Below are 57,671 nucleotides of genomic sequence, written 5' to 3' on the forward strand. Positions count from 1 at the left end.
TTCAAGTGGATCAAGCAGAACCTGAAGATCCGGCATTTCCTCGGAACGTCCGAGAATGCCGTACGCATCCAGATCTTCATCGCCTTGATCGCCTATATCCTGCTGAGAGCCGCTCAGGCGACCCAGACCGCAGTCAAGCAACCACTCGCCTTCGCACGCCTTGTTCGCCTCAACCTCATGCATCGACGCACAATCAACGCACTAAACACTCACAAACCACCACCGGAAACAGACACAAGGCAGATGACCCTAAACCTTAATCCAATTTAAACCGGACAGCAGTGGGCTTGACCATGGCATGACGAGGAAGAAATGTTCTTCCGGGAACCGTGGCAGAACGGGCGGTTGCTCCTGCCTCGTCGCGGACGAGCGAAGCGAGAGTGATCGGGTCAGCTTCGGCCGTGGTGTGCATGCCAGTGCCAGGCGATGTCGATCCGCCGCGCGACCCACACGTCCTCATGTCCCATGACATAATCGAGGAAACGGGCAAGTGCGGCCGCACGGCCCGGTCGCCCTATCAGACGGCAATGCAGGCCGACATTCAGCATCTTCGGCGCGCCGTCCACCCCTTCGGCGTAGAGGGTGTCGAAGGAATCCTTGAGATAGGTGAAGAACTGGTCCCCGGAATTGAACCCCTGGATGGCGGCAAAACGCATGTCGTTGCTATCGAGCGTATAGGGAATCACGAGATGATCGCCGTTCGGGCCATCCACCCAGTATGGCAAATCATCCGCGTAGCTGTCGGAATCATAGAGAAAACCGCCCTCCTCCATGACCAGATCGCGGGTCTGCATGGAACATCGGCCGGTGTACCAGCCAAGTGGCCTGGCTCCGGTCACCTCTTCATGGAGGCGGATCGCTTCCAGTAGCTGGCGGCGCTCCTCCTCCTCGGCCATATCGGCGTATTCGATCCATTTCAACCCATGGGAGGCGATTTCCCAGTCGGCTTCCTTCATGGCCTCAACCACATCGGGATTGCGCTTCAGCGCAGTCGCCACCCCATAGACCGTGACCGGCAGGGAGCGCTGGGTGAACATGCGCCAGACCCGCCAGAAACCGGCCCGCGAGCCGTATTCGTAGATCGATTCCATGTTCCAGTGACGCTTGCCGGGCCATGGTTGCGCCCCGACGATTTCCGAGAGGAACGCTTCGGACCCAGGGTCACCGTGCAGGATGTTGTTTTCGCCGCCTTCTTCGTAGTTCAGCACGAACTGAACCGCGATTTTCGCTCCCCCGGGCCATTGCGGATCCGGTGGTGTCCGGCCGTATCCGATCATGTCGCGCGGATAAGAATCGCTCATTTTTCACTCCAGGCAGTCTTTCGCTGCCGACAAAAGAGCGCATCCGGTCAAGCCGTGCAAGCATGCAGACAATCCTCCTTGGCAAAAATGCCGGTAAGTAAAATTTTACAGGAGCTGTTACCGGGACTTTAGAAGCTGCAACGCTATGAATCGCCTGGCAAACAAGGAGAACGTCATGACCGAAAGGCCCGAAGAGATGAAGCTCTCATCTGCAGGACTGCTGCTTCTTCTCGCGGCTGCCGCCATGACGCTGTTCGCCGATTTCGACCCGCGCCAGACGAACGGCGCGAAAGCGAATGTCGTCTACAGGACGCTGGCGGACTAAGTTTTATCGGCCGCGGCGGCCACCCGCGACGACAGGCAGTGTCTTGAGATCGCTTTTCACAGGCATCCGCCCGTATCTCAGCGGTGGTGCGCCCCCTGTGTCGCTTTCGCCAAGCAGCATGATGGCTGATCCGATGACGACGGATCCGAGCGTAATTACCAGCGCAACCGCCAACATGACGACAGGCAGAACCGGGTCTTCGGAATTGAGCACCAGCACGCGCAAATTGCCGATGTTCGACCAAAATATGCCGCTCAGAACCAGTCCGGCGACAGCAACACCGGCGATACCGTTGATCGCCAATAACCTGAACAGAGGATCGCGTGGCAATTTCAGCCGGCCTGCATTCCTGCCAATCCTGTTCATCCAGCTCACTCCCGATGCTGCAATTGCGTAAAGAAGTATCTTCACCCTAACGCCCGCCTTGCACCTTCAACAAGCTGTCAAAAGCAGCGATCAGGCTCAAATCGGTTTGGGCCGACGGATTTTATTTTCCAAACATGCAAAAATTGTGCGGCGCACTCTTGAATGAAGCGATGAAGACATATATTTGTCCGATATATCGGTCCGGTATATGTGACTTTTGACATGCCTGCCAATCGTCACCGTCCCTGCCATTCCCTCAATTGGGGAAGACCGTCAATCCGGGAGCAAGCTCCCGGTCGCGGAGAAGTCAATGAGCGTACGCAGCTTATGTCTTGCGATCCTGTCTTTCGGGGATGCCACCGGATATGAAATCCGCAAGGAGTCCACGGAAGGGCGGTTCAGCTATTTCGAAGACGCAAGTTTCGGGTCGATCTACCCGGCCCTGGCACGCCTTGAATCGGAAGGGCTGGTGACCGTGCGCGAGGAACCCCAGGCCGGCAAACCCGCGCGGAAAGTCTACTCGATCACCGAGGCCGGGCGAGCGGAGTTCACAAGCTCACTTTGCGAGCCCCAGGCACGGGACACCTTCAAATCGCCGTTTCTGCTTATCGCCCTGAATGCGGCGCAGCTTCCGCCGGATGTCGTCCGTCGCGCGCTGGAGCGCCGCAAAGCCCAGGTGCAGGAGGAATTGCGCCTGTTGACGGACACACACGAGGACACGGCCTGCCCGCACCCCGGCTCCGGATGGACACGGAACTACGGCATTGCCTGCATGAATTTCACTCTCGCCCACCTGGAAGAACATGGTGAGGCCCTTATCAAAATTGCTGAAGACGCGGCCAAGCCACTTGCGGCAGCTGCGGAGTAAGCCTGAAGTTTCGGAGACAAGACATAATGCGTGTGAAATTATCCTACATCCTGGCGACCGGACTTGCGGCAGGCATCGGTTTTTGGATGTACACCGGCACAGTGGTAATCGGCGGAGTGGGCGAAGGCGAAAATGCGGCGCCGACACCGGCTATGCGCGTCAGCCAGGCAACCAGCGCCCCTTTCCGTGTTCAGGTTCAGGAACTGATCGCACAAGACCGTCAGGCAGTTCTGGAAGTTCGCGGACGAACGGAAGCCGAGGCGAAGGTCGCCGTGCGGACAGTGACCACCGACACCGTGATCGAGCGCCCGGCCCGTGAGGGCAGCCGTGTGTCTGCGGGCGATATTCTATGTGTCCTTGACCGGGGAACCCGCGAGGCAAGCGTTCTGGAAGCCAAGGCCGTGCTTGCCCAGGCGAAACTCGATCACGATGCCGCCACGCAGTTGAACAGCAAAGGCTTCACCGCCGAAAATCGTGTTGCCGCCGTCGTCGCTCAGCGCGACGCTGCCCGGGCCCGCCTCAAGGAGGCTGAGCTCGAACTCCAGCGCACCGTGATAATATCCCCGATCGACGGCGTTATCGAAAGCCCGATGGCGGAAGTCGGAGCGCACCTCGAAACAGGCGATATCTGCGCGACCGTGATCAATTCCGATCCAATGATCGCCATCGGGCAGGTATCCGAACTGGAAATCAGCCACGTCTCCGAAGGCATGCCGGCGACGGTCAAACTGGTGACCGGAGAATCGCTCGATGGCAAGGTGCGCTACATCTCGCCATCGGCCAATCCCGACACAAAGACGTTTCGCATCGAGATTGAATTGCCGAACGCTGACGGCAGGGCCCGGGACGGAGTCACCGCCGTCACAATGCTGACGCTGCCGGCTGAAAAGGCACATCTGATCTCACCCGCAATTCTGACGCTCAACGATGCGGGACAAGTTGGAATTCGCGGCGTGGACGAAAACAACAAAACCATCTTTTATCCAGTCAAGGTATTGGGCGGCGACCAGGACGGCATGTGGATCGGCGGACTGCCGGACAAAGTGACCGCCATCACCGTTGGGCAGGAATACGTCTCGGACGGACAGATTGTGGAACCGGTTCTTCAGACCGCAGAGGTCAGCAAATGATAGACTTGCTCGAAGGCGTTCTTCGCCGCCCAAAGACTGTTTTCGTTATGATGCTGGCGCTGATCATCGCCGGCACCGCGACCTATATTTCCATTCCGAAGGAAGCAAGTCCGGATATCGACCTGCCGATCTTCTACATCTCCGTCACCCAGCAGGGCATCTCGCCGGAGGATTCCGAGCGTCTGCTGGTACGGCCGATGGAAACGGAGTTGCGCGGTCTGGACGGCCTGAAGGAAATCACCGCGATCGCGTCGGAAAGCCACGCGGGCATCGTCCTTGAATTCGACATCTCGTTCAACAAGGACGAGGCGCTGGCGGACGTACGCGACAAGGTCGATCAGGCGAAAAGCAACCTGCCGGAGGAAGCCGAAGAGCCGACGATCACCGAGATGAACTTCGCGCTGGCGCCGACAATGATCATCGCCCTTTCGGGAAATGTTCCCGAGCGCACGCTCTATCAGCATGCCCGCAGGCTCAAGGATGAAGTCGAGGCGATCGATTCCGTGCGGTCGGCCGATCTCACCGGCCACCGGGAAGAGCTGCTGGAAGTTCTGATAGATACCCAGAAGCTGGAATCCTATTCGATCACCCAGCAGGAACTGCTCAATACGCTGCAGCTCAACAACCAGCTGGTTCCGGCCGGTTTCATCGATGGCGGCAAGGGCCGGTTCAACGTCAAGGTTCCCGGTCTCGTCGAAACCGCCGAAGATGTTTACACCCTGCCCTTGAAACAGAGTGGCGAAGGTGTCGTCACCCTGGCAGATGTTGCCGAAATCCGCCGTACTTTCAAGGATGCGAACGCCTATACGCGCGTCAACGGCAATCCCGCGATCTCCCTTCAGGTCGTCAAGCGCATCGGCACGAACATCATCGAGAACAACACTGCCGTGCGGGAAGTCGTCGAAAAGGCATCGGAGGACTGGCCGGAGACGATCCGTGTCGACCTGATGCTCGACCAGTCGAACAACATCTTCGAAGTGCTCGGCTCGCTGCAGTCCTCGATCCTCACCGCGATCTTCCTGGTGATGGTCCTGGTTCTGGCGGCGCTCGGATTGCGATCCGCGCTGCTTGTCGGCCTGGCGATCCCGACCTCCTTCATGGTCGGCTTCCTCATCCTCGGCGGCATCGGCCAGACGGTCAACAACATGGTCATGTTCGGCCTCGTGCTGACGGTTGGCCTGCTCGTCGATGGCGCGATCGTGATGACCGAATATGCCGACCGGAAGATCCAGGAAGGCATGGAGGACCGGGAGGCCTATATCCGGGCCGCGAAGCTGATGTTCTGGCCGATCGTGTCCTCGACCGCGACGACACTGGTGGCCTTCCTGCCAATGCTGTTGTGGCCGGGTGTCGCCGGCGAGTTCATGAGCTATCTGCCGATCATGGTGATCATCGTCCTGACCGCGTCGCTGTTCACAGCGATGGTGTTCCTGCCGGTGACCGGCGGCATACTGGCCCAGGTATCGCACTGGATGAGCCGCCATGCCACTGCGCTGCTGGCCCTGACCATTGCATTGCTCTTCGCTCTCGCGGTGATCTCAGGCCCGTTCGTGCCACTCGTCCTGTCCGGGTTCGTTTCAGCGGGCCTGATCCTGCCCCTGAAAATCGTGCTTGGCGTTCTGGCCTTTGTCCTGATCGGCTATTTCTCCTACCGCATCCTGCGTCCGTTCGTTCTCTGGTCGCAGGCCCGCGCGGCCAAACGCGCCGAACTGGACAGAATTGAAGCAGCCAAGCTCTCTGGGTCGGAAGCCTTCGACGTCAAGAATGTCCGCGGGTTCACCGGCATCTATGTCCGGGTTCTGAAGCTTTTTGCCGGCAATCCCGTCGGCAACATAGCCGCGCTTCTTCTGCTGCTTGTCAGTTGCACCGCAATCATCGGCGCCTTCGTGGCCAATCCCACCGGTGTTCAGTTCTTCATCGACGAAGAACCGGAACAGGCCGTGGTGCTGGTTTCGGGACGGGGCAACATGTCGGCGGGCGAGGCGCGCGATCTGGTCGTCCAGGTGGAAGACCGGATCATGACGATACCCGGCATTGAGAACGTCATCACCAATGCGTTCCCTCCGGGAGGCTCTTCCGGCGGCCCGGCCGTCGGTGACGTCCAGGACAAGCCTGCCGACGTCATGGGTGAAATCAACATCGAGCTTGCCGATTTCTGCTGCCGGCGTGTGGCGAAGGAAATCTTCGCCGACATCCGCACCCAGACCGCGGATATCCCCGGCATCAAGGTTGAAACCCGCAAGATCGAAGGTGGTCCGCCGACCGGCAAGGATATCCAGCTTGAAGTCAAATCGACCGACTATGACGACATGGTCGCGGCGGTTGCCAGGATCCGGGACCACATCAATGGCGAGGACGTCCTGATGGACCAGGAGGACGACCGTCCCCTGCCCGGCATCGAATGGCAGATTTCCATCGACCGGGAACAGGCCGGCCGTTACCAGGCCCATATCGCCTCTGTCGGCAACATGGTCCAGCTTGTCACCAACGGTGTCCTGATCGGGACCTACCGTCCGGGCGACAGCGAGGATGAGGTCGATATCCGCGTCCGGCTGCCGGAAGACGAACGCAGTATCGGCCGCTTCGACCAGTTGCGCCTGCAGACCAGTCTCGGCCTGGTGCCTATGGCGAATTTCGTCAGCCGCGTACCGGCGCCGAAGGTCTCGGAAATCGTTCGCCGGGACGGGCTCTATTCGATGATGGTGAAAGCCACCGTCAACCCGGAATCCGGATCGAACCCGACAGAACAGGTCGCGGCCTTCCAGACGTGGCTGGACGGTCAGCAATGGCCGGACAACGTTTATCTGAAGTTCCGCGGCGCGGACGAGGACCAGCAGGAATCGGGCGAGTTCCTGATGAAGGCGATGGTGGCCTCGCTGTTCCTGATGTTCCTGATTCTGCTGACCCAATTCAACTCGTTCTATCAGACCTTCCTGACTCTCTCGACGGTGATCCTGTCGGTCTTCGGTGTGCTGCTGGGGATGCTTGTCACCAACCAGCCCTTCTCGATCATCATGACCGGGACCGGGGTGGTCGCGCTGGCGGGGATCGTGGTGAACAACGCCATCGTTCTGATCGACACCTACAACCGGTTCATTGAAGACGGGCTGCCACCGCTGGACGCGATCCTGAAAACATCCGCCCAGCGAATCCGGCCGATCCTGCTGACCACGATCACCACCATCGCGGGTCTCATCCCGATGGCGACCATGGTCAACTTCGACTTCTTCAACCAGGTGATCGCCTATGGCGGCATTACAGCGGTGTGGTGGGTGCAATTGGCGACGGCGGTCATCTCCGGCCTCGCCTTCTCGACCCTGCTGACGCTTCTGATGATCCCCGTGATGATCGCAGCGCCGAGTGTGTGGTCCAATCTGTTCGCGACCATCATCGCCTTCTTCCAGCGCAAGCTGGGCTACACGATGCTGCCGGCGACAGGCGGAGCACATGTCGATACGCTGGAGGAGAACAATGACAGGGTTGCCGCGACGGTGGTCACGCTGCCGAAACCGGCCTCCCCCAAGCTTCCCCCGCAAGAGGACCTGCCGCACGCAGCGGAGTGAAGCCCCCAAAAGAACACAGGAGGGCCGCCGGCATCCGGCGGCCCTTTTTGTTGAAAAGCTGTGTTCTCACCGTAGTCCTCACGGTGACGCGACGCGTGAACCGGGACCGGCGCCACAAGTCCTTTTTGTTCGAGTGATCTTTTCTACCGGCAGACATCGCCTTTCCAATCCCCGATCCGCTCTGCGTCCGGGACAGCGCGCGGCTGTTTGCATGCGAACTGAACGAATGGTTTTCAGTCCTGCGGAAGCCCCGCACTTGAAAAAAGATCCGACCACCCATATAGTTGCGCAATACAACTATATGGGTTTTAAAAATGACCACAGCCTCTCCCGCCCTTGTGAAGGACGTCCGTGCCGCTTCCCGGAAGCTGGTCCGGGAATTCGGCTTTCTCGACAAGACTATCGCCGGAACCAACCTTTCCGGTTCGGGCGTTCACGCCATCATGGAAATCGGACTTCATCCTGGCATCACGGCCAAAGAGCTCGCGGCCAGGCTGAAACTGGAAAAATCCACCATCAGCCGGCTGCTGAAAACTCTCGAAAAGCGGGACGAGATTGAATTGACCCGGTCGGAGACAGATCGCCGGGCCTTCGGTTTGAACCTGACGGCGGAAGGCAAGAAGACCTTCCGGACAGTCGATCAGTTTGGTGAGCGGCTGGCACGCGGCGCTCTTTCAAGGGTAAGGGGGATGACCGCGGAAACCGTGGCAGAAAGCCTCTCCGCCTATGCCGATGCACTGCCATCGCCGGAAGAGGCAACGGACGCATTGCCACCCTCCCTTGAAATCGTGGAAGGCTATCAGACCGGCATGATCGGTGACATCGCGGCGATGCATGCCCGCACCCACGGACCGATCGTCGGCATGGGACCAGCCTTTGAAAGCCTTGTCTCACAAGCCATGGCCGAGTTCATGCCGCGTGTCGGCAATCCGGCGAACAACAGCTGGAGCGTTGTCGAGGACGGGCAGATCATCGGGTCGATTACCATTGATGGTGAAGACCTTGCCGGCAACATCGCCCATCTGCGCTGGTTCATCCTGTCCGAGCGCCTGCGCGGCAAGGGGCTGGGCAAGGCCCTCCTCCTGAAAGCTCTGACCCATTGCGACAGCCTCGGGTTCGATGAGGTCCATCTCTGGACCCTGAAGGGTCTCGATGCCGCCCGCGGCCTGTACGAGAAACACGGTTTCGTGCTTGCCGAAGAATATGTCGGTGACCAATGGGGCAAGCACGTCAGTGAGCAGATGTTTGTCCTTAAGCGCCCCTGACAAACTTCGCTTATCCTAATCTATCCAAAGCGTGCGTTCCTGCCATGGCGGCGGTACGACCAACCGGCCGGTCCCGGGAACTTTACTCCCGTCCAGATTCAGAAATTGCCACGCCGCGGCCCAGTCTTCAGGGATTTCATAAGGGGGCGCAATCGGGCACCGGGGCATGAAACCGAAGCGCCCGTAGTATTCCGGATCGCCCAGAACAAGCACCTGCACCGTCTGCCAGGCTGCCAGATGCTCCAACCCGGCCCGGACCAGACGGCTGCCGATGCCCTGCTTGCGGACGGAGCGCGCGCTGCAAAGCGGTCCAAGCAATGCGAGCGTGTGACCGCCCGGTTCGACGGTACATCTGGTGTAGATCACATGACCGACAATATCATCGCCCGAAACCGCCACCAGCGACAGGACACCGTCCCGCGCCCGCAGCAACTGACGGACCAGTGGAACCAGATCCTCCTCCGGAAACGCCGACCTGTAGAGAGTTTCGATAGATTGAATGTCGGCTTCCGTGCTCGGGCGCAGGTCTGTTTCTTCGGTCACGACTGAAGCTCCTCAGGGCGTCTGCCTTGTATTGCCGGGCCCGGTTGCCAGGGCAAGCGGATATCCGTCTCCGGGCGGGAGGCGGGATTCCCCCCCCGCCCACCGGTCGCGTTTCATCCTTTGCAGATAGAGTTGCCACCGTCGCACACCATAGCCGATCCTGTGACAAAGGAGGCTGCGTCGGAGAGCAGAAACTCGGCGGCCCGCGCAATTTCATCAGGCTCCGCCATCCGCTTGAGCACGTGCAGTCCCGCGACATAGTCATGAAACGCAGGGTCGTCGCCAGCCATCTCCGTTTTGGTCCCCCCCGGCAACAAGGCGTTCACGCGGATGTTGTCTGTTCCGTGTTCCACTGCAAGTACCTGGGTCAGACCGATCAGGCCGGCCTTCGCCGCCGCATAGGCGGCCATCCCCGGCAGACCGATGGTGTGACCGACAAAGGAGGAAGTGAAGACGATCGATCCGGCTCCGCGGGCTTTCATTGCGGGAATCTGATACTTTGCCGCCAGAAAGGCGCTGGTGAGATTTGTCGTGACGACCTCGTTCCAGGAGTCCAGGGTCATTTGCGGAACAGGGCCCATGTCGCCCAGCATCCCGGCGTTGTTGAAGGCCGCATCCAGGCCGCCAAAGGCCTCTTCGGCGGCCCTGACGGAGTTTTCCGAGAAATCCGGGTCCGCGACATCGCCTGCGAAAACGCAAATCCGTCCGGCCGCCTCCGGCAACGCCTCCCTCACCTCTTCCAGCTTGTTCTGGCGTCGGGCCGCAAGTACGAGGTTGGCGCCTTTGCCGGCAAACAGCCGCGCTGCGGCTGCACCGATGCCGCTGCTGGCGCCCGTGATCAGAACAGTTTTTCCGGTTAACATGTATTTGGCTCCTCAAGATTTCGAGGGCCTTTAAATGAACGGCAACCCGGTGCCTGGAAACCCGAAACGCGAGCGCCCGGGCATCCTGAACATCGAGCTACCCGCCGTGATCCTTGTCCCGGTCTCCGAGATTGTCGAGATCGGTGTCGCATTCGTCGCCATCGTCATCCAGGACCATGGAGGCATCGGCAAGAACCAGGTTGCGGTGCGCCCGCCAGGAGAACGGAATGCTCAGCAGATACAGCACCGACCCTCCGGCCAGCATCCGGAACGGGTAGCTGACGACAAGCGCCACGACCAATACGGCGAAAACAAACAGCGGCAAGACGAAGTCCCTCCGCACACGGGTGCCGAACGACTTGCCGGAATAGGTCGGCAGACGGCTGATCAGCAGGAAGGCGATGGCGATCGTATAGAACGCTACAAAGGCTTCGTCGGCGAACCAGTGTGGAAACAGCCCGAGAAAGTCGAGGTAGAGCGGCAACAGCACCGTCAAAGCTCCCGCCGGTGCGGGCACACCTGTAAAGAAATTATGTGCCCAGGCCGGTTTTTGTGGATCTTCAAGTGCCACATTGAAGCGGGCAAGGCGGAGAGCTGCGGAAATAGCGAAAATCAGTGCCGCAATCCAGCCGAGCGAACCGGCGTCCTTCAGGATCCACAGATACAGCATCAGCGCCGGAGTGACGCCGAAATTGACGAAATCGGCGAGCGAATCCAGCTCCGCACCGAAACGGGACGTCCCTTTCATGTACCGCGCAACCCGACCGTCCACACCATCGAGAACCGCCGCAAGGAGGATCGCACCGACGGCGAAGTCCCAGAACCCTTCATACGCCATGCGCACAGCCGTCAGGCCGGAACACAGGGCCAGCAACGTGACCAGGTTCGGGATGATCAACCGCATGGGCACGCGGCGGAATCTCGGTTGCCGCCGTGGTTGCGCCACCTTGGGTTCGGGAGACTCAGTCACAATGCCCGCTCCTCAGCTGACACGGGTCAGAGGCTGCGAGGGAGCTTGCGGCTGCGCCAGATCGGCAAGGACCGTCTCACCGGCAATCATGGTCTGGCCGAAGGCCACCTTCGGCACAGTCCCCACCGGGAAGTAGACATCCAGCCTGGAGCCGAACCGGATCAGGCCGAAACGGTCCCCTGTCGAGATAGATTCCCCTTCGCGCACGAAACAGACAATCCGCCGGGCGACCAGACCGGCGATCTGAACCACCCCAATCTGCGTATCGCCTGCCTCGATCACCAGACCGTTACGCTCGTTGTCCTCGCTCGCCTTGTCGAGATCGGCATTGAGAAACTTGCCGGCGCGATAGGCCACACGGGTGATCCTGCCTCCGAACGGCGCACGGTTCACATGGCAGTTGAACACATTCATGAAGATCGAAACCCGCATAAGCGGTTCGTTGCCGAGCTCCAGCTCTGCCGGCGGCCTCGTAAGGCCCACATGGCTGACAACCCCGTCGGCCGGGGAAATCACCAGACTCTCGCCAACGGGGGTCACCCGCTTGGGGTCGCGGAAAAAGTAACAAATCCAGCCAGTGAAAATGAGCCCTATCCAGAACAGGGGGTCGATGAACCAGCCGATGACCAGCGTCGCGACGAGCGCGATCGCGATAAAGGGCCAGCCCTCCCGGTGAATCGGGACCATGGCCTTGGAGACTGAATCTACAATCGACATTGTCACTTTCCGCTTTCAGAACAGGCGCGTTTCAGCTCGTCAAATGCACCAGTTGCGTCTTTTTTTCTCCCCTCGCTTCTAGAGGCTTTTGGAGCGGAAGAGAACAGGCATTGCGGAATTTCAAGCGCTTTTCAAAGCACTTTGCCCGGATGTGCCGGTGGCGGCCTTCCGGTAGTCGGTTTCCCAGTAAGCCGGACGGCCGAATTTCGAGATCAGGAAGTCGACGAAGGTGGTGATCTTGGGTGGAATGAACCTGGTCGGCGGATAGGCGGCATAGATGTTGCCGGTACGGGTAATCGGATAATCCTCCAGCAGTTCCACCAACCGGCCGTCGCGCAGGTCCTCCCAGACATGCGCCAGAGACTTGACCGTCAATCCGAGACCGTAAATCGCCGCATCATAGGCGAAATCGCCATTGTCTCCCGAGATCACCGGGGATTCGGCCTGATAGGCAATCTCGCCATCCGGGCCGTTGAAGTACCACACGGGCATGGAATCGAAGCCGATGCAATCGTGGGTGCGCAGGTCGTCCAGTGTCTGCGGCGTCCCCTTGCGGGCAAGATAGTCTGGGCTGGCGCATAAAACGCGCCGGTTGCCGCCGAGCTTGCGGGCGATAAGGCTGGAATCGGGCATCGGGCCGCCGCGAATACCCAGGTCGTATCCCGCCTCCAGAAGATCGACCATCCGGTCCGTCATGTCGACCTGAAGATGGAGATCCGGATAGAGCTCCCGGTATTCAGCAAGGTGAGGCAGGATGTGCTTGCGGCCGAAGAAGACATTGGACGATATCCGCAGAGTGCCGCGGGGCGTGTCCTCAGCTGCATCGATCAGTGCCTGGGCCTGGTCCATTTCGCGCACGGCGGAACTGGCATGACGCAGGAACACTTCGCCAGCTTCCGTCAGCCGTGTACGCCGGGTGGTCCTGGAAACAAGCTGGGCTCCCAGGTTCTTTTCCAGCGTGGTGAGCCGGCTGCTGGCAGCGGAAGCCGACAGGCCGATTTCACGCCCGGCGGCGGACAGGCTGCCGAGTTCCGCGACACGTTTGAAGAATTTCAGGTCATCAAGGCGCATTATCCGAAACTTTCGAAAGATGTCTTTCAAATTAGCCCAATTCTTCGAGGAAACGCAACATGCGATAAACTCCGCACCGACACGGAGAACCAAGCTGATGATGCACACAGGAGACGAATACGAGGCCCGCGCCCGAAGCGCCAGGCATGCCGAACTGAGAGCATTGGTCCGGGCAGTGTCCGGAATTCTGTTCCGTCCGCGGCCCGCGCACGATTCAGGCTGCCCTGCCTCTTTCGGGGGCAATACATGCGCCAACGACCAGATGCCCCGAAAAGACCGGGCGGCGTAGCCGCCCTACAGACCCCGCAGTCTCAGTTTTCCGGCACGTAGTCCGCTGTCTGACCACGCGTGACGATGCCAAGTTCGTCGTTTTCCCGTGCCGCCCGCAGCCGCTCCTCGGCTTCGTCCGCCTCACGCTGACGCGCCCACATGGAGGTATAGAGCCCGCCGCCGTCCAGCAGTTCCGTATGGGTTCCGCGCTCGGCGATCCGGCCGGCTTCCAGGACGATGATCTGATCCGCGTTGACCACCGTCGACAGCCGGTGGGCGATGACCAGGGTCGTACGGTTCTGTGAAACCTCGTCCAGCGCGGACTGGATTTCCCGTTCAGTGTGGGTATCGAGCGCGGATGTCGCCTCATCGAGGATCAGGATCGGCGGCGATTTGAGGATCGTACGGGCAATGGCCACGCGCTGTTTCTCGCCGCCGGAGAGTTTCAGGCCGCGTTCGCCGACTTCCGATGCATAGCCCTTCGGCAGTTTTTCGATGAAATCGTGGATTTGCGCCATACGCGCCGCGTCCCGGACCTCCTCTTCACTCGCGTCCGGACGGCCGTAGCGGATGTTGTAGGCGATGGTGTCGTTGAAGAGCACCGTGTCCTGCGGCACCATGCCGATGGCGTGGCGCACGCTTTCCTGGGTGACATCGCGCAAGTCCTGCCCGTCGATCTCCACCGCTCCTCCGGTCACGTCATAAAAGCGGAACAGCAGCCGGGAAATCGTCGACTTGCCTGCTCCGGAAGGGCCGACAATCGCGATTGTCCTTCCGGCCGGCACCTCAAAGTCGATCCCCTTGAGGATAGGCCTGTCAGGATCGTAGTGAAAGCGGACGTCCTTGAAGGTGATCGTGCCCTCGACCGCCTTGAGAGGAACGGCGTCCGGCTTGTCGCAGATTTCCGTGGGAACCAGCAGCAGATCGAACATGGCTTCCATATCCGCGAGCCCTTGCCGGATCTCCCGGTAAAGGAAGCCGATGAAATGCAGGGGAATGGAGATCTGCATCAGCAGCGCATTGATGAGGACGAAATCGCCGATATCCTGTTCGCCCGACAGAACCGCCTGGGCGGACAACGCCATGCAGGCGGCCATGCCTAAGCCGAGAATCACCGACTGACCGAAGTTGAGCCACGCGAGCGATGTCCAGGTTTTGGTTGCCGCGCTCTCGTAGTTCGCCATGGTTTCATCGAAGCGCTGCGCTTCCATCTTCTCATTGCCGAAATACTTGACGGTCTCGAAATTCAACAGGCTATCGATGGCCTTAGAGTTGGCGTCCGTGTCGCTGTCATTCATCTCACGCCGGATTTCGATGCGCCAGTTGGAGCATTTGATCGTGAACCAGACATAAGCAACGATCATCACAGCCACGATGGTGACGTAGAAAAATCCGAACTGATACCAGATCACCCCGGCCATCAGCGCGAATTCCAGAACGGTGGGGATGCCGTTCAGAATTGTGAAGCGGACAATGGATTCAATACCCTTGACGCCGCGCTCGATGACCCGGCTGAGCCCACCGGTTCGTCGGGCAAGATGAAAACGAAGCGACAGTTCGTGCAGATGGCGGAAAGTCAGGTATGCGAGCTGGCGCACGGCGTGCTGCCCGACCCGGGCAAACAGCGCATCGCGAAGCTGGTTGAAGGCGACAGCCAGAATGCGGGCGGCATTATAGGCCAGAACAAGCATGACCGGCGCGACGAGGAAAGCCGGCAGGTTGGGCGTGCCCTCCCCTGTCAGCGCATCGGTTGCCCAGGCGAAGAAATAGGGTGAGAGCACCGTGACGAATTTTGCGATGACCAGCGCAAAGATTGCCATCAGGACGCGGTTCTTCAGGTCCGGACGCTGGGAGGGCCAGATGTAGGGCCACAGGTTGGCAAGCGTCGTCAGTGTGCTGCCTTCATCGGCGTTCACTGCCTTGACCCGGGCCTGTTTCGGCTGGCTGCCTGATGCCGCGTCAGATGGCTCTCGCGGCGAGGTGGCTGATGGATCTGTCAAATAAAATCTCCGGGCTGCCGAGGCAGCCTGTAACTCTCTATTTTGTGGTGGGAACAGACGGTTCGTCTGATTGAAGACCGGACGTTTCAAAGGAATTGAGGCGGGACCAGAAATCGTTTGAACTCTGTTCAGCCTGACGCAGCTTCTCCCGATTCAAGAGATAGTGGCAATTGCGTCCACGGGTATCGCAGGACAGAAGACCAGCTTCCTTGAGCACTTGCAGATGCTGGGAAACTGTCGATTGGGCGAGCGGAAGATGGCTCACGATTTCCCCGCAACAGGCATCGTTCTGCCTGGCAAGCTGCCTGACAATCGCAAGACGCGCAGGGTGTCCCAGAGCGCGGAAAATGGCGGCGAGATCCTCGCAACTCGACATTTCCTCCCTCGGTGTTGCGCCTTTCGTGTCCGACGGCGATCCCGCCCCGCTCATTTTTCAGCTCCCTGGAAGAAATCCGCGTCAGCCGCTTTGACGCAATGGCGAGCGACAGCCGGCATGCCGGGTTTCAAGGTTGAACCGGGCTGCCCGCGTCCGGTGAGCCGCGCGCAGGAAACCCGATAGATCTTATCGGTGATATGCGATGGATTATCCCCAAGACAAGGGGGGGAGATCAAAAAGGACAGAAAGCCGGGTGCGGTTTCCTGTCCTTTTTTGCTTGAAAAGCCCGAACTGAACTCAGCCGTTGTCGGCTGGTGCCTTTGGCCAGTTCAGATCCCCTTCCGGTGTCAGGAAAACCTGTCCTGGATAGATAAGATCAGGATTGCGGATCTGATCCTGGTTGGCCTGATAGATTGTGGAGTAGCGAAAACCGTCGCCATAAAGACGACGGGAAATCCGCCAGAGGTTGTCGCCCTTGCGGATGATGACCACCGGCAGCGATTTGCGCACGTCAGCCTTCTGGTCACCGCTGCCGCCGCTGACGCCGGTCGCGACGACCTTGGTGAGAACGATCTGCTGGTCCTGTTCTTTTTCAAAGGTCACAGCCGCGCGGGCGTCCACCGAATTACCGTCGTCTCCGATCAGATCGGCACGGACTTCCACATTACCTTCGGCAACGTTCTTGGTTCCCTGCACCAGCCATTTTCCAGTGGAATCGATCTTGGCTTCACCCTGAAAATCATCGCCGACATAGACCCGGACCGAGGATCCGGGTTCGCCGGTGCCGGCGATGTAAACCTTGTCGGTTTCCGACTCGACCGCCTCAACCGTGACAGTCGGAGCCCCAACACCGGCCGATCCGCTGTCTGCGGTTGCAGCGGGCGGCTGGGAGGTTTGGCTTTCGGCGGTCTCAAGGGAGCTCTTCGAGGCGGCGGGGTTCTCCTGAGATGCCTCGGCAACCGTTTCCTGTTCCGCCGTCCCGGCAGCCGGTTCATCGGACGCCGTTGCCACGGCAACATCCGTTCCCGGGCCGTCGTCATCCGATACCGGTTCGGGAGTTGCCACCGCGGTACTCTCTTGACCCGGGAGAGCGGGTTTGTTCTCCGCCGCGGCCGGTTCGGCGGACGCGACGACTGTTTCAGATGCGCCGATTTCCGCCGCGTCCGGTTTCGCCGTGACTTCGGCCACCTGCTCTTCGCTTGCTGCGGGAGCCCCTTCTGTCTGTGCAACATCCTGCGCTGCATCGGGAATTTGAAGAATGTCGGACGGCCCTTCCGGCGAGTTCAGGACAACGAGCGGCTGTTGGTTGCCGCCTTCTGCAAAGGACACCGCGACACGCTGTTCGGATTGCGCGATGGCCTGGCCCTTCTCGTCATGGATTTCCAGACCGACGTCGTAATCGCCCGGTTTCAGCGGTTCGTCGAGAATGATGGTCCACTCTCCCGCTTCGTTGGCGATGCTCTTGCCGACGACTATGCCATTGGCGGTCAGCGCAACTATCGCACCGGCCTCGGAGCGACCGGCAACGACCGTTTCGCCCGTGGGTTCGACACCGACCACGTCAAAGCTCGGCACTGTCGCGGAAGCCGTCTCAACGGCCTGACCCTGGGGGTCTGCCACCGCTGACTGGCCACTCTGTTCGTCGAGGGGCTGAGCATCCGAGGCAGCCGCCTGATCCTGCGGCTTGTTGTCGGTCACGGCTTGCGTGGAAGCGGTCTCGGCGGGCGTCTGGAACGGCAACCGGCCGGTCTCGTGATAGATATAGCCTGTCACCGCCGCTGCGGCGGCGGGCACCGCTACGATCAAACTCCAGATCAGTGTCTGCTTGTTCATTGCTCATCCCATCAGAAAGGCGGAAGGATTCTCCGAAGCCTTTCTGAAACTGTCCCCTTCAGTGCGGAGCGGCGGTTGCGCCGTCGCATAATTCCATCAGGTTTCATGCATAGCCGCCTTTTACAGGCGCGGCAAGAAATCCTGCTTGAGAGCCAAGGACCTTCGAACAGAAGGCTTGACGTCTCACCCGTCACGATGCCACATCTTTTAGTCATGAATACGGTCACTCAAAGTCAGCTCAAAAGCGTGTGTGTATATTGCGGATCCAGCTTCGGCTCGGATCCCTCACATGAGGCGGCGGCAACCCGGCTGGGTCAACTCATAGCCGAATCAGGTCTGCGCCTGGTGTATGGCGGCGGATCTGTTGGCCTGATGGGGACGGTCGCCAATGCAGCGCTGGAATCGGGCGGAGACGTCACGGGCATCATTCCACACTTCCTGGAAAAGCGGGAAGTCATGCTGGAATCCCTAGACGACCTGATCGTCACCAAGGACATGCACGAGCGCAAGCATCTGATGTTTCAGAAGTCGGACGCCTTTATCGCCTTGCCCGGCGGCATCGGCACGCTTGAGGAAGCTGTTGAAATGATGACCTGGGCACAGCTCGGCCAGCATCGCAAGCCGGTCGCGCTGGCCAATATCAACGGTTTCTGGTCACCGCTGCTGGAACTTCTCGATCACATGCGGGCGCAGGGCTATATCCGGCCTGAAACCGAAGTACCCTATCTGGTTGCCAATCAGTTGGACGATATCCTGCCAATGCTGCGCCGGTCTCTCTCAGGCGCTCCCCGGGAGGTTTCCGAAGAAATGCTCTCCGTGTCGGAACTCTAGCGGCTCCTCACGCTGCTTGTTTATTGGTGACGGACCGGCTTTTGCGGTAACGCCGCCAGCTGTCCCAGGTGAAAACCACCAGTGCGGCCCAGATCATGACGAAGCCGATCAGCCCGGTTTGATCCAGCGGCTCCCCCCAGACATAGACAGCCATCAGGAAATGGATGGACGGTGCGAGATACTGCATCAGCCCAAGCATGAAGAGCGGCACCCGGCGGGCGGCCGAGGAAAAGAAGATCAGCGGCAGAGCCGTGACAATGCCTGTTCCCGCGAGCGCCGCCAGAACCGGCAGATCGTTGAGAATGAGCGCGTCCACGCCCCAGCTCAGGTTCAACAGAATATAAAATGCCGCCAGGGGAAACAGCAGCAGTGTTTCGACGAACAGGCCGGGCGTTGCCTTGACGGGTGTAACTTTCCGGATGTAGCCGTACCCGGCGAAGGAAAACGCCAGGACAAGCGACACCCACGGCAACCCGCCCGCCAGCACAGCCTGCAGGAGCACAGCCAGCACCGCGATCGAAATCGCGACGGCCTGCCCGCGAGACAGTTTTTCGTGCAGAACCACAAGCCCCACCAGAATGCTCACCAGCGGATTGATGAAATATCCGAGCGAAATGTCGAGAACCTGGTTGTTGGAGATCGCCCAGACGAACACCAGCCAATTCACCGCGATAAGGGTGGCGGATGCACTCAGGGCCATAAGCACCTTCGGCTCTCGAAAGACCCCGCGCACTTCCGGCCAGCGGCCGCGCAGGTAAAGATACAGCCCGACGAACAGCACCGACCACAGGATACGGTGAGAGACGACGATATCGGCCGGCACCGTCTCCGTCAGCTTGTAGTAGGCCGGAAAGAAGCCCCACATGCCATAAGCTGCGAGGCCGAACAGGAGACCCTGACGCAAATCGGCCTGCGCGTCGGTGTCGGACACCGTCTGCGGCATGAAATGTCCCTTTCTGGATAAACCCGCCGTCATCCGATTTCGAACGCGGCGTGGCTGACCGGATGTCAGTCGGGCGTGCTGTCTCGCGGCGGCCGATATGAAACTGTTTCCGGCTGACCCGTATCAGCTGGCGTTCGCTTTCAGAAGCGCAAAAGTGATGGAGTCCACCAGCGCCTGGAAGGACGCATCGACGATGTTGGAGGAAACCCCGATAGTGAACCACCGGCGATGGGTTTTCGTGTCGTGGCTTTCGATCAGCACGCGCGTTACCGCGCCGGTGCCGCCATTGAGGATACGCACCTTGTAGTCGATCAGTTCCAGACCTTCTATGGCAGACTGGTATTTGCCGAGGTCCTTGCGCAAGGCCATGTCGAGCGCGTTGACAGGGCCGTTGCCTTCAGCGACCGACATGCGGACCTCGCCGTCGACATCGACCTTCACCACGGCTTCCGAAACGGTGAGCAGATCTCCGATGGCATTGAACCGGCGCTCCACCATCACGCGGAAGGAATTGACTTCAAAGAAGCGCGGTACATCGCCGAGTTCCTTGCGGGCAAGCAATTCGAACGAGGCATCGGCGGCCTCATAGGCATAGCCTTCCGTCTCGCGTTCCTTGACCTTCGCCAAAAGCCGGTCCAGGCGCGGATCTGACTTTTCAACCTCGATGCCCACCCGGTTGAGTTCACCGATCAGATTGCTCTTGCCCGCCTGATCGGAGACGAGCACGCGGCGCTGATTGCCGACGCTTCCCGGTGTGACATGCTCATAGGTCTGAGGATCCTTCAGGATCGCGGAGGCATGAATTCCGGCCTTGGTGGTAAAGGCGGTTTCGCCGACATAGGGTGCCTGTCTGGCGGGAGACCGGTTCAGGACTTCATCGAACGCATGCGAGATCGCGGTGATTTCCCTGAGCTGGTCGTCACTGACACCGATCTCGAAGCGGTCCGCGAAGGAGGACTTCAGCTTGAGGGTCGGAATCAGCGTGATCAGGTTGGCGTTGCCGCAACGTTCGCCGAGACCGTTCAGGGTCCCCTGGATCTGCCGGACACCGGCGTCGACAGCCGCCAGCGAGTTGGCGACCGCGTGACCGGTGTCGTCATGGGTGTGAATGCCGAGATGCGAGCCGGGAACGACGTCCTGAACCTTTGTGACGATGTCGAAGATCTCGTCCGGCAAGGTGCCGCCATTGGTATCGCACAGGACGACCCAGCGGGCGCCTGCCTGATAGGCGGCGCGCACGCAGTCGAGCGCATAGTCCGGATTGGCCTTGTAACCGTCGAAGAAATGCTCGCAATCGATCATCGCCTCCTTGCCGGCGGCAACCGTGGCGGCAACCGTGTCCGCGATGGAGTCCAGATTTTCCTCGTTGCTGCAACCCAGCGCGACGCGGACGTGATAATCCCACGCCTTGGCCACGAAACAGCAGGCGTCCGAGCTGCTGGACAGGATCTCCTGCAGACCGGGGTCGTTGGCTGCCGAACGCCCGGCCCGCTTGGTCATGCCGAAGGCTGTAAAGATTGCATTTTCCGTCCGTTTCCGGCTGAAAAACTCTGTATCGGTCGGATTGGCGCCAGGGTATCCGCCCTCGACATAATCGACCCCCAACCGCTCCAGCAGCTCGGCGACGACGATCTTTTCATTGACCGAAAAATCCACGCCACTGGTCTGCGCGCCGTCGCGCAGCGTCGTGTCGAATAGATAGAGACGTTCCTTGGTCATTGACGTTTCCTGCCCGGGCCGCGCAGCATCAGCGCAAAAGCGCAATGCGACCGGTCCTTTTTGTCTTGTTATCCGTTGTCCGTTTCGCCGGGCTGAACCGGCGTCCAGGTGTCCGTGTCGTGATCGGGATGCTGGTTCGAGACGATTGAAGCCAGAAAGGCCAGCGCCTCGAAATCGTCTTCGGTCGTGCGCGCCGAGATGTCTGCCATGTGGTCGGTATAGGGAAGCTTGCCTTCCACACCATACTGGATGACGGGCGCGATGGCGTTCGGCTCGTCAAAAGCCCCAATCGCGAGCGCAATTCCATCCGGCGCTTCATAGGTCAGCGGCGTACCGCACTCCGGGCAGAAGCCGCGAGCAACCACATTGGAGCTCTGAAACCGCTTCGGCTCGGCCCGCGTCCAGACAAGGTCTGTCTCCCTGGCTACACTGACCAGGGGCGCGTAAAAGCCGCCGAATGCCTTCTGGCACATGCGGCAATGGCAGATCGATGCCTTGCCGAGAGTTCCCGAAACCCGGAACCGGACAGCACCGCATTGGCACCCGCCTGTGTGAACGTCACTCATGTCGCTTCGCAGCTCCAGTTTTCCGTTTCATGGTCGGGATGTTGCCGGTTCGTTGCCGCCACATCGCCGATGCCGCCCGGCAGATCGTCCCGATTGGAGTGCGTTTCGCTCAGGGTGAACAATTCGGCATAGAACGGCACCCGCCCCTCGACCCCGGACTGTTCGACCGGGATCACGGCCGCAACCTCGTCAAGGCTGCCATGGGTGAAGGCGATATAGTCGTCTCCGACCGTCTCGAAGGCGAGCGGCGTGCCGCAATTCCCGCAAAACCCGCGCCGGACCGGTTTTGAGGAATGGAACCAGGAGGGTTCTCCGCGGGTCCATTGAAAATCTTCTTTCGCCGCTCCGATCAGTGGCAGAAAGAAATTTCCCGACGCCTTCTGGCACATGCGGCAATGACACAGATGCGGGTAGCCGACCTCCCCCGTCACCCGGTAGCGCACGGCACCGCATTGGCAGCCACCGGAAAGATCCATTGCTTCACTCGCCATCAGAAATTTTCCTTGCCGCAGGCGTACAAGCGAGATGTCCCCGCTGGGGACCGAGGGGGGCCTGCAGCGTGTGCGCCAGAACGGCCCTCACCTCTTGACCTCCCAGGAGGTCAGACGTTCACCGGTTTCTGAGTCTTTTGAATCCTTTAGGAGAATTCCCTGAGACGTCAGCTCATCCCGTATCCTGTCTGCTTCCGCCCAGTTGTTGTCCTTGAGCTCTGTCAGGCGGGCCGCGACGGATGCTTCAACCGCAGCCGTGTCGATGCCTGAAAGGTCGGCCTTGACCGGCGTGAGGCCGAGCAAGGCAGTTGAAGCGGAATAGACTGCCAGTTTATCCGGGTCCTTCGCCGCTTCGCCGGCCAGCGCATGCAGGGATTGAATGGCCGCCGTGGTATTCAGGTCATCGCACAGGGCCGCGACGATTTCCGGCGCGGGCTCGGCCTGCGACGGCACCGGGTCCGGCCATTTGGCCAGAAGGTTTTCCGCTTCCTCCAGCTTGCGCACAGAGAAGTCTATCGGCTCGCGGTAGTTTGTCATCAGCATGGCAAGCCGCAGAACTTCGCCTGGCCACGTGCGTCCGCCGAAACTTTCCGTTTCCAGCAGTTCCTGAATGGTGAAGAAGTTGCCCTCCGACTTGGACATCTTGCTGCCTTCGACCTGCAGAAAGCCGTTGTGAAGCCAGTAGTTGGCCATCGTCTGCGTACCATGAGCGCAGCGCGACTGGGCGATTTCGTTTTCATGATGCGGGAAAATCAGATCCAGCCCGCCGCCGTGGATGTCGAACACCTTTCCGAGGTGATATTCGCTCATGACGGAGCACTCGATATGCCAGCCCGGGCGCCCGCGGCCCCAGGGGCTCTCCCAGCCAGGCTCATCACCGGAGGATTGTTTCCAGAGGACAAAATCGCCGGGATTTTTCTTGTGTTCATCGACGGCGATACGGGCACCCGCCAACTGTTCGTCCAGCTTGCGTCTGGAAAGACCGCCATAGTCCGGCATGGACGCCGTATCGAAGAGCACCTCCCCGCCCGCTTCATAGGCGTGACCTTTTCCGATCAACACCGCGATCATCTCGATCATGCCGCCGATATGGCCGGTCGCACGCGGTTCGAAACTCGGCTCCAGAACACCCAGCGCGCCGATGTCCTTGTGGAACTGGTCTGCGGTTCTCTTCGTGACCCTGGCGATGGCCTCGTTCAGCGGCAGATCCGGAAAGTCCCTAAGCGCCCGTGCGTTGATCTTGTCGTCGACGTCGGTGATGTTGCGCACATAGGTGACATGATCCCCGCCGTAGAGATGCCGCAACAGGCGGAACAGAACGTCGAAGACGATCACAGGCCGGGCATTGCCGATATGGGCGAAATCGTAAACGGTCGGCCCGCAGACATAAAGACGCACGTTGTCATCATCGATCGCCCGGAAGTCTTCCTTGTGGCGCGTCAATGTGTTGGTGAGCTTCAAACCCTTGAAGGTGCCGGATTGCCCGGTCTCGGCGGCGCTCATGTCAAACGGTCTCCTGGCCGGCTGGCCGGGCGGTCCGTCTCAGGGGAAATCATGCCATGAGGGATCGGCCACAGCCAGCGGTGTCGCTAGCTGCAAATAATGGTGATCGAAATGATGTTCCGTGTGGCCGTCATCATGGCGGCTTTATGGACCGGAAGACGGAAGCCGGTCAAGACCGCAATTGCCGTCAAATGCTGAAAGCCGCCAATGCGGCGTTGGCGGCCGGCACGACTTCGACTAGTCTTGTGCATGTGGGAATCAGAGGGGGCTTTCCCGTGAAATGCATTCGTTCGTTCCGTTCTTTATCTTCTGCTTTGCTGTTGATGTGCCTTGTGGCGCTGCCACCGGCGCTGTCCACCGGTTTCGCGCAGACACAGTCCGCGGCGCCAGAGACTTCTGGGGCCGCACCGGTTCCGCCACCGGCCGCCGGTGAGCCACAAACGCCGATCGCGGAAGCGATTCAGGCCGCCATATCCACGGATATCCCCGAAGGTCTGGCGCTTTATTACGGCAACAGAGCCTTTGCCCCCGTGTGGTTCGACAAAAACGGCTTGAGCGAAAAAGCGCATCTGGTGATTGCCGCGATGGCGGCAGCCAACGACCACGCACTCAATCCGAACAACTATGGCCCGCTGGACCTGGTTGAATTGTCGGAAACGGCACGCACGCCCGATGAGTGGGCCCAGTTCGATCTTCAGCTTTCCAATCAGTTCCTGCGCTATGCCACACATCTGTCCTCCGGCCGTGTCCAGCCGAACAAGGTCAACCAGGCGCTCAATGTTTTTCCGGACCGCCCTGAACCGGAAGAGTTGTTCGAAACGGCGGAAAATGCAGTCGATTTCAGTGCGTTTCTCGAAACCCTTGCGCCCCGTTCCGACAATTACGCCAGACTGAAGCGGCGACTTGCCCAATACAGAAAAAAGGCCGCGGAAGGCGGGTTCACGCCGGTCCCGGACGGCGAAGTACTCAAACCCGGCATGAGCGACCCGCGTGTGGCGGCGCTGCGCACCCGGCTGATGGAAGAGGACATTCCGGGCGCTGGAGATCACACCGGCGAGATTTATGACGGCGCGCTCGTGGAGGCGGTGAAGGTCTTTCAGGACTACCACGGTCTCGAGACGGACGGTGTCATCGGCAAGAACACGCTGGAGCGCATCAATATCCCCATCCAGGAAAAGCTCATCCAGATGGAGCTCAACATGGAGCGGCGGCGCTGGATGCGGGACGACCTCGGGGAGTTCTACGTCTTCGTCAATCTTGCCGACCAGAACCTGAAAGTGGTGCGCGACGGCCAGACCGTCCACACGACACGGGTCGTCGTTGGCAAGCCATATCATGCGACACCGGTGTTTTCCGACCAGATGGAATATGTGGAGATCAATCCCTACTGGAACGTGCCCTATTCAATTGCGACAAAGGAATACCTTCCGAAGCTGAAGAAAAATCCGTCCGCCCTGAGCGCACAAAACATCCGGATCTTCGAGAACGATCGGGAAATTCCTGCCACTCAGGTTGCCTGGAACAGCTATTCGGGGGGCAATTTCCCCTTCAGGCTGCGCCAGGACCCGGGCAAGGGCAATGCGCTTGGCCGGGTCAAGTTCATGTTTCCCAACAAGTTCAACATCTACATTCACGACACGCCGTCGAAATCGCTTTTCTCACGCTCCGAACGGGCCTTCAGCCATGGCTGCATAAGGGTTTCCGATCCCTTCGCGCTTGCCGATGTGGTGCTGCAGGACGTCAACTCCACACCCGGGCAATGGGAACAGGTGCGCGACAGCGGAGAGCGGCGGGTCGTCACGCTGCCAACCCCCATCGAGGTTCACCTGACCTATCTGACCGCCTGGATGAACAAGGACGGGTCCACGCACTTCAGAAAGGACATCTACGGACGTGACGACGTCCTGCTCGAAGCGCTCAGAACGGCCATGACGCAGAACCTTTGAAGGCATCAAAACACTGATTTCAAAGGTGTTTTCATTTTGTTTAGATAGCTGAACGCAAGCTGAACGAACCACTCAGCATGAGTTCAAGGCAGCGCCGGTAATCTCCGGGCAATCGAAACGGATTGCCTTCAGGAGACGACCATGTTGAACCGCCTTTTTGTCCTCATCTTCCTCGCCATCGTACTGGCAGGTCCTTTTGCGGCCATCATCGTAATCACCGATGGCACCAAGGCTTTCGGTCAGGAAATGCAGCAGAAAAGCCTGTGCCTCTTGTCCGGAACCGGTTGCGGCAATGGAAACATCATTGTCACGGCTGCGAGCCGCATATAAAAGCAATTGACGATCAACTTCTCCACTTTCATACACGATGGTGTGAAAGCTGAAAAGTTGATCGAACTGGAGGTGTTCAAGCATCTTGTCCGCCTTTATTGGCCCACAGGAGGCTCCGAGGCGGGAATGCCTCCTGCTTGAAGTCGTCCGGCATGTTTGGCAAGGTTGCTCAATGGACTATGATCTACTTGAAGAGAAGGCGGAATCCGCTGCCGAGTTCCTGAAGATGATGGCGTCCGCGCCGCGCCTTCTTTTGATGTGCCTCGTTCTGGAAGAAGAGCGCAGCGTCGGTGAACTTGCCGAAAAGACGGGTCTGCGCATGCCCACGGTCTCCCAGCAGCTTGCCCTTTTGCGCGCTCAGGGACTGGTGACCACCCGCCGGGAAGGCACCACCATCTACTACAGGCTTGCGAGCGAACCGGTCAAAGACATCATGGCGATGCTTTACAAGCATTTCTGCGCCGGAGCGGATCTGCCCGTCAGTAAACATCTGGAGAGCCTGGAAGCGGAGTGATCCCCGCTCCGGCGCCAGACAAGAGCGTTATTCGCGTCAATCCGTGAGGAAATCGCCGCACTTCGGTGGTGCCTGGTCTCCCCAGGGCATCAACGGAACGGTTGACGTCGAGTTTTTGGGGCTGCCCTCGATCAGCTTGTCGGAATAGACCAGATAAACCAGCACGTTGCGCTTGATGTCGCAGCCCCGAACGATGCGCATCTTCTTGAAGACGAAGGAGCGGCGCTGGCGGAACATTTCCTCGCCCTGCTCAAACTCTTCCTTGATGGTAACCGGCCCCACCTGTCTGCAGGCGAGCGAGACGTCGGAGACTTCTTCGGCAACACCCAGCCAGCCGGAGACACCGCCCTTTTCAGGAACCGTGAAATGGCAGGAGACACCTTCAACGACCGGGTCGTCGATTGCGTAGGTGGCCAGCTTGTGGTCGGGTGTCAGGAATTTCCAAACGGTCGATTTCTTGAAGATCAGATCGGGTTCGTCAGCGGCAAGGGATGCTCCTGCCCCCTGAACGCATAGGACAAGGGCGACAGCGATTGCGGTCAGGAAACGCATTTGGACCTCCAGGTGTGAATCGAATGACATGTGGGGGTTGCCCCACCGCGATCAAGCAAGCCCCTAAAATATACAAAACGCGCGCCTGAACGGCGCGCGCATGGCAAATATCCTGAAAGGCCGTTTCCGCTTGCTGTCAGCGGGCGTTTTCCAGAACTTTTTCCGTGTCTGCCCCGGCCGTATCTCCGGACTGGACGGCTTCAGCATCTTCGTCTTGCATCCCGGAGGAGCCTTCCGCAGAGACGTCCGGACCTGCGTCCTCTTCAAGCTGCTCCAGAGAAGCTGCGAAATCACTATCGGCAACAAGCTCCCGCTTGCCGTCTTCGTCGGCTGTTTCTTCGGCACCGGGCTCCTGCATCTCCAGATCAGCGCCCACCCCGGAAGCATCGTCCGCGGCGGTTTCAGCAGTCTCTCCAGCAGGCTTGGCGATGGACGAAAGGTCGCCCAGGGCATCGTCCAGATCCGCAAGGCGCTCGCGAGTCCACACCTGAGGCTGATCCAGGCCCAGCGCTTCGTCATAAGCCCGCGCCAGGCTCAGGGGCAGATTGAATTCAAAATCGGTCATGGTTCCGAAGCGCGGCTCCAGGGCATCCCTCACGGCCAGAAAAGTATCCCTCAAACCGAGGCTCTGGACGACGCAGGCAGAGGCGGCATCGTTCAGGGTTGTGACGAAATCGCGCGTTGTCTCGATGGCCTGGGTAACGGCGGAAGCGCCAATCGCCGGGCGTCCGCGCCCCGGCATGAGAGCCGCAGGCCGGAAAGCGGAAATGCGGTCGAGTGCACGCGGCCAGTCTGCCAAATGCGCGTCGCCGCAACAAGGTACCGCGGATTTCTGGACCATATCGCCCGCGAACAGAACCGCCTGGTCCGGTACCCAGACCACAAGGTCACCCATCGTATGTCCACGACCGAGATGCATCAGCCGAACATCAAGCCCTCCAAGGTCAATCGTCATCGAGGAGGCAATCGTCATTGTCGGGCTGACGACATCGGCATTTTCGGGCAGTCCCACGAACAGACCCGGCAGGCGTTGCCTGGAGACGCGGATCTCTTCCCTGCCGCGTGTGTCCATCATCCGCCGGGTCAGGTCGGAAGCGACAATCTCTCCCGGTTCAAAAGCCGTGGCTCCAAGACAGCCACCCGAATGAAAATGTGTCAGAACAACCTGTTTGACGGGTTTGTCCGTAATGTCACGAATTTTCTGGAGTACCTTTTGCGCCATTTGAGGTGTCGCCTGAGCGTCAACGACCAGCACCGCCTTTTCGCCGATGATCACACCGGTATTGGAACATCCGTCTGCGCTGTAGGCGTAGCATCCACGTCCGAGTTCCTCGAACCGTTCGTTTGCGCCGAGTACACCATCCGACTTGTTCGCGTTGTCTGTCATAGCAGTCTCGCTTTCCTGACGTCTGACGGTCCGCTTTATCTTGTTTTTCATTCGGAAAAACGCCTTTTACTGTTGACTGCAGCGTCTCAGTTTCAATCCCCGATTCGCAAACTTTCATTCCCCAATTCGTTAACTAATCCTTTCTTATCAACAGATAGGTTAGCTAATGTCTTAGCCTCTCGACTATATCAGACCAAGCTCTCCCTCAACCTTGCTTGCATTCGTGTATTTTCTTCAAAGCAGCTCAGGCTGCCTTTTCCGGTTTGTTCAATTGGCTATACTTGCCTGAGCATTTTCTGTTCATTTTGAACAAACTGGTCAGAAAGTGCTCTAGTAATTGATAATGGCCGGATGACGGCAGCTTTATCTGCCGGCTGCGGCGCGCGCCGGGTGTGACAGTGCAAAACCGAATGTTCGAGGCAGCTTCCTACCCATGTCCGACAACCCCCTTCCCCCCCTCGACGAGACCGGCGAGCCGGACGAACTCCGGCAGGTTCTGAAGCTCAACAGGTTCCTGCCCTACCGACTCAACCATCTTGCGGAGACCGTCAGCCGCTCCTTTTCGAAAATCTATGCCGGCAAATACGGCATCGGCGTTCCCGAATGGCGGGTGGTCGCCACCCTCGGCGAGCATCACGCCATGACCGCGCGTGACATCAGCCAGGCTACCGCCATGCACAAGACGAAGGTAAGCCGCGCCGTCGCCGCCCTGGAACAGCGTGCGCTGATCGTGCGCGGCCGGAATCCGGACGACCAGCGCGAGCAGATGCTGAAGCTCAGCTCCAAGGGCTGCGCCATGTATGAGGAGCTGATCCCGGAAGCCCTTGCCTATTCCGCAAATCTTCAAGAGGCCCTCACGGAAGAGCAGAAAGCGCTACTTGACGACATCTTCGAGCGCCTGCTCACCGCGGCAAATCCAACGTCGCCCCAGGATAAGGGCGCGTGATATTACGCTTTCAGGTCATTCTGCAAACGACTGCCGCCGCATTGCGAAACCTGGGCAGACGAAAACACCGCCCGGCGCCGGTATTAACCTAACGTCAGAGCTTTCATTGCTATAGGTTGGGGCAGCAGCGATAGTGAAGTCGGCGTCCCGGATCAGTCTTCAAATTTCGGAGCCTCTTGTCAGCGTTCATTTGAACAAGAGGATGCTCCAACGCCGATCCGGTGCAAGGCAGTACGCTGCAGGGGAAGGGTTATGTGGTTTCGCCGCACCGTCAGGTCTGATGATTTCGTGCGCGCACTTGTCGTGTGCGCCGCATTCCTGTTGCCCTTGAACGCAGCCGTTGCCGCCAGCTGTTCCGTTCTGAAGAGCGAATTGCGCCGGCTGGAGTCCGGCTCTGCTTCCGGATCACCCGCCGCGCAGAAATGGATCTCGGCAAAAAAACAGCAGCAGAAGGCGATCTCGGCGGCGGAGCGCGATGCAGGATATTTCGGCTGCGCCAGCGCAGCTTCTGCCAACTGCCGGAGCCTCAACGGCAAGATCAAGCGCATGAAGACCAATCTGTCCGCGATCGACCGCCAGCTTGCAAAGGCCGGCGGCGGCTCTTCAGGCACCGCCAAACGGCTGAAGCAGGTGCGCTCGCAACTCGCCAGGCAGAATTGCAATGCGCCTGCCGCGCGGCAGGCAAAGAGCGGGCAAGATGGCGCTCAGGAGAAACCACGCTCCCTGCTGTCACGCCTGTTCAACCCGGGCTCCCAGTCGGAGCAACGCTCACGCGCAAGTGTGAACCTGGCTTCCGCCAAAACGGGAGACAGGGAAATTGCAGCCGTTCGGGCGCGGAAGAACAGTGCGGCGTCGCGCGTGCGTCTTCCTTCCGGCGGCACATTCCGCACCCTTTGCGTGCGGACATGCGACGGCTACTTTTTCCCGCTGAGCTTTTCTGCCGGCAAAAACCAGTTTGCCTACGACGAGGCCCGCTGTTCGGAAATCTGCCCGGCCGCGCAGACAGAACTTTACGTCTACCGCAATCCGGGAGGCGACCAGGCGCAAATGACATCTCTGGCCGGGGCCCTCTATTCGGAACAACCCTTCGCGGATCGCTACAAATCGGAATTCGTGGAAGGCTGCAGCTGCCGTTCGACTCGACAGTCCAAAATGCGTTCCGACTGGACGGAGCTGACCTCGGGGTCCGGCAACCGCGTATTCTTCGCCGATATCAGCGCCGGCCTGCCGAGGAGAACCCTGCAGCCGAGCCGCGGCGGGACATTCGATGAGACAAGCGATACGCCTTCGCCCCTGGCACGGCCGCCGCTGCGAAGAGCGCAATTGCCTGTTCACGAGGATCCGGACACCCTGATCAACCTTGAAAAAGGTTTTGACGTCACTGTTTCGCTGCGCCAGGCGGCCATGAGACTGTCTTCAGATCAGCCCCCGCCCGCCGGCTCGCCGGAAACCGTGAACGGGTTGCCGTTGCTGTCCGTACGGGCACTGCCGGGAGGCAATCCTTCCATGGAGTCGCCCCTGGCCCCGGTGTTCAAGAGCAACGATACGGGGTTCCGTCCTGCCCCCGGCGACAAGACGTCCGTCAGGGTAGTCGGTCCAGAATATTTTGTCGCCCAATAAGAGGCAGCATGGCCTTCATGTCAGGGCCGTGATCCATACCTGTCAGGACACGCCGTAGCGGCATGAAGAGACCGCGGCCCTTGCGTCCGGTCGCTTCCTTCAGCGCCGCCGTCCAGAGGCCCCAGGTATCCGGAGTGATTTCCCCGTCCGGAAGCAGAGCCTTGGCGCTGATGACAAACTCCCTGTCCTCGTCCTCGATCCGGCTTTCGACAGGCCCGGTGACGACCTTCCAGTAGTCGAGAGCATCTGCGACCGTCTGGCAATTGCCGCGCACGGTTTCCCAGAAGTCCGCGTCCGCCGGGATATCCATGCCGGCCAGCCTGTCCTTGACCGCCTCGTAAGGCAGATCGTGGACCAGACGGGCGTTGAGGTTCCGGAGTTCGTCAGGGTCGAATTTCGCCAGGGACCGGGAAACGCTGGATAGATCAAATTTCTGCGCCAGAGCGTCCATGGTCGCGACTGGTTCGACGGCCTGGCTTGTTCCTGTCAACACGGCAAGCGAGGCAACCGCCATCGCCTCCAGGCCTTCGTCCCGCAAAGATCCGATCGACAGTGCGCCCTTGCGTTTCGATAGCCCCTCTCCCTCCTGTGTCGTCAGGAGATTGTGGTGACCGAACACCGGCGCAGTTGCGCCGAGCGCTTCGAAAATCGCGATCTGGACACCCGTGTTCGATACGTGATCCTCGCCACGGATGATGTGAGTGACGCCCATGTCCATGTCGTCGACAATCGACGTGAAGGTATAAAGGAAAGTGCCGTCGGCACGGATGAGAACCGGATCGGAAAGCGACGCCAGGTCCACAGCCTGCGTGCCCCGGCAAAGATCGTCCCAGGAGACTTCCGTGCGCCGGGTCTGCAACGGGTCGCCGTCGTGATTGGGCAACAGGAACCGCCAATGCGGCTTGCGGCCATCCACCTCGAAAGCCGCCCGCTCTTCCGCGGTCAGCTTGAGGCCCGTGCGGTCGTAAACGGGTGGACGGCCCATGGCGCGCTGGCGAGACCGGCGGCGTTCCAATTCCTCCGGGGTCTCGTAACACGGGTATAGCAGCCCCGCATCCTTCAGCTTCTGCGCGGCGGCACCATAGCTGGCAACACGCTCCGACTGGCGCTCCACCCGGTCCGGCTGGATCCCCAGCCAGCGAAGGTCGCGTTCGGTCGATTCAACATATTCCTGCCTGGAGCGTTCCAGGTCGGTGTCGTCAAAGCGCAGGATGAACCGCCCGCCCGCCTTTTTGGCGAACAGCCAGTTGAAGAGCGCAGGACGGCTATTGCCGATATGGATGTGGCCGGTCGGCGACGGCGCAAAACGTACGATGACAGTCATGGCGTTTGAGTTAGCCGGGGATCGGCCGCACGGCAACCCCAAACTCATTCTGTTTTCAAGATTGTTTCCCTCTCCCGGTACGCCCGGGCCATCAGCGCCAGAACAGCGCAGAAGATGAGACAGTAAAGCCCCATCACCCTCACCTGCAGGTCGAACGGCACACCGATGTCGATCAGCCAGCCGACCAGACCGGGCCCGGCGGCCGAAGCGAAGACCGCGACGGAGAAGGCGGCGGCGCGAATTGCGCCCATGTGGCGCGTTCCATACACCTCGGGCCAGAAGGAACTGACAAGCGTGCTGTTGAAGCCATTGGAGATGCCTATCAGACCGAGGAAAATATACGGCGAAAAGGGTGCATGATATTGCGCAAGCACGAGGCAGGCCAGCGACAGCGCTATGAGTGTGAACGGCAGGAGACGGCGGGCGGAAAACCGGTCAATGAGCGGCCCGATCACCAGTGAGGCACAGACGACGCCGGCGGCCATGACAAGAAAGGCGCTGGCGAACACTTCAAGCGACCAGCCGCGCAGCTCGACAAGATAGACCTGGTGGAAGAAAATCGCCGTACCGATAAAGGCCGGGGCGTTGATGCCGCAGGACACCAGCCAGAAGCGCGGGTCGCGAAGCACCTCGTTTCGCGTCCACTGCCGGCCTTCCGGCTTTATGGAGGCGATTTCCGTCGCACTCGGCACCCGGTTCCTGGCGAGCAGCGTCATAAGTACGGGCAACACCGCCAGAAGCAGAACCAGGGCTGCGACGATCCATGCTCCGCGCCAGCCGAGGAAGCCCGCCAGGGTCACGAAACACAATGGGAACAGGGCCTCGGCCGTCGGCAAGCCCAGAAGCGCGATCGAAACCGCCCGGCCACGCTGCTCGGAAAACCAGCGCCCGGCCGCGGTGACCGCGGTATGGGTCATCATGCCCTGCCCGCACAGGCGAAGCCCATAGAAAGACAAGGCGATCATCCAGACGGAAAAGGTGCTCGCCATGGCGAGACAGAAAAGGGCAAGTGCCGTCACCACCACGACCGCGACCGTTCGCACCGGGAAGTGGTCGACGCTCTTGCCGACATAAGGCAACGTCATCGCGCTGCCGAGCGTCGCCAACATGTAGAGCAGTCCCAGATCTCCGTGGCTGAGACCGAACTCCAGCCGCAACTGGCCCGCCGAAAGCGAGATGAAAAACGTCTGGCCAAAGCCGGAAAACATGGCGAGCAGATAGCTGGCCGACAGCCAGCGCACATTCTCGCGCAGGAACGTGAAATAGGTCATGGGGCCTGCATTGACAGGAGCCCCGGATCGCGTCAGCTGCGGTCGCGGAACCGGTTGGTGATGGGATAGCGGCGGTCCTTGCCGAAATTCCGTTCGGTAATCTTGACGCCAGGGGGGGCCTGGCGTCGTTTGTATTCGGCAATGTACAGGAGATGTTCGATCCTGTGGATCAACGCGCGGTCATGCCCGCGTTTTTCGATCTCGCCGACCGACATTTCCTCTTCCACCAGGCATTTCAGGATATCGTCCAGCACATCATAAGGCGGCAGGGAATCCTGATCTGTCTGATTTTCCCGCAGTTCCGCGGTCGGAACCTTTGTGATGATGTTGTCCGGGATCACCTCACCTGCCGGGCCATGCAGACCTTCGGGATGGTTGGCGTTGCGCCAGGCCGCCAGATGGTAGACTTGGGTCTTGTAAAGATCCTTGATCGGATTGTAGCCGCCGTTCATATCGCCATAGAGCGTGGCGTAGCCGACCGACATTTCCGATTTGTTGCCGGTGGTCAGCACCATCCAGCCGAACTTGTTGGAGACCGCCATCAGGATCACGCCACGTGCGCGCGATTGCAGGTTTTCCTCGGTGGTGTCCTCTTTCGTGCCCTTGAAGAGGTCACTCAACACTGTCCGGAAGCCCTCAACGGGCTCGGCGATCGGAACCGTGTCGTAACGAATACCGAGGGCGGAGGCACATGCTGCGGCGTCCTTGATGCTCTCTTCGGAGGTATAGCGGTAGGGCAACATGATCGCATGCACCTTGTCGGCGCCGAGGGCATCGACCGCCATGGCCGCGCAGATCGCGGAATCAATCCCTCCGGACAGGCCCAGGACCACGCCCGAAAAACCGTTCTTGTTGACGTAATCGCCGAGACCCAGGACACAAGCCCGCCAGTTCGCTTCATCGAGGTCGGGCAGCGGCGCGGTGATGCCGTTCTCGCAAATCCAGTGATCCCCGGAACGTACCCAGTCGGTGATGGCGAGCCCCGGTTCGAATTGAGGCATCTGGAAAGCCAGCGACCGGTCGCCCTGAAGGGCGAAGGAACCGCCATCGAACACCAGTTCGTCCTGACCGCCGAGCTGGTTGCAGTACACCAGCGGCAGACCCGTCTCGACCACGCGGGCAACGACCACCTGCAAGCGTTCCTCGGCCCGGTTTTCCCAGTAAGGCGATCCATTGGGGACCAGCAGCAGTTCCGCGCCGGTTTCCTCAAGGCACTCGCACACCTCGTCGTTCCAGATGTCCTCGCAGACAGGAAGGCCGATGCGCACGCCGCGGAAATCGACCGGTCCCGGCAAGGGGCCGGCGGCGAATACGCGCTTTTCGTCAAAGACGCTGTAATTGGGCAGGTCGTACTTGTAGCGGACCGCCTTGATCTCCCCCTGATCGAGAAGAAGCGCGGCGTTATAAACCTTGCCGTCCTCGCCTTTCCAGGGCGTTCCGATCACCAGCCCGGGGCCACCGTCGGCGGTCTCCTTCGCAAGAGACTGCGCGGCATCCATACAGCGGCGCACGAATGCAGGTTTCAGCACCAGATCCTCGGGCAGATACCCCGCGAGGACGAGTTCGGAAGACAGCACCAGATCGGCGCCTCCGGCAGCCGCCTTCGCGCGGGCCTCGCGCACCAGCTGCGCATTTCCATCAACATCGCCGACAGTCGGGTTGAGCTGCGCGACAGCCAGTTTGAATCGATCTGAAATCATGGGAACATCGCCAGAAAGTGTCATGGCATCATGATGTAGCCGCAAGGCCTGGCGGTTGCAATCACCCAGGCCCGTAGAACAGGGACAAGACGCATAATCCCTTCACGGCCGTTCGGCCTCGAGGCCGACAATCCGGTTCGATCAGATATCCGCGGCCCGAAATGCCGAGGCAGGTTCGTTGCATTTCGTATTCATTGATCGCCCAGCGCCCTAGGGGACCCTAAAGCAGCGCCAGCGAGTTCTCTCTTGAGCCGGCAGCAGGCGCGGCCATGCCGGACAGGTCGAGACTGTCGGTTTCGCGGTCCGTCCAGGTGTTTCCGGGAGCGGGAATGCCTCTGGTCCGGCCATACAGGCGCTGGCGTTCCAGAATGCTGCCGATATGCTGGTAGAGGATGGCCGGGGCAATCGGCTTGGCGACGAAGCCGTGAATGCCGAGGTCAACGGCCTCCAGTATCGTGGCCCGCCTGGTATGCGCGGTGACCACAAGAACAGGCGTCGTACTGAGCTGACGGTCCCGGTCGGCACGCAATATGCGCAGAAACTCGCTGCCGCCGAAGAGCTTCATCTCCCAATCGCACAAGACTAGGTCGGGCCTCCGGTCCACCGCGAGCTCAAGCGCCTCCGCGCCGTCGCCGGCCTCGAAAAGAGTTCGAATTCCGAATCCCGACAGCACCGACCGCAGGATCGTGCGCATGTGAGGATTGTCCTCCGTGATCAGGCAGGAAATGCTGGAAAGGTCCCACTTTTCACGCAAACTCCACCTCCTTCCCTAGCGTAAGACATCGCCATGGAGAAAGGTATGCGCTCTGAGCGTTAAATGAGCCTTACCGAACACTCGAATCATCAAAAAAAACTACTTTTACGAGTAAAATGGTCTGATCATCATATCAGTTGTGACAATCGGATAATGTTCTCAACGGCAGCAAATCTGCCGGTCTACGTCACGCTGCAGCACTCCTGCAGCAAGAGCCAAGGGGCGGCCTTTGCCGCCCCGCTCCGTTTTCGGCAATCAGACCCCGCTTACGCGCTGGCGACCATCGGTTCCGTCTGGCGGCCATCGCGCTCCTTCTTGAGGTTTTCGGCGATGAGGAAAGCCAGCTCAAGGGCCTGATCCGCGTTCAGACGCGGATCGCAATGGGTGTGGTAACGGTCGCCGAGCTGTTCAGCCGTCAGCGCCCGCGCACCGCCGGTGCATTCGGTCACGTTCCGGCCGGTCATCTCGACATGAACACCACCGGCATGGGTACCCTCCGCGTTGTGGACTTCGAAAAACGATTCCACTTCCTTGAGGATGCGATCGAACGGCCGGGTCTTGTATCCGCCCGCCGTGATGGTGTTGCCGTGCATCGGGTCGCAGGACCAGACGACCGACTTGCCTTCGCGTTCGACGGCCCGGATCAGTTGCGGCAGATGATCGAAAACCTTGTCCGCCCCGAAGCGGGCAATCAGCGTCAGCCGGCCGGGTTCGTTTTCCGGATTGAGAATGTCGATCAGTTCCAGCAATCCGTCCGGCGTCATCGACGGACCGCATTTCAATCCGATCGGGTTCTTGATGCCGCGGCAGAATTCCACATGCGCGTGATCGGGTTGACGGGTCCGGTCTCCGATCCAGATCATGTGACCGGAAGTCGCGTACCAGTCGCCGGACGTGGAATCGACGCGTGTCAGGGATTCCTCATAGCCCAGAAGCAGCGCTTCGTGGCTGGTGAAGAAATCGGTCGAACGCAACTGCGGAACGCTGTCGGAATTGATGCCGCAAGCCTTCATGAAGTTGAGGGCTTCCGAGATCCGGTCGGCGAGTTCCTGATAGCGATGACCCTGCGGGCTGTCGGAAATGAAGCCGAGCATCCAGCGGTGCACCTGATCCAGATTGGCGAAACCGCCCTGGGCGAAGGCGCGCAGCAGGTTCAGCGTCGCGGCCGACTGGCGATAGGCCATGGCCATGCGGCCGGGATCGGGAACGCGGCTCTCTGTGGTGAAATTGATGTCGTTGATGATGTCGCCACGATAGCTCGGCAGCTCCACATCGCCCTTTTTCTCGAAGTTGGACGAACGCGGCTTGGCGAACTGGCCGGCGATCCGGCCGACCTTCACGACAGGCTGGCTGGCGGCATAGGTCAGCACCACCGACATCTGCAGGAACACACGGAAAAAGTCACGGATGTGATCGGGATGATGTTCGGCGAAGCTTTCGGCGCAGTCGCCGCCCTGGAGGAGAAAACCGTTGCCATTGGCAATGTTCGCCAGCTGGTGCTTCAGCGAACGCGCCTCACCTGCAAAAACGAGCGGCGGATAAGTCGCAAGGCGTTGTTCAACATCCGCCACAGCGGCCTGATCCGGATATTCCGGCACCTGAAGGATCGGCTTCGATCTCCAGCTTTCCGGGCTCCACTTCTGCGACATACTTCCTACTCCTCAATGGACCCGCCGATATGTTCCAGATCAGCTGCATTCACCTGGAACGCATGATTTATCCGGTCAGGGCCACGCGGTCCGCGACATTGTCAATTGTCTGAGAGCATCAGGCGAGAACGCCGCCCGAACTCAGCAAACGTGCGGCCTTATACACCCCGAAAGCTGTTAAGGCCACCGTTCAATCCAGCTATTATACTTCGATTTTCAGCCAGTGGGCCCAGTTCGGCCATATGGTGGAATTCCGGGTCTTTTGAGGCTGATCAAGGTGCCCGCTTACCCGACGTGAAATGTATTCAATCAAATTCGCAAGGACGCAGCCATGCCAGGCAAAAGACTTGAACACAGCCACCGTCCGGCAGACATCGCCTCCCGGCTGGCGTCGGGGCCGGATGCCAGTTACCTGAGGGACTGGATCTATGGCGGCATCGACGGTGCGGTTACCACCTTTGCCGTCGTCGCCGGCTCGCTGGGCGCCGACCTGTCATCGAAGGTCATTCTTATCCTTGGTATTGCCAATCTGCTTGCCGACGGCTTCTCCATGGCTGCGGCGAATTTCAGCGGTTCAAAATCCGAAAACGAGGACTACGCCAGGCTCAAGGCGGTGGAGGAAAAACATATCTCCGTCGCACCGGACGGCGAACGGGAAGAGATCCGCCAGATCTTTCTGGCCAAGGGGTTCGAAGGCGAGGACCTGGAAACCATGGTGCGCCTTGTCTCCTCCAACAGAACGACCTGGATCGAAACCATGATGCAGGGGGAATACGGCATGACGGATGCGGCCCGCACACCCTTGAAAGCAGCACTTTACACATTCGCCGCCTTCATCGTGTTCGGTTCGATCCCGCTTCTGCCCTTTGTCCTCGATCTCCCGGCGAGCGCCATGACCGCCACTGTCATGACGGCGCTGGCTTTCTTCACCATCGGCTCCTTCCGTGCGCACTGGTCGCAGAGACACTGGATTTCCTGCGGTCTGGAAACGATGGCGATCGGCATGCTGGCGGCGGGCATCGCCTTTGCCGCCGGTCACGGATTGCAGACGCTGCTCGGCTAGGAGTGTTCGTCCGGCGTCAGATAGCTGACACCCAGCGCTGCCAGCCTGGCGTCGATCAGATCGGCCAGTTGCGGGGCCGGAACGATCGTCCTCGGATAGTGTGGCCTGTGCCGGTCCTTCAGCACCGGCACGTGCCAGCCATCGGTGGTCTCGATGAAGTGCTCGATGCCCTCTTCCCCCCAGATCCGGAAATATCCGGCGAGAACACAATCGAGATAGCTCTGAAGGATGGGATGGCTGCGCGATCCCCAACGGTGGTGGCCGGGCGCCGCCTTGAAAAGAAACATGTCGTCCGAACCCGGCTTTTGTTCCGCTTCGCAGCGGAACGTCGCGCCAATGGCGTCCACCTTGTGGTAGCGCCGTTCCCGCAGTTCCAGATCCTTCAGCCCGCTGCGCGGTTCCCGCGCCATGATACCGCGGATCTCGACACCTTCCTGTTTGCGTACGGTCAAGGCGCAACGGCCCTGACCGTCTTCCCCCTCCCCGCAGACCTTCCATTCACGCATCCATCCGCTCAGTCTTCCGGGGACTGTCTGAGTGGCGGCGGGAATAGTGTCAATATTGACGAGTGAACCGTAACCAAAATATGTGATCGTCATGTAGCGCTAAACTTGATTCTGTAACCTGAAATCTGAAATCCAAGCCAAGTCCCCGGGGGTCTCATGAGTGTTCCGTCCCTTTCGCAGCAAGATGTCGAAGCTCTAAGGGAAGATACTCCCGGTGTAGGGCAGCTGATCCACTTTAACAATGCCGGCACGGGCCTCGCCCTTGCGCCGTCCCTCAATGCCGTGAAGCAGCATCTGGACCTTGAAGCCAGGCTGGGTGGCTATGAAGCCGCCGCGCATGCGAGCGCGGACTTGGATGCCTTCTACAGCGCCCTTGCCGCGCTGATCGGCGGCAAACCTCACGAAATCGCCTATGTGGAAAATGCCACCCGCGCCTGGGACATGGCTTTCTACGGCATCGATTTCCGCGAGGGAGACCGGATCGTGACCGGCAGGGCGGAATATGTGTCCAACTATGTCGCCTTTCTGCAAATGAAGCGCCGCAAGGGTATCGAAATCGACATCGTCGAGGACGACGCGAGCGGGCAGATCGATCTGAAAGGCGTGAAAGAGGCCATCGGCGCGCGGACGCGCCTGATAGCCCTGACCCATATTCCGACTTTCTCCGGACTGATCAACCCGGCGGAGGAGGTCGGGGAAATTGCCCGGGCGGCGAATGTTCTCTATCTGCTGGATGCGTGCCAGTCCGCCGGACAGATACCCCTGAATGTGGGCGAAATCGGTTGCGGCATCCTCTCCGGCACAGGCCGCAAATATCTGCGCGGACCGCGTGGCACCGGTTTTTTGTATGTCAGCGACGCTGTGCTGGATCAGCTTGACCCTCCATTCGTCGATCTGCAGTCCGCTGACTGGATTGACGAAGCGTCCTATGAACTCGTCCCGCATGCGCGGCGCTTCGAGACGTGGGAGCGCTATGTTGCCGGCCAGATAGGTCTCGGCGTTGCCACCGGCTATGCGATCGGGTTCGGAATGGAACGGATCGGCAATCGGGTGTGCGCTCTGGGAGCTTACCTGAGATCGGAGCTTTCCGGTCTGTCGGATGTCACGCTGCATGACAAGGGACGCCGGAAGGGCGGAATCGTGACCTTCGCCGTTGCGGGTGAGACTCCGGCTCAGACAAAAGCTCGCCTCTCGGCGGCACAGATCAATGTCTCGGTCAGCAATGCAAGTTCCGCCAGGATCGACCTGCCTCACCGCAATCTTGATGCCGTGGTGCGCGCGTCCGTGCATGCCTTCAACACCGAAACCGAAATAGAAACGTTCGTTAAAGCCATCGGCAAGCTCACCTGAAACTGCAAGGCAGGGCCCGGACGACGGACGCCGTGCCTGACATCCACGGGTTTCCGTTACAATTGGGCTGAACACAGGATCACGTGCAAATACACTGCAATCGCGTCAAAATACAAGAAAGCAACCTTCGCGCGCAATCTCTGGGAAGACAAACAGATTACATCCACTCGAATCCACATTGTCATGTTTGACATTGTTAAAAAATTTACTTATCAAATGTTAAGAAAGCTCCCTAAACCTCGTACGTATTACCACCCGTACACTCATAAATTATTTGTCCATATATTTCTCATTACATACAGTAAATTGACAAGAGCCTGCAAAGTTGTGCGGCCTCTAACAGGATTGAAGTTTGACCGAGTTCCGCCGGAGATACAGCGATCAGCCCGTGACCGTGGCACGGCAGCATATATCGCGGCTTGCATTTCTTCTTGCCGGTCTTCTGATTGCCGTAACGTCCGCGTCCTTGCTGTTTGTCGGGTTTATCGCCTCGCAGGCATCGACCGAGCAGGCGATCGCCAACGAACAGCGATTGTTCCGCAATACACTCGCGGATCGTATGCGCGTCCTGGTGCGCGAGCAGATCACTGTCGCCTCGTCGGATAACTCCGTTGCCGGACTGGTTCTGAATTTTAACGCGAACTACGCATATAAGGCGATAGACACACTGTGGTCCGACTACCGGCACAGCAAGGTCATGGTGATCTCCGGTGACGGTCATGTTCTGGCGGAATCCTTTGAACACTACACCCATATTCTGAAGCGGCCGATTGCCGAAACTCCGGAACTGGCAATCCTGTTTGAAAAAACCAAAGACCTGTTTGAAAAAAACAGGGTGCGCGTTCCCGAGGGATACGGTCACCGTTCTCTGCAGGGGGTGAACCCTGACGAATACGCCCTCATGGGGTTCACCGAAATAGATGGAAGGCCCGCAATGTTCGGTGCGGTGCCTGTTATTCCGGACGATTACGAGAATGTGCTTCCGGACGGTCCACCGACGGTAATCCTGTCTGCCCACTACATTGACGAAACCCTGCTCAGACAAGTGAATGCCCAGTTGAATTTTGCGTCGCTCAAATTCGTAACGGACGCACCGGCGGACTCTGCCGCGTTTCACATGATTGCGAACCCGGACGAAGAATCCATCGGCTTCTTCACATGGGACAGCCAGACCATCGGCAACGCCATCTGGCCGACAATTATTCCGGTCATCGTGCTGTTGAGCATTTCCCTGGCGGCACTGGCGTTCGGCATCGCCTGGAGGATCGGCCAGCTGACCTCGTCCCTGCAGGCGAGTGAACAGCAGAACCGCCACCTTGCCCTGCACGACACCCTGACGGGTCTGGCGAACAGGCTGCAGTTCAACCGGGTTCTGGCAACTTCCGTGAAATCACTGCCGGAGAAGCAGTTTGCCGTCATTCATTGCGATCTCGACAAGTTCAAGGCGGTCAACGACACATTCGGACACGCGGCAGGAGACCTGGTCATCAAGACCATGGCCGGGCGCCTCAAGAAGGTGATTGGCCAGGAGGGCCTTGTCTGCCGTGTCGGCGGCGACGAGTTCATGATCATTTACCGCAAGACAACGGACAGAGAGAATCTGCACAAGCTGAGCACGGAGTTGGTGGAAACGGCCCAGACGCCCATCGCGATCCGGGACGAGGGAGAGGCGACGATAGGACTGAGCGTCGGGATCGCGGTTGCCCCTGAAGACGGTTCGACAACAGAAAGTCTCGTCGCACGGTCAGACGCAGCGCTTTACAAATCGAAGAAACTCGGACGCAACCGCTATTCGCTGTTTTCCGACTTCTTCGACAACAAAGGCGACCCCGAAGAGCCTCCGCTTTCCCTAGAGGATCCGAAGCCTCAGGCCCGCGCCGTCAAGGCCGGGTAGAAGCGCGGCTGCGCTTCGCCCTCGCCCAGTGCGCTCGCCGGGTGCTATCCGCGCAAACGCTCCGTCGGCTCGCGCATGGTCACGAGTTCTTCCGCGGCCGTCGGGTGCACGGCAATGGTCCGGTCGAAGTCCGCCTTGGTTGCCCCCATTTGCAGCGTCACGCCGAGTATCTGCGCCAGTTCGCCGGCATCGGGCCCGACTATGTGCACACCCAGGACCTTCTGGCTGTCGGCATCCACGATCATCTTCATAAGCATTTTCTCGTCCCTGCCGGACAAGGTGTGCTTCATCGGCCGGAAACCTGACTTGTAGATATCGAGGTTGGCCGTCCGGCTCAAAGCTTCTTCCTGCGTCACCCCGACCGTGCCCATTTCAGGCTGAGAAAATACAGCCGTGGCGATCAGGCTGTGATCCACCGCCCAAGGATTGCCGCCGAAAACGGTGTCGGCAAAGGCATGGCCTTCGCGGATCGCCACCGGTGTCAGATTGGCGCGGTTGGTGACATCGCCGACCGCGTAAATGGAGTCGATATTGGTCCTGGAGTCCGCGCTGACCTTGATCGCTCCGGACGCATCCATTTCAACGCCGGCCTTCTCAAGGCCAAGGTCGCTGGTGTGCGGATTGCGGCCGATCGCGAACATGATCTGCCCGGCGTCCAGAGTCTCACCGTTTTTGGTCTTGCCGCTCAGGGAGCCGTCGGCATGTTTCTCGATCCCGGTGAAGACGTCGTTCAGAAGTACCCTGATACCCTTCTTCTCCATTTCCTCGCGAACCATCGTCCGCAAATCCATGTCGAAGCCGCGCAGGATTTCCTCACCACGATAGATCAGCGTCGTGTCGACCCCGAGGCCGTTGAAGATGCCGGCAAACTCGACGGCGATATACCCGCCTCCGGCAACCACGATCTTCTCGGGAAGCTCATCGAGATGAAACGCTTCATTGGAGGTGATGACATGCTGAACACCGGGCAAGCCGGCATCGACATTCGGAGAGGCTCCCACGGCGATAAGAATGTACTTGGCGGTAACTTTCTGCCCGGTCGTCAGCAGGCGCACTGTGTGAGCATCTTCGATCACGGCACGGCTGTCATGAACTTCGACGTTGGTACGTTCCAGGTTGCGCCGGTAAAGGCCTTCCAGGCGGGTGATCTCCTGGTCCTTGGCGGCAACCAGCTTGCTCCAGGAAAAGCCGCGCTCGCCGACAGTCCAGCCGAAGCCTTCCGCATCTTCAAATTCCTCGGAAAACTTGGAAGCGTAGACGAAGAGCTTTTTGGGCACACAGCCGCGGATAACGCAGGTTCCGCCGTATCTGTATTCTTCGGCGATCCCGACACGTGCGCCATGGGTTGCCGCTATGCGAGCGGCTCGGACTCCGCCGGACCCACCGCCAATAACAAAAAGATCGTAGTCGTACTCGCTCATTTTTCGGCCTCTTGATATGTCTTGCGCAGCTTTGGAGCGCCGCCTGGCCGGACAAACGCGGGTCCGGCGGAGATGGTTCCGGTCCGCCCCACATAAGCGGTTGCCGTTACCATGCAAGAGCGGCGCAGAACCGCCCTCCCCCGAAGGTGGCGACCAAATGTTCGCGATAGAATGGATCGGGCCGCGTTCGCGGCCCGCAGACCGGAAATCAAACCAGTCTCACTATCCTGTGTGTCACCTGTAATTCAGCAAAAGCGCGATGCGATCGCCGAAATCACAGTACCTCACTCCACCACGTTCCGCTTGGCGAGTTCTTCCTGAACCATCGTTACCATTTCCGTGGAGATCTTGTCCTGCCACTCGCGGGCTGCGCCGACGGAATACTGGGTGATGGCCGGGATGGAATTGGTCAGCTTCTGTCCCAACTCCGTGCCGTAGAATTCGGCAAGGCTGTTCAGCTCGGCTTCGGTGAACATGTCTGCCCAGGCCTGATAGACCAGACCGTTCAGTTCCACGCGTTTGGGAGCCAGCTTAAGCGCGACTTCCTGGGTGACCTCGATGATCTCTTCCGCACGGGTCGGATCGGTCTGAATGAACGCGGTACGGGTCTGTTCGGCGAGGATCGGCAGAATATCGTCGAAGGGCTCGAGGACCTTGGTCGCAGCAGCTACCTTTTTCGCGGCAGCCATGTGACTCTCGGAAACGGCGTTCTGCGCGGACGCGGCAGTGGAAAGAAATCCGGCGGCAATCATGGCTGCGCCCACTACAGCTGCACGCTGGAAAGTCTTGACAAGTTTCATTTTTCTACTCCTAGGCGGCTTTCATCGCTCGTTCGAAAAGCCAAATCACACCACTTGGATGGGCAAGACGGTCTTTACCCCATCTGCGCCTGCCACGTAAGCCTTAGTTGCAAGATTGATGAAGAGGCCGTGCTCGACAACGCCGGGGATCGCGACCAGTCGGTCAGCCAGCAGTTCGGCCTGTTTGATTTCCTGAAGACGTGCATCCAGAATGAAATGGCCACCATCGGTTTTAAACGGCCGGTCGCCGCCGCCACGCAACTCCAGGTCCGAAGGAAGGCCAAGGTCTTCCAGAACCTTGAGAATTGCGAGCCTTGCGGTTTCCAGCCCAAAGGGAATGACCTCGATCGGCAAAGGAAACCGCCCGAGGGTTTCAACCTGCTTGCTGGCGTCCGCTATGACGATCATCTGGCCGGAAGCCGATGCGACGATTTTTTCGCGCAGGAGCGCGCCGCCGCCTCCCTTGATCAGCACCAGATGCGGATCAAGCTCGTCAGCACCGTCAACTGTCAGGTCCAGTTGTGGCATTTCGTCCAGTGTCGTCAGCCTGATTCCCAGACTGGAGGCCAGTTCCGCGGTCCGTTCGGATGTCGGCACGCCAATCACATCCAGCCCGTCACCAACCCGCCTTGCAAGCGCATATACAAAAAGCTCGGCCGTCGACCCGGTACCAATACCAAGACGCATGCCGGAAGTGACGTCTTCCGCAGCGCGTTCAGCAGCTTGCTTCTTGAACTGGTCGCTCATTCAACGCTCCTCTTGCCCCCTCCTCCGGCACCTTTGCCGGTGGACGAAACCCTGGCCATCGTCCGGGCGGTCAAGCATGGCAGGTTATCTCGTTTTGGCCGCCGGGTGCTTAACATGGCCGGGCTCGGGCGGTCCAGTGACATTCCCTACTTCACCCGGAGAAACTGCGCATTCGAAAGTGTCCAACTCTTGGTTAACCATACCTTCAGGATACCCATGCATAATAATGAAATTAGTCTGGGGACTGGAAAGCAAAAATTCAAATGAACATACTTCGACTTGGATCAAGACAAAAATCACGGGAGGAATTCTCTCCTGATATTTTTGCTCCCCCTGAGGCATCTGAAGACGAAAACGGATCCGTTTCTGAAAAGGCAAATTCTTCAGACCGGATGAGTTTCGTTCTGGACAGCCTCGAGGACGATCTGACGGTGGCGGCGAAAGCCATCAGTTCAGCCGCCGAGAAGGTTCAGGACCAGCTCGACAGCCAGATGGACAAGCTGGAAACCATCCGCAGTGACAGCCAATCGCTTGCCGATCAGTCGGCAACCGCAGGAGAAAATGCTTCCGGGCTGGCGGATTCCATTCAGCAGCTGTCAACGTCGAGCGGCGAAATCGGCAGCCAGGTCGGGCTTTCCAATCAGCTTGCCGACGAAGCCCGGGATGTGGCCGACCAGGCCAACGGCGGGGTGATGGAACTCAAGCAGGCCATCGATGACATTGCGAATGTGGTCAATCTGATTTCGGACATAGCAAAGCAAACCAACCTGCTGGCCCTTAACGCCACAATCGAGGCCGCCCGGGCCGGAGAAGCCGGCAGGGGCTTTTCTGTGGTCGCCAGCGAAGTCAAGGCACTGTCCGTCGAGACCCAGTCGGCCACGGAACAGATCATCGCCAATATCGACCGGCTCAATCATTCGGCCGAGAACAGTCTCGGTTCGGTCAACCAGATTATCGATGTTATCGGACGTATCCGGCCGAGCTTTGCCGCTGTCGAGGGAGCAGTACAGACCCAGGTCGAAACCACCAATTTGATCGGCGAACAGGCCCAGCAGACCGCGAACTTCGTCCAGGAAGTGGTGAAGAAAGTCAACACGATTACAGATTCCGCCTCCGCCGCGGAAGAGGGAGGAACGCGCGCCCGGACCCTGGGGACGGACATGAGCACAGCAGCGTATTCGCTGCAGTCGCGTTTCACCATGATGATCCGGCAGACCGAAATAGGTGACCGGCGGCAGCATGACAGGCTTCCCGTCAAGCTGGGCGGGACCGTCACCACCGGTGGAACGGCGGCAAAGATCGAAACACTGGATATCTCGGAAGGTGGCGTTCTGTTCAAGCCGGACAGCGACGGACTTCTGCGCACAGGCAGCAGAGCTCATCTCGAGCTTGACGGCATCGGCGGAGCCGACATTTCGGTTGTTTCCGTATCCGACAATGGCTGTCATAGCCGCTTCGACAATCCGGCCTCGAACTTCCAGGAACGACTTGTCGCGAAAATCGCTTCCGTTCATTCCACGCACGCCAGAGAGGTGGAATTGGCGCAATCGGGTGCGACCCAGATAATCGCAGCAATGGAAGGTCTTCTGGCAAACCGCCAGCTGAGCCAGGACGACCTGTTCGACACCAACTACATGCCGATAGAGGGATCCAATCCCCTGCAGCTTTCCAACCGCGCCCTTGCCCATCTGCAAAAAGTCCTGCCGGACATCCAGGAGGCAATTCTTGGCGCCGGAAATAGCATGGTGTTCTGTGCCGCGATCGACCGGAACGGCTATCTGCCCGTTCACAATCTGATCTATTCGAAACCGCAAAGACCTGACGATCCTGCCTGGAACACGGCGAATTGCCGCAACAAGCGGATATTCGACGACAGGGCCGGTCTCAGTGCGGCGCGCAATACCCGCCCCTTCCTGATCCAGTCCTACGCCCGCGACATGGGCGGCGGCAAAATCGTCTGGATGAAGGAGATCGACGCGCCGATCATCGTTGAGGGACGCCATTGGGGCGGTTTCCGCACGGCCTACAAGCTTTAGGGAGCTCCGGGACCTTGCGGCGGCGCCCCAATACGGCTAGGCAAAGCTTCGTTTCGTCTTTGCCGGAGTTTTCATGTCTGTTCTGGTGTTCGATCTCGACGGCACCCTGGTGTCTTCCATGGAGGACCTGGTTGCCACGCTGAATGTCGTGATGACCACGGCCGGCCACTCCGCGATCCCGCAAGAAGATGTCGCCCACATGGTCGGCATGGGGGCGAAAGTTCTCATCCAGCGCGGGCTGGACTACAACGGCGTCGCCTGGACAGACCCCGAAATCGCGCCGCTCTACAGCCATTTCCTCGACCACTACGCAGGCAATTTAGCCGTTCGGACGCGGCCGTTCGAAGGCGTGCTTCCGGCCCTTGAAGTGTTCCGCAACGAAGGCTGGAAACTCGCGGTGTGCACAAACAAGGCCGAAAGGCTGACCCTTCCGCTGCTCAAGGAGCTCGATCTCGGCAAATATTTCGACGCCGTTGTCGGAGGCGACACCTTTGCGGTTTCCAAGCCCCATGCCGAACCGGTTCACGGCGCCATTGAGCGGGCCGGCGGCCAGGTGGCGGGCTCCATCATGATCGGTGACAGCGGCACCGATATCAACGCTGCCCGCAACGCAGGCATTCCGGTAATCGCGGTCGATTTCGGTTACACGCCCGTGCCGGTGCGCGACCTCGCACCGGACCGGGTGATTTCCCATTTCGACGAATTGGCCGCAGCCGTCGCAGAGCTTTCACCGCAACGTCCCGGCGCCGTAACCTGACCCTGGCGCCGCGCTCCTGCACTCAGGGGATTTTGGCAGAGCTCAGTTCCGGATCATTCAGAATGTTCTGATCGCCTCACCCAGCGTCGCGCGGATCTCCGCCTGCCTGTCCTTCAGCGATGTGCTCTGGGTGTCGATTTCCTCGATGCGCGTTTCCGACTCGGCGAGATTGCGCGCGGCACGCTTGTACAGGTCGGCGCCCGGCTGAACAGCGATCAGATTGGCGCGGTGGCGCTCCTGGTCCCTTGTCTCTTCGTCCTTGTTCTCCAGCAATCGCCGCAGTTGCCATTCGATCTGCGAGATTTCGGCCTGCAGGCTGGCCAGACGCTGCAGCTTTTTGCTGGTTTCCGCGTCCGGAGACCGCTCCGCCAGACTCAAAAGCAGGTTTTCACCGGTCGACATCAGGGCGTAGGTTTCCGAAACTATACGCTCGGCAACCGCGCGCACCGTTTCAGAACCGCCCTCGGGCACATGGATCCTGAGACGATGATGAGTTGCCGTTGCCTCCGTTTCCTGCGCAGAGGTGAACGTCCAGCCCGGCCGCTTTGGGTGTTCGATGACGATCGTGCGCTCCGCGTCCGGCGCTCCCTTTATCGCATAGACGGTTTCGGAACGCTGACGGACGGAGGCGGTCAGAACACCCTCGGCGACCTTGATCGAAACGATCCTGTCATCCGGCTCGGTCTTCTGTGCGATGCGGACCTTCCTGTCGGTTGCGAAACTCGCCATGCGGCCTTCGCCGGACGGCATTCCGCCAATCTGCGCATCGCCGACATAGCCTTCCCGTTCGTCATAAACGGTCAGGATGCCCTTCGGCAGGCTTGTATCGGTTTCATTCTCGATCAGGATTGCCGCCACCGGATGCGGCAGCCCGCTTTCCGGTTGAAACACGGAAACGGTTTCAGCGCTCACGACCTGATCGACGATCGGCGCGGAAAGAGTGTCTCCGCTTTTAAGGGTCACCGGGAAAGGCAGCGTGAAGGCGGCTGTGACCGCCCCCTCCACCGCTTCGCCTACATTGGCGGCGGCGAGGACGGCAGGTGCTTCCTGCGCTGCGGCAGGCGCCGCAAGAAAGGCGCTCGCGGCAGCACCGCCTCGTTTCAGACGGCTGTCCGTCTCGGCCAGCTCGAACACGGGTTCGGCGCCGCTGTCCGGCCTGGGAACGTAGCCCTCGGAGACATCGACCGGAACTTCGCGCCGCTCTTTCCAGTAAAGGTCATGCAGGCGCTGCTTCAAGGTGACAGGAGCGCCGGAGGACAGGGTGACGCGCACGTTCTCCCAGTCCTCACCGCTGGCGTTTTCCAGCACAGCCCAGGCCTGCAGCCGGGCCTTGCCCGCCGGCAGGGTCACCACCCGGTAGGCGGTTTTCCAGATCGGTGCCGGAACCACATAGGAGACGGTCACTTCACGTTCCCCCTCCCCGGTCACTTTCAACGTGACGGAGCGCGCGCCATCCGACTTTCCGTTTCCGACCGCAGTCAGAGCCCTGGCAACCTGCTGGCGGATTTCATCCTCAAGGAAAACGATCTCCGTCTCCGGGGTCAGGTCCACACCGACGATCCGCCCGTCATCACTGAGCACGGAAGCGATGTCTGCCTGCCCCTTGTCCCCCTGGTCCTTCACGGAGACACCCAGCACAAGGCCCTCGATTGTCGAGCCCGCCATTTCCAGGCGCACGCGCGTGCCCTGCAGTTGCGCCAGAAGACGCGCCGGAGACTGGAGATCGTCTTGAGAGAACGGCAGATTCTTGAAGGTTTCGGCGCGTGGATCGGGACCGGGCAGCGTCAGCCCCTCAACGACACCCTTGCCGTCATAGACGACAATGCTTTTCAGGACATCGTTCACCTGATCCAGAGGCAGTGTCATCTCGATGAGGCCGGTGCTGTCGATATCGGCCTTGCGCACCACCTCGGCGAGGCCGCCGGACGACAGCGTAATGGATGTCACCGGCCCGTTGCCTGCGGACCAGCCGGCGGTTGGCAAACAGAGAAAGAATATGGCTGCTGGTGAAAAGAATGCAGCGGAAGACTTGCTGAAAAACATCAAAAATACTCCGGAAATCAATCGGGGAGAGACGAAAGAACAGTACATTCAATGGGCAGAAATTACGGCAATTCTACGAAGAACGGGATTTGAGCTGTCGAGAGAGAAGCGAAAGCCGGACGCGCCGGGAACAGCGCCCGAGGCCGCAAAAAGACCTTGCCAAGTCCTGCCACATCCCTTAGACACCCGCCATCCAAATCAGGATTTTGGGGCGATTAGCTCAGCGGGAGAGCACTCCCTTCACACGGGAGGGGTCACTGGTTCAATCCCAGTATCGCCCACCATTTTCCTTCATTGCGACCTGAATACGATCACGCCGACCTCCAAAAGCGGCAGATCGAACGACAGCAAGTTTCAGCCCAAGGTACGGCCATTCCGAAACCTGCGCTTTGGCCAGTAAAAAACGGCCCGCCTGCGAGCATGTTGTGAATGGCAAACACCCGGCCCGCAATCCCCAGACGATTTGGCTCAATTGAGCGGCGTACCTTTGTTTCGCGCGGGCTCCTGCTATCCTTCGGATCGTGATTCCATGAGGATAGAGACAATATGGCCACGCAAACCGCTGCGAACCCTCTTCGGGAGAAGATGCTGAAGGGACTTGCCCTGCAAAAGGCAGGCGAGGTCAAGGAAGCGCAGCGGTGCTACAAGCAGGTCCTCAAGAAAGCGCCCAACAATGCCGATGCGCTCAATCTGCTGGGCGTCACCTACCGGCAACTGGGCAATCCCAAGCGGGCGATTGAATATATTCAAAAAGCCATCGCGGCCAACAACAACCAAGCCCCGTTTTACGCCAATCTGGCGCGGGCCATGATGGATGTGGGGACGGATTCGGAAAGCCTGCTGCTCGTGTGCGACAAGGCCTTGTCGATCAACCCCAAAGAGCGCGAAGCCCGGAACATGAAGTCCATCGCGCTTACACAGTTGAAAAGATACGAGGAGGCTGAACTGATCCTGCAGTCCCTGCTCGTCGAGGATCCCGACTATCTGGAGGCCTACCAGAACTACGCGAACCTGCTCATGAATGCCAACAGGCCGGAGCATGCCATCACCTTCCTGACCAAGTCGATCATGCTCAGCCCGGACAACCCAATCAACTACATTCACAGATCGCGCTGCAGGCAGAAACTCAAGCAATTCGAGCCCTCCCAGTACGAGTTGAGCGATGCGCTGGAGCGTTTTCCCGACAACAGCGATATCCAGCACGAGGCCGCCCGGTTGCTTTTCAGCATGAACGAAACCGCGAAAGCCATTCAATACGCGCGCAAAAGCTTTGAAACGGACCCCAACAATTTCCACAAGTGCGTAACCATGGGAGTAACCTTGCTGATGCACGGCGATCAGGTGGAATCGCTCGAGATGATGAAGCTGGCTGAAAAGATTTCTGGAGGGACGAACCAGACGGTCAACTGGAACCTCTCGCTCGCCTATCTTGCCAATGGCGATCTGGAAAACGGCTGGCGATTGCACACAGCCCGTTTTGGCGATGCCGCTGCCCAGGTCACACGCAGGAAGTTCAACGTGCCTGCCTGGGAAGGCGAGGACATTTCCGACAAGACAGTTCTCGTGTGGGCCGATCAGGGGCTCGGCGATGCCCTGAAAGCGGGGACAATGCTGCCGCAGCTTGCCGAGAAGGCCGGAAAGGTCATTGTCGAGGTCTCGGAAAAAGGCGCGGCCTTAATGCAGCACTCCTTTCCCCAGATCGAGTGCCGTGCAGCCCTGATGAACGCGGAACTCGAAGCGACCGCCTCGGATTTCGATGTGACAGCCAATATCAGTGATCTGGTCGAGTTCTTCCGTCCGAATCTCGAGGCCTTCAAATCTGCTCCAAGCCCCGTCTATTCGTTCCAGAAAGACCGGGCCCGGGAGTATCTGGAAAGATTGCGAGGCTATGAGGACAAGCCGGTTATCGGGTTTTCCTGGCGGTCCCAGAACCTGGCAGCGAACCGCGCGAGATATTATCTCTCCGCACCCGCCATTTCGCCTGTCCTGGAGTCGCGCGACGCGATCTTCGTGAACCTGCAATACAAGGCAATTCAAAAGGAAATCGAGTTCTTCCAGACGAAGTTTCCCGAAAAATTTCAGTTTTTCGAGGATGTAGATCTGTTCGACGACCTGCTCGGCGCCGCGGCCCTGACCGGTATCTGCGACTTTGTCGTTTCCGCCAATACGAGCGTTGCCGATATGGCGGGTATCCTCAACATTCCGTGCATCCGCTTCGGTCAGCAGGAACCCGCCCTGCTTCTCGGGCAGAAAAACCCGCCCTGGTATCCGACCATGACCTATATGCGTCCCTATACGGACCGGCCGTGCTCGGAATTCGTTCCAGAAATTATCGCGGAACTGGATCGCCAGATGGAAAACTGGACGCCGGAGAGACGGAACAAGCGTCTCGGCCTTTAAAAGTCTGCTTTCCAGTCAGCCTGGGTTTCTGGCGACTGCCATCAGCGTATCCGTTGCATCGATCCTGTTCAGAGCCGCCTCGTAGACAGACAGGAGATCCGGCGTATCGAGCGCCGCAAGCGTCGATTTATGGCCGCCAGGCCGGCCGGCCGAGAGCCAATGGAGATGATTTGACAGCGGATAACGCTGGACCCCTTCCACAACCGGATTTTCAAATCCCGCTGCCGCCAGGAGCCGTCGCAAACTGTCCCTAGTGTGCAGGACCAGATGCTGGCTCCACAATGTGAAAGCCTTGAAGGCATCACATTTCAACTCGCGCAGCAACAGGTCTCCGGCATGAGGCACTTCAACAATCAGGGTTCCACCGGGCTTGAGCACGCGTTTCAGCTCCCGCAGCACCGGCAGCGGATCGGGCAAATGTTCCAGGACGTGAAAACTGACGGCTGTATCCATGCTGCCGTCTTCAAGATCTGCCAGGGAGGTGTGGCAAGCGATGCCCTCGTCCCTGAGCGCCCGCACATAGTCTTTTTGCAGTTCCACACCGCAGCAGGACGCGGTCTCGTCTTGAACGTTGCGGAGAAAGCTGCCGTCGCCGCACCCGAAGTCTACGATATTCCGTCCGCAGACAAAGGGTTTGCAGGCAGAGGACCGGCGGGTGGCATCGCGGGTGATTTCGTAATCGCGCGAACCGGTTTTCGCCAGATTGACCTGTCGATACTCCCCCTCCTCGTAGATTTCGTCGCCGCCATAAAAGCCGTCGATATAGATGACGCCTGACTGGCGGTCCCTGTAAACGGTGACATCGCCGCGGTCGCGGGTTCCTTTCGCGAAGACTTCCCGATGCGCCTCGCTCGCCGCACCGATTTCCGACAGGGTCTCGAATATGTTCGTCATCGCAGCAGGCCTCGCCGGGCGTTCGGTTTGTGGGGTCTATCCCAGGTGTGGTTTGCGTCCACACGCCACCGCAAAGGCCTCCAGGGCAAGCCAATCGCGCGGAGTGTCGAGATCGATTTCCGTCGCGTCTGGGAGAACGACCGGCACGCTTTTTCCGAAAAACCGCTGCCCCGCTTCAATGAACCCGCTTTTGCGCAGTGCATAGATCGCTCCCGTTTCCCTGAATTGTTCCGGCCGGTCCTGACGACGCTGGCGGGGTTTTGAGACGTTGTGATTGACGCCAATCCCCGTGCCGTCGGGCGCGATTTCCCAAAGAAACGCATGCACTTCAACGACCGAAAAAACCGTATCGGCGGCCAGGCGTTCGCCTGTACGCACCACCAGATCGATCTCGTCCGGTGTGGTCAGCGGAGACGTGCATTGCAGGAAGACGATCGTCTCGGCATCTTCACATTCCCTGCAGGCTTCGACCGCGTGTAAAAGCGCTGCTTCCGAAGAGGCTTCGTCGCCGGCAATCTCCGCTGGCCGCAACACGCCGGTCGCGCCGTATTTGGCGGCAACGTCGAGAATCCCGGGATCATCGCTGGAAACGACCACATCTGAAACGGTCTCGGCGGCCAGCGCAGCGCGTATGGTATGGGCAATCAGGGGGACTCCCAGGAAGGGTTTGACGTTCTTTCCCGGAATACCCTTGGACCCGCCCCGTGCGGGAATGATCGCAACTGCGCGCTTCATGGCGTTCAATCCGCGTTCCCTCAAAGACCGGGGTTGCTGACGGCTGCCTTTTTCAGATCGTAGATCGCCATGCGGCGGGCAATCTCCGGCGCAAGGATCTCCGGCTTCCAGCCGAGAAGCTTCTGTGCCTTGCTGTTGTCGCCGCGCAGATAGACAACATCCGAAGCGCGGAAATAGCGGGGATCGACATAGGCGACCAGTTTGCCCGTCTTGCGATTGTAGCATTTCTCCTCAAGGCCCTCGCCTTCGGAATAGAGGTCGAACCCCACTTCCTGCGCCGCCATGAAAAGGAATTCCCGAACAGTGTATTCGGTATTGGTCGAGATGACGAAGTCGTCCGGCTCACCGTGATCCAGCATCTTGATCATCATGTCGGTATATTCGGGGGCATATCCCCAGTCACGAACGCTGCTGAGATTTCCCAGCGGCATGGCTTCGGCGTTCTGAAGCTTGATGCGGGCGAGCCAGCTGGTGATCTTTCTGGTGACGAACTCATAGCCACGCAGCTCGGATTCGTGATTGAAGAGAATGCCGGAGGTCGCGAACATGTCATAAGCCTGCCGGTAGTTCACCACCAGGGAATGGGCAGCAAGCTTTGAAACCGCATAGGGGCTCAGCGGATTGAACGGCGTCTTTTCCGACTGCGGCTTTTCCAGCACGTCGCCGTACATTTCCGATGTCGATGCCTGATACAGCTTCGCATCCAGCTTCAGAAGACGCATGGCCTCCAGGATGTTCAACACACCCATGTAGTTCACGTCGGACGTATAGTGCGGGAACTGGAAACTGTCCGCGACGAAACTCTGGGCCGCAAGATTGAAGATCATGTCAGGGCGAATTTCGTTCAGGACATTCTGCACATTGGCGAATTCCGTGACCTCGAGGGTGCACAGTTTCACTTTCTCGCGAATGCCGAGTTCCTTCAGGCGCCCCGTCTTGGACGTGCTTCCCCGCCGCATGGCGCCGTAGACCTCGTCGCCGCGCTCAAGAAGGGCGCGCGCCAGAAAAGCACCGTCCTGACCGGAAATGCCGGTGATCAGTACCTTAGCCATGTTGTTCTCCCAGTTGCAGGATCGCTTTTTCAAATCCGTCACCTTCGGACAGATGACCTTGCCAGATTTCCAGCACCTTGCGGCCCGGACCGTCGATATAGGCACCCGGGTCTCCGAGATCGCCCTTGCCGAATTCGATGCCCTCGCCGTCGATGCCGACAGCGTCGGCTATATGCAGGTGACGGGCAAGCGGCACGAGCTTTTCGTACCAGCCATGCCAGTCCTGCTTGGCGTAATTCGCGGAGAGGATAAGATGCGACAGATCCAGACACAGTTCCATGCCGATGTCATTGAGGATCTCGATGTCGTCCGCCCCGCAGAACATGTCCAGTATATCCGCCCCGCCGAAGTACCAGGCGATGCGCGGCAGCCACTGGGGATAAACAGGTATGCCCCGTTTCCGGCCGGTCCGGTCCAGATAATCCTGCAGGCGGCCGTAGGTTGCCCGCTTGCCCTCCTCAAGCAGTCTGGAGAAACTACCGACGACAGGAACCGCCGCACCGGTCCTCGACTCCAGTTCCAGCGCCAGATCCACGCAGGTGCCGATCACGCGGTCACTGCCCGCAACCGTCGCCTCATCGCTCGAGAGCGGATCGATCAGCGTCTTGCTGTCGATATAGTCGGGAATGTGAATGGAATAGTGACGCGACAGGTCAAGCCGCGCGAGCCCCTCCTCCATCGAACCGCCAAAGGTGGCGACCTCTTCATACGACAGGTGCAGTTCGTAGTTCTTGATTGGAAAACGGGTCTGCAGCGCCTTGGCGTCATGCAGGCGGACCGGGATGGAGAGCTGTTTTTCATCGCAGAACGCGATCAGCTTCTTGTTCAGCGGCGGTTTGGGGCCGCTGAAATGGAGATCTGAAATGGCGGAACCTTCGGTTACCCGCCGTTTGACCGCCTTCAAGCCGCGTTGTTTCACATCCGCCCAGGTGAGGCCTTTCCTCGGTGCCTTGATGACGGTGTTTCGCGCATCGAGCGTTTCGCCCGGAGCGATGTCCCGGCTGGCATAGAGCGACGAGCCGAGGTTCTGCATGTTGATGCGCTCACCCTGATTGACCTCGCGCCGTCCGGTGCCCTGAACCGTCTCATAGGCATTTAGAAGTCTGCACATGCGGCGAAATTCTTCAGGATCGGAACTCGAGCTGTCGTCGATACCCTTGCCGAACTTGTCCATCGTCAGATGGCGTTCGAAAACGGTCGCGCCGTTGGCCGCTGCAACAAGACAGACCTCCCAGTCCTGATCGTGACTGGAATAGCCAACGGGCAATGCGGTGCGTTCCTTCAGAGTCCGGAGAAACCCCATCTGCTGATTTCCGAGCAGAACCGGATAATTGGAGATGCAGTGAAGAAAGATGACATCCGGGATGTCGCGGGTACGGTCAATCGCATTGAAGATATCTTCTTCCGAGTGGCCGCCGGTGCTCAGGATCAAGGGTTTCCCGAAGCCTGCCATGGCCGAAATCAGGTCTTCGTTGAGAAGTTCCGCCGAAGGGACCTTGAAGAAATCGAAGCGGGAAATGTCATCGCCGAAATCCGCGGCGTCCCCGGATTTGAAAAAGCTGATCCCCGCGGCCATTCCCTGCTGCTTTATCAGGTCCACCAACTGCAGAACGCGCTCGGGCGGGATGTAATTGTCGTCGATCTCCCGGGAAAGGATCTCGTCGCCAATCTCATTCGTCGCCTGATAGAAGCCGTGCTTTGCCCGATACTGGAACTTGGCGCCCCAGGCGCCGGCTTCCGCCGCGATGTTTATGAGCTGCCCGGCAACTTCGGTAGACCCGCGGTGGTTGATGCCAAGTTCAGCAATGATTTTCATCTCAAGCAACCCAAACCAAAACACGCACCACAGAGTTGGGACCCATGTTTTTCAAAGCAATTTGACCGGAGAGTATTGCAAGGCCCAAGCAGTTGATATTGATCCGGACGCCCCTCAGCGCACCTTCCACAGATAAGCGCGCAATTTTGCACGCATTTTTCCCAAACACGTCGGCAGGCCGGTTTGCGGGACGTTTTCGAAGAGCGGAAAAACGAAAAAGGCCGGACTGATCCGGCCTTCAGGTGATTCTTCAATGCAAGCTGCGACTAGCCGACAAACGCCCGTTCGACGACGAATTCAGCAGGCTTGTTGTTGGCGCCTTCGCTCAGGCCGGCTTCTTCCAGAAGCGCCTTCGTGTCGCGGAGCATGTCCATGGAACCGCAAATCATGCCGCGATCGATGGCCGGATCCAGGGGCGGAACGCCAAGATCCTCGAACAGCTTCCCGGACTTGATCAGGTCGGTGATCCGCCCCTTGCGCGGAAACTCCTCGCGCGTCACGGACGTGTAATGCACCAGCTTGTCCTTTGCGAACCCGCCGATCAGCGGATCGTTGATGGTTTCCTGGACAAGGTCCTCACCGTATTTCAACTCGGCGACTTCCCGGCAAGTATGCGTCAGGATGACCTGATCGAACTTTTCATAGGTGTC

49 protein-coding genes, 1 tRNA gene and 1 pseudogene (1 of these 51 running past the window's edge) are annotated in these 57,671 nt (G+C 59.3%); 18 read left to right on the top strand and 33 right to left on the bottom strand.

Annotation, left to right across the window (positions count from 1 at the left end; all coding sequences use genetic code 11):
• Window positions 1-270 (top strand): annotated as a pseudogene (locus tag OA90_RS29100) (IS4 family transposase); the annotation flags it as partial.
• 119 nt (window positions 271-389) lie between these two features.
• Here the strand turns inward: OA90_RS29100 and puuE are convergent.
• Window positions 390-1,301, bottom strand: coding sequence for an allantoinase PuuE (gene puuE / locus OA90_RS23645; RefSeq protein ID WP_068418575.1), 912 nt, complete (start codon window positions 1,299-1,301; stop codon window positions 390-392).
• 175 nt (window positions 1,302-1,476) lie between these two features.
• Between puuE and OA90_RS23650 the strand changes: the two genes are divergently transcribed.
• Window positions 1,477-1,626, top strand: a complete 150-nt coding sequence (locus OA90_RS23650; protein ID WP_156510613.1) for a hypothetical protein — start codon at window positions 1,477-1,479, stop codon at window positions 1,624-1,626.
• Between the two features lie 3 nt (window positions 1,627-1,629).
• Here the strand turns inward: OA90_RS23650 and OA90_RS23655 are convergent, their stop codons facing one another.
• Window positions 1,630-1,992 (bottom strand): hypothetical protein, encoded by a 363-nt coding sequence (locus OA90_RS23655; RefSeq protein ID WP_068418748.1) that lies wholly within the window; start codon window positions 1,990-1,992, stop codon window positions 1,630-1,632.
• Window positions 1,993-2,302: 310 nt separating this feature from the next.
• Here OA90_RS23655 and OA90_RS23660 point away from each other — a divergent pair, with 310 nt between their 5' ends.
• The 4 genes from OA90_RS23660 to OA90_RS23675 all read left to right on the top strand — a co-directional run bounded on the left by OA90_RS23660 (window position 2,303) and on the right by OA90_RS23675 (window position 8,818).
• Window positions 2,303-2,860, top strand: coding sequence for a PadR family transcriptional regulator (locus OA90_RS23660; protein WP_068418582.1), 558 nt, complete (start codon window positions 2,303-2,305; stop codon window positions 2,858-2,860).
• A 26-nt stretch (window positions 2,861-2,886) separates the two neighbouring features.
• A complete protein-coding gene (locus OA90_RS23665; protein WP_068418585.1) occupies window positions 2,887-3,990 on the top strand; it encodes an efflux RND transporter periplasmic adaptor subunit in 1,104 nt (367 codons plus the stop codon).
• A complete protein-coding gene (locus OA90_RS29625) occupies window positions 3,987-7,553 on the top strand; it encodes an efflux RND transporter permease subunit (protein ID WP_068418588.1) in 3,567 nt (1,188 codons plus the stop codon). The genes OA90_RS23665 and OA90_RS29625 overlap by 4 nt, the downstream gene beginning before the upstream one ends.
• 314 nt (window positions 7,554-7,867) lie before the next feature.
• On the top strand, window positions 7,868-8,818 hold the full coding sequence (locus OA90_RS23675; RefSeq protein ID WP_068418591.1) for a bifunctional helix-turn-helix transcriptional regulator/GNAT family N-acetyltransferase: 951 nt from the start codon (window positions 7,868-7,870) through the stop codon (window positions 8,816-8,818).
• Between the two features lie 15 nt (window positions 8,819-8,833).
• Here the strand turns inward: OA90_RS23675 and OA90_RS23680 are convergent, their stop codons facing one another.
• From OA90_RS23680 to OA90_RS23715, 8 genes are all read right to left on the bottom strand, one after another.
• The gene (locus OA90_RS23680) at window positions 8,834-9,361 is read right to left on the bottom strand and encodes an N-acetyltransferase (RefSeq protein WP_068418596.1); all 528 of its coding nucleotides are present in this window, start codon (window positions 9,359-9,361) and stop codon (window positions 8,834-8,836) included.
• A 113-nt stretch (window positions 9,362-9,474) separates the two neighbouring features.
• Entirely contained in the window at window positions 9,475-10,224 is a 750-nt protein-coding gene (locus OA90_RS23685) for an SDR family oxidoreductase (protein ID WP_068418599.1), read from the bottom strand.
• Window positions 10,225-10,321: 97 nt separating this feature from the next.
• Window positions 10,322-11,194, bottom strand: coding sequence for a phosphatidylcholine/phosphatidylserine synthase (locus tag OA90_RS23690; protein ID WP_244274703.1), 873 nt, complete (start codon window positions 11,192-11,194; stop codon window positions 10,322-10,324).
• A 12-nt stretch (window positions 11,195-11,206) separates the two neighbouring features.
• Entirely contained in the window at window positions 11,207-11,911 is a 705-nt protein-coding gene (locus tag OA90_RS23695; protein ID WP_068418605.1) for a phosphatidylserine decarboxylase, read from the bottom strand.
• A gap of 120 nt (window positions 11,912-12,031) precedes the next feature.
• Window positions 12,032-12,982 carry a LysR family transcriptional regulator gene (locus OA90_RS23700; protein WP_068418609.1) on the bottom strand — a complete coding sequence of 317 codons (951 nt, stop codon included), beginning with the start codon at window positions 12,980-12,982 and terminating at the stop codon, window positions 12,032-12,034.
• Between the two features lie 311 nt (window positions 12,983-13,293).
• On the bottom strand, window positions 13,294-15,168 hold the full coding sequence (locus OA90_RS23705; protein ID WP_279625831.1) for an ABC transporter ATP-binding protein/permease: 1,875 nt from the start codon (window positions 15,166-15,168) through the stop codon (window positions 13,294-13,296).
• A gap of 121 nt (window positions 15,169-15,289) precedes the next feature.
• Window positions 15,290-15,682, bottom strand: coding sequence for a metalloregulator ArsR/SmtB family transcription factor (locus tag OA90_RS23710; protein ID WP_068418615.1), 393 nt, complete (start codon window positions 15,680-15,682; stop codon window positions 15,290-15,292).
• Between the two features lie 243 nt (window positions 15,683-15,925).
• A complete protein-coding gene (locus OA90_RS23715) occupies window positions 15,926-17,461 on the bottom strand; it encodes a LysM peptidoglycan-binding domain-containing protein (RefSeq protein ID WP_068418619.1) in 1,536 nt (511 codons plus the stop codon).
• Between the two features lie 213 nt (window positions 17,462-17,674).
• Between OA90_RS23715 and OA90_RS23720 the strand changes: the two genes are divergently transcribed.
• Entirely contained in the window at window positions 17,675-18,292 is a 618-nt protein-coding gene (locus OA90_RS23720; protein WP_068418622.1) for a TIGR00730 family Rossman fold protein, read from the top strand.
• Between the two features lie 7 nt (window positions 18,293-18,299).
• On the opposite strand, the gene rarD is transcribed toward OA90_RS23720, so the two are convergent.
• The 5 genes from rarD to cysS all read right to left on the bottom strand — a co-directional run bounded on the left by rarD (window position 18,300) and on the right by cysS (window position 23,514).
• Window positions 18,300-19,235, bottom strand: a complete 936-nt coding sequence (rarD, locus tag OA90_RS23725) for an EamA family transporter RarD (protein WP_068418625.1) — start codon at window positions 19,233-19,235, stop codon at window positions 18,300-18,302.
• Window positions 19,236-19,358: 123 nt separating this feature from the next.
• Window positions 19,359-20,954: a citramalate synthase gene (gene cimA, locus OA90_RS23730; protein ID WP_068418628.1), complete on the bottom strand. Its 1,596-nt coding sequence runs from the start codon at window positions 20,952-20,954 to the stop codon at window positions 19,359-19,361.
• 68 nt (window positions 20,955-21,022) lie between these two features.
• Window positions 21,023-21,520, bottom strand: a complete 498-nt coding sequence (locus OA90_RS23735; RefSeq protein ID WP_068418632.1) for a GFA family protein — start codon at window positions 21,518-21,520, stop codon at window positions 21,023-21,025.
• Window positions 21,517-22,011: a GFA family protein gene (locus OA90_RS23740; protein WP_068418635.1), complete on the bottom strand. Its 495-nt coding sequence runs from the start codon at window positions 22,009-22,011 to the stop codon at window positions 21,517-21,519. Before OA90_RS23740 ends, OA90_RS23735 begins: the two co-directional genes overlap by 4 nt.
• An 87-nt stretch (window positions 22,012-22,098) precedes the next feature.
• Window positions 22,099-23,514: a cysteine--tRNA ligase gene (cysS, locus tag OA90_RS23745; RefSeq protein ID WP_068418638.1), complete on the bottom strand. Its 1,416-nt coding sequence runs from the start codon at window positions 23,512-23,514 to the stop codon at window positions 22,099-22,101.
• Window positions 23,515-23,846: 332 nt separating this feature from the next.
• On the opposite strand from cysS, the gene OA90_RS23750 reads away from it, so the two are divergent.
• Window positions 23,847-25,460: a L,D-transpeptidase family protein gene (locus tag OA90_RS23750; RefSeq protein WP_208986275.1), complete on the top strand. Its 1,614-nt coding sequence runs from the start codon at window positions 23,847-23,849 to the stop codon at window positions 25,458-25,460.
• A gap of 72 nt (window positions 25,461-25,532) precedes the next feature.
• Here the strand turns inward: OA90_RS23750 and OA90_RS28700 are convergent, their stop codons facing one another.
• The gene (locus OA90_RS28700) at window positions 25,533-25,874 is read right to left on the bottom strand and encodes a hypothetical protein (RefSeq protein WP_068418641.1); all 342 of its coding nucleotides are present in this window, start codon (window positions 25,872-25,874) and stop codon (window positions 25,533-25,535) included.
• A gap of 88 nt (window positions 25,875-25,962) precedes the next feature.
• Here OA90_RS28700 and OA90_RS23760 point away from each other — a divergent pair, with 88 nt between their 5' ends.
• Entirely contained in the window at window positions 25,963-26,304 is a 342-nt protein-coding gene (locus OA90_RS23760) for a metalloregulator ArsR/SmtB family transcription factor (RefSeq protein WP_068418644.1), read from the top strand.
• A gap of 36 nt (window positions 26,305-26,340) precedes the next feature.
• Here the strand turns inward: OA90_RS23760 and OA90_RS23765 are convergent, their stop codons facing one another.
• Both OA90_RS23765 and OA90_RS23770 read right to left on the bottom strand, forming a co-directional pair.
• Complete coding sequence (locus tag OA90_RS23765; RefSeq protein ID WP_068418647.1) at window positions 26,341-26,856, bottom strand: CreA family protein; 516 nt, start codon at window positions 26,854-26,856, stop codon at window positions 26,341-26,343.
• A gap of 136 nt (window positions 26,857-26,992) precedes the next feature.
• Window positions 26,993-28,243, bottom strand: a complete 1,251-nt coding sequence (locus OA90_RS23770) for an MBL fold metallo-hydrolase (protein ID WP_068418755.1) — start codon at window positions 28,241-28,243, stop codon at window positions 26,993-26,995.
• 433 nt (window positions 28,244-28,676) lie between these two features.
• On the opposite strand from OA90_RS23770, the gene OA90_RS23775 reads away from it, so the two are divergent.
• Together OA90_RS23775 and OA90_RS23780 are read left to right on the top strand one after the other, a co-directional pair.
• Complete coding sequence (locus OA90_RS23775; protein WP_068418650.1) at window positions 28,677-29,189, top strand: MarR family winged helix-turn-helix transcriptional regulator; 513 nt, start codon at window positions 28,677-28,679, stop codon at window positions 29,187-29,189.
• Window positions 29,190-29,441: 252 nt separating this feature from the next.
• On the top strand, window positions 29,442-30,809 hold the full coding sequence (locus OA90_RS23780; RefSeq protein WP_068418653.1) for a DUF2865 domain-containing protein: 1,368 nt from the start codon (window positions 29,442-29,444) through the stop codon (window positions 30,807-30,809).
• On the opposite strand, the gene gltX is transcribed toward OA90_RS23780, so the two are convergent.
• The 5 genes from gltX to OA90_RS23805 all read right to left on the bottom strand — a co-directional run bounded on the left by gltX (window position 30,772) and on the right by OA90_RS23805 (window position 37,507).
• On the bottom strand, window positions 30,772-32,133 hold the full coding sequence (gene gltX / locus OA90_RS23785) for a glutamate--tRNA ligase (protein ID WP_068418656.1): 1,362 nt from the start codon (window positions 32,131-32,133) through the stop codon (window positions 30,772-30,774). The genes OA90_RS23780 and gltX overlap by 38 nt on opposite strands.
• A gap of 44 nt (window positions 32,134-32,177) precedes the next feature.
• Window positions 32,178-33,404 (bottom strand): MFS transporter, encoded by a 1,227-nt coding sequence (locus tag OA90_RS23790; protein ID WP_068418659.1) that lies wholly within the window; start codon window positions 33,402-33,404, stop codon window positions 32,178-32,180.
• A 32-nt stretch (window positions 33,405-33,436) separates the two neighbouring features.
• Window positions 33,437-35,104 (bottom strand): NAD+ synthase, encoded by a 1,668-nt coding sequence (locus tag OA90_RS23795; RefSeq protein ID WP_068418758.1) that lies wholly within the window; start codon window positions 35,102-35,104, stop codon window positions 33,437-33,439.
• A gap of 220 nt (window positions 35,105-35,324) precedes the next feature.
• Window positions 35,325-35,858: a response regulator gene (locus OA90_RS23800; protein ID WP_208986276.1), complete on the bottom strand. Its 534-nt coding sequence runs from the start codon at window positions 35,856-35,858 to the stop codon at window positions 35,325-35,327.
• Between the two features lie 266 nt (window positions 35,859-36,124).
• On the bottom strand, window positions 36,125-37,507 hold the full coding sequence (locus OA90_RS23805) for a 3-deoxy-7-phosphoheptulonate synthase class II (RefSeq protein ID WP_068418661.1): 1,383 nt from the start codon (window positions 37,505-37,507) through the stop codon (window positions 36,125-36,127).
• A gap of 331 nt (window positions 37,508-37,838) precedes the next feature.
• On the opposite strand from OA90_RS23805, the gene OA90_RS23810 reads away from it, so the two are divergent.
• The gene (locus OA90_RS23810; protein WP_068418664.1) at window positions 37,839-38,570 is read left to right on the top strand and encodes a VIT1/CCC1 transporter family protein; all 732 of its coding nucleotides are present in this window, start codon (window positions 37,839-37,841) and stop codon (window positions 38,568-38,570) included.
• On the opposite strand, the gene OA90_RS23815 is transcribed toward OA90_RS23810, so the two are convergent.
• The gene (locus tag OA90_RS23815) at window positions 38,567-39,076 is read right to left on the bottom strand and encodes a hypothetical protein (protein ID WP_208986277.1); all 510 of its coding nucleotides are present in this window, start codon (window positions 39,074-39,076) and stop codon (window positions 38,567-38,569) included. The genes OA90_RS23810 and OA90_RS23815 overlap by 4 nt on opposite strands.
• 156 nt (window positions 39,077-39,232) lie before the next feature.
• Here OA90_RS23815 and OA90_RS23820 point away from each other — a divergent pair, with 156 nt between their 5' ends.
• A complete protein-coding gene (locus OA90_RS23820; RefSeq protein ID WP_068418669.1) occupies window positions 39,233-40,426 on the top strand; it encodes an aminotransferase class V-fold PLP-dependent enzyme in 1,194 nt (397 codons plus the stop codon).
• A gap of 352 nt (window positions 40,427-40,778) precedes the next feature.
• On the top strand, window positions 40,779-42,320 hold the full coding sequence (locus tag OA90_RS23825) for a diguanylate cyclase (protein ID WP_208986278.1): 1,542 nt from the start codon (window positions 40,779-40,781) through the stop codon (window positions 42,318-42,320).
• A 44-nt stretch (window positions 42,321-42,364) separates the two neighbouring features.
• Here OA90_RS23825 and gor read toward each other — a convergent pair whose 3' ends face one another.
• The 3 genes from gor to rpiA form a co-directional block, all read right to left on the bottom strand.
• Window positions 42,365-43,741 (bottom strand): glutathione-disulfide reductase, encoded by a 1,377-nt coding sequence (gor, locus tag OA90_RS23830; RefSeq protein ID WP_068418672.1) that lies wholly within the window; start codon window positions 43,739-43,741, stop codon window positions 42,365-42,367.
• A 284-nt stretch (window positions 43,742-44,025) separates the two neighbouring features.
• On the bottom strand, window positions 44,026-44,541 hold the full coding sequence (locus OA90_RS23835) for a DUF2059 domain-containing protein (protein ID WP_068418675.1): 516 nt from the start codon (window positions 44,539-44,541) through the stop codon (window positions 44,026-44,028).
• Between the two features lie 45 nt (window positions 44,542-44,586).
• Window positions 44,587-45,288 (bottom strand): ribose-5-phosphate isomerase RpiA, encoded by a 702-nt coding sequence (rpiA, locus tag OA90_RS23840; RefSeq protein WP_068418678.1) that lies wholly within the window; start codon window positions 45,286-45,288, stop codon window positions 44,587-44,589.
• A gap of 392 nt (window positions 45,289-45,680) precedes the next feature.
• On the opposite strand from rpiA, the gene OA90_RS29820 reads away from it, so the two are divergent.
• A complete protein-coding gene (locus OA90_RS29820) occupies window positions 45,681-47,324 on the top strand; it encodes a methyl-accepting chemotaxis protein (RefSeq protein WP_279625830.1) in 1,644 nt (547 codons plus the stop codon).
• A 73-nt stretch (window positions 47,325-47,397) separates the two neighbouring features.
• Window positions 47,398-48,081, top strand: coding sequence for an HAD family hydrolase (locus OA90_RS23850; RefSeq protein WP_068418684.1), 684 nt, complete (start codon window positions 47,398-47,400; stop codon window positions 48,079-48,081).
• Between the two features lie 57 nt (window positions 48,082-48,138).
• Here OA90_RS23850 and OA90_RS23855 read toward each other — a convergent pair whose 3' ends face one another.
• Window positions 48,139-50,028, bottom strand: a complete 1,890-nt coding sequence (locus tag OA90_RS23855) for a DUF4139 domain-containing protein (protein WP_199823818.1) — start codon at window positions 50,026-50,028, stop codon at window positions 48,139-48,141.
• A gap of 305 nt (window positions 50,029-50,333) precedes the next feature.
• Between OA90_RS23855 and OA90_RS23860 the strand changes: the two genes are divergently transcribed.
• Together OA90_RS23860 and OA90_RS23865 are read left to right on the top strand one after the other, a co-directional pair.
• Window positions 50,334-50,408, top strand: a tRNA-Val gene (locus OA90_RS23860).
• A gap of 262 nt (window positions 50,409-50,670) precedes the next feature.
• Window positions 50,671-52,524, top strand: a complete 1,854-nt coding sequence (locus OA90_RS23865; protein WP_068418687.1) for a tetratricopeptide repeat protein — start codon at window positions 50,671-50,673, stop codon at window positions 52,522-52,524.
• Window positions 52,525-52,539: 15 nt separating this feature from the next.
• On the opposite strand, the gene OA90_RS23870 is transcribed toward OA90_RS23865, so the two are convergent.
• The 5 genes from OA90_RS23870 to OA90_RS23890 form a co-directional block, all read right to left on the bottom strand.
• Window positions 52,540-53,418 (bottom strand): class I SAM-dependent methyltransferase, encoded by an 879-nt coding sequence (locus tag OA90_RS23870; protein WP_082837241.1) that lies wholly within the window; start codon window positions 53,416-53,418, stop codon window positions 52,540-52,542.
• A 36-nt stretch (window positions 53,419-53,454) separates the two neighbouring features.
• Window positions 53,455-54,153: an acylneuraminate cytidylyltransferase family protein gene (locus OA90_RS23875; protein WP_156510614.1), complete on the bottom strand. Its 699-nt coding sequence runs from the start codon at window positions 54,151-54,153 to the stop codon at window positions 53,455-53,457.
• A 20-nt stretch (window positions 54,154-54,173) separates the two neighbouring features.
• Complete coding sequence (locus OA90_RS23880) at window positions 54,174-55,205, bottom strand: GDP-mannose 4,6-dehydratase (RefSeq protein ID WP_068418693.1); 1,032 nt, start codon at window positions 55,203-55,205, stop codon at window positions 54,174-54,176.
• Window positions 55,198-57,021: an N-acetylneuraminate synthase family protein gene (locus tag OA90_RS23885; RefSeq protein WP_156510615.1), complete on the bottom strand. Its 1,824-nt coding sequence runs from the start codon at window positions 57,019-57,021 to the stop codon at window positions 55,198-55,200. Before OA90_RS23885 ends, OA90_RS23880 begins: the two co-directional genes overlap by 8 nt.
• Before the next feature lie 266 nt (window positions 57,022-57,287).
• Window positions 57,288-57,671, bottom strand: partial view of a ferredoxin--NADP reductase gene (locus OA90_RS23890; RefSeq protein ID WP_068418699.1) — the 3' portion only. The gene runs 429 nt beyond the window's last position; only the last 384 of its 813 coding nucleotides appear in the window; the start codon falls outside the window, past its right edge; its stop codon occupies window positions 57,288-57,290.

This window comes from Labrenzia sp. OB1 (assembly GCF_001624695.1).
Taxonomy (GTDB): Bacteria; Pseudomonadota; Alphaproteobacteria; order Rhizobiales; family Stappiaceae; genus Roseibium.

Coding starts and splice junctions, on each gene's coding strand:
- OA90_RS23735 (WP_068418632.1), bottom strand. CDS start 21,520: ATGAGTGACGTTCACACAGGCGGGTGCCAATGCGGTGCTGTCCGGTTC.
- OA90_RS23850 (WP_068418684.1), top strand. CDS start 47,398: ATGTCTGTTCTGGTGTTCGATCTCGACGGCACCCTGGTGTCTTCCATG.
- OA90_RS28700 (WP_068418641.1), bottom strand. CDS start 25,874: ATGCTTGAACACCTCCAGTTCGATCAACTTTTCAGCTTTCACACCATC.
- OA90_RS29820 (WP_279625830.1), top strand. CDS start 45,681: ATGAGTTTCGTTCTGGACAGCCTCGAGGACGATCTGACGGTGGCGGCG.
- OA90_RS23780 (WP_068418653.1), top strand. CDS start 29,442: ATGTGGTTTCGCCGCACCGTCAGGTCTGATGATTTCGTGCGCGCACTT.
- OA90_RS23795 (WP_068418758.1), bottom strand. CDS start 35,104: ATGATTTCAGATCGATTCAAACTGGCTGTCGCGCAGCTCAACCCGACT.
- cimA (WP_068418628.1), bottom strand. CDS start 20,954: ATGACCAAGGAACGTCTCTATCTATTCGACACGACGCTGCGCGACGGC.
- puuE (WP_068418575.1), bottom strand. CDS start 1,301: ATGAGCGATTCTTATCCGCGCGACATGATCGGATACGGCCGGACACCA.
- OA90_RS23815 (WP_208986277.1), bottom strand. CDS start 39,076: ATGCGTGAATGGAAGGTCTGCGGGGAGGGGGAAGACGGTCAGGGCCGT.
- OA90_RS23820 (WP_068418669.1), top strand. CDS start 39,233: ATGAGTGTTCCGTCCCTTTCGCAGCAAGATGTCGAAGCTCTAAGGGAA.
- cysS (WP_068418638.1), bottom strand. CDS start 23,514: ATGAGCGCCGCCGAGACCGGGCAATCCGGCACCTTCAAGGGTTTGAAG.
- OA90_RS23715 (WP_068418619.1), bottom strand. CDS start 17,461: ATGAACAAGCAGACACTGATCTGGAGTTTGATCGTAGCGGTGCCCGCC.
- OA90_RS23675 (WP_068418591.1), top strand. CDS start 7,868: ATGACCACAGCCTCTCCCGCCCTTGTGAAGGACGTCCGTGCCGCTTCC.
- OA90_RS23655 (WP_068418748.1), bottom strand. CDS start 1,992: ATGAACAGGATTGGCAGGAATGCAGGCCGGCTGAAATTGCCACGCGAT.
- OA90_RS23710 (WP_068418615.1), bottom strand. CDS start 15,682: ATGAGCGGGGCGGGATCGCCGTCGGACACGAAAGGCGCAACACCGAGG.
- OA90_RS23740 (WP_068418635.1), bottom strand. CDS start 22,011: ATGGCGAGTGAAGCAATGGATCTTTCCGGTGGCTGCCAATGCGGTGCC.
- OA90_RS23835 (WP_068418675.1), bottom strand. CDS start 44,541: ATGAAACTTGTCAAGACTTTCCAGCGTGCAGCTGTAGTGGGCGCAGCC.
- OA90_RS23685 (WP_068418599.1), bottom strand. CDS start 10,224: ATGTTAACCGGAAAAACTGTTCTGATCACGGGCGCCAGCAGCGGCATC.
- OA90_RS23805 (WP_068418661.1), bottom strand. CDS start 37,507: ATGTCGCAGAAGTGGAGCCCGGAAAGCTGGAGATCGAAGCCGATCCTT.
- OA90_RS23650 (WP_156510613.1), top strand. CDS start 1,477: ATGACCGAAAGGCCCGAAGAGATGAAGCTCTCATCTGCAGGACTGCTG.
- OA90_RS23765 (WP_068418647.1), bottom strand. CDS start 26,856: ATGCGTTTCCTGACCGCAATCGCTGTCGCCCTTGTCCTATGCGTTCAG.
- OA90_RS23880 (WP_068418693.1), bottom strand. CDS start 55,205: ATGGCTAAGGTACTGATCACCGGCATTTCCGGTCAGGACGGTGCTTTT.
- rpiA (WP_068418678.1), bottom strand. CDS start 45,288: ATGAGCGACCAGTTCAAGAAGCAAGCTGCTGAACGCGCTGCGGAAGAC.
- rarD (WP_068418625.1), bottom strand. CDS start 19,235: ATGCCGCAGACGGTGTCCGACACCGACGCGCAGGCCGATTTGCGTCAG.
- OA90_RS23875 (WP_156510614.1), bottom strand. CDS start 54,153: ATGAAGCGCGCAGTTGCGATCATTCCCGCACGGGGCGGGTCCAAGGGT.
- gltX (WP_068418656.1), bottom strand. CDS start 32,133: ATGACTGTCATCGTACGTTTTGCGCCGTCGCCGACCGGCCACATCCAT.
- OA90_RS23720 (WP_068418622.1), top strand. CDS start 17,675: ATGAATACGGTCACTCAAAGTCAGCTCAAAAGCGTGTGTGTATATTGC.
- OA90_RS23760 (WP_068418644.1), top strand. CDS start 25,963: ATGGACTATGATCTACTTGAAGAGAAGGCGGAATCCGCTGCCGAGTTC.
- OA90_RS23870 (WP_082837241.1), bottom strand. CDS start 53,418: ATGACGAACATATTCGAGACCCTGTCGGAAATCGGTGCGGCGAGCGAG.
- OA90_RS23695 (WP_068418605.1), bottom strand. CDS start 11,911: ATGTCGATTGTAGATTCAGTCTCCAAGGCCATGGTCCCGATTCACCGG.
- OA90_RS23790 (WP_068418659.1), bottom strand. CDS start 33,404: ATGACCTATTTCACGTTCCTGCGCGAGAATGTGCGCTGGCTGTCGGCC.
- gor (WP_068418672.1), bottom strand. CDS start 43,741: ATGAGCGAGTACGACTACGATCTTTTTGTTATTGGCGGTGGGTCCGGC.
- OA90_RS23665 (WP_068418585.1), top strand. CDS start 2,887: ATGCGTGTGAAATTATCCTACATCCTGGCGACCGGACTTGCGGCAGGC.
- OA90_RS23770 (WP_068418755.1), bottom strand. CDS start 28,243: ATGACAGACAACGCGAACAAGTCGGATGGTGTACTCGGCGCAAACGAA.
- OA90_RS23810 (WP_068418664.1), top strand. CDS start 37,839: ATGCCAGGCAAAAGACTTGAACACAGCCACCGTCCGGCAGACATCGCC.
- OA90_RS23775 (WP_068418650.1), top strand. CDS start 28,677: ATGTCCGACAACCCCCTTCCCCCCCTCGACGAGACCGGCGAGCCGGAC.
- OA90_RS29625 (WP_068418588.1), top strand. CDS start 3,987: ATGATAGACTTGCTCGAAGGCGTTCTTCGCCGCCCAAAGACTGTTTTC.
- OA90_RS23660 (WP_068418582.1), top strand. CDS start 2,303: ATGAGCGTACGCAGCTTATGTCTTGCGATCCTGTCTTTCGGGGATGCC.
- OA90_RS23700 (WP_068418609.1), bottom strand. CDS start 12,982: ATGCGCCTTGATGACCTGAAATTCTTCAAACGTGTCGCGGAACTCGGC.
- OA90_RS23865 (WP_068418687.1), top strand. CDS start 50,671: ATGGCCACGCAAACCGCTGCGAACCCTCTTCGGGAGAAGATGCTGAAG.
- OA90_RS23885 (WP_156510615.1), bottom strand. CDS start 57,021: ATGAAAATCATTGCTGAACTTGGCATCAACCACCGCGGGTCTACCGAA.